General features: G+C 60.0%; 49 protein-coding genes and 1 pseudogene (1 of these 50 running past the window's edge). 24 read left to right on the top strand and 26 right to left on the bottom strand.

What is annotated here, in order from left to right; genetic code table 11:
• A protein-coding gene (locus ACFSNN_RS38910; RefSeq protein ID WP_134465297.1) for a hypothetical protein crosses the window boundary here: on the top strand, positions 1 to 323 show its final stretch. The gene continues 892 nt to the left of window position 1, outside the view; 323 of the gene's 1215 nt are visible here — the last part of the coding sequence; its start codon lies beyond the left edge, outside the window; it ends in the stop codon at positions 321 to 323.
• A gap of 71 nt (positions 324 to 394) precedes the next feature.
• On the opposite strand, the gene ACFSNN_RS38905 is transcribed toward ACFSNN_RS38910, so the two are convergent.
• Complete coding sequence (locus tag ACFSNN_RS38905; RefSeq protein WP_134465298.1) at positions 395 to 1357, bottom strand: hypothetical protein; 963 nt, start codon at positions 1355 to 1357, stop codon at positions 395 to 397.
• Positions 1358 to 2082: 725 nt separating this feature from the next.
• On the opposite strand from ACFSNN_RS38905, the gene ACFSNN_RS38900 reads away from it, so the two are divergent.
• The 4 genes and pseudogenes from ACFSNN_RS38900 to ACFSNN_RS38885 all read left to right on the top strand — a co-directional run bounded on the left by ACFSNN_RS38900 (position 2083) and on the right by ACFSNN_RS38885 (position 10273).
• On the top strand, positions 2083 to 3423 hold the full coding sequence (locus tag ACFSNN_RS38900; RefSeq protein ID WP_134465299.1) for a hypothetical protein: 1341 nt from the start codon (positions 2083 to 2085) through the stop codon (positions 3421 to 3423).
• A gap of 24 nt (positions 3424 to 3447) precedes the next feature.
• Complete coding sequence (locus ACFSNN_RS38895; protein WP_134465300.1) at positions 3448 to 7242, top strand: CHAT domain-containing protein; 3795 nt, start codon at positions 3448 to 3450, stop codon at positions 7240 to 7242.
• 725 nt (positions 7243 to 7967) lie between these two features.
• Positions 7968 to 8182: pseudogene (locus ACFSNN_RS38890) on the top strand (IS21 family transposase); the annotation flags it as partial.
• Positions 8183 to 9481: 1299 nt separating this feature from the next.
• Positions 9482 to 10273 carry an H-NS family nucleoid-associated regulatory protein gene (locus ACFSNN_RS38885; protein WP_134465301.1) on the top strand — a complete coding sequence of 264 codons (792 nt, stop codon included), beginning with the start codon at positions 9482 to 9484 and terminating at the stop codon, positions 10271 to 10273.
• 143 nt (positions 10274 to 10416) lie between these two features.
• Here ACFSNN_RS38885 and ACFSNN_RS38880 read toward each other — a convergent pair whose 3' ends face one another.
• Positions 10417 to 11289, bottom strand: coding sequence for a hypothetical protein (locus ACFSNN_RS38880; protein ID WP_134465302.1), 873 nt, complete (start codon positions 11287 to 11289; stop codon positions 10417 to 10419).
• Between the two features lie 219 nt (positions 11290 to 11508).
• Positions 11509 to 12036, bottom strand: coding sequence for a hypothetical protein (locus ACFSNN_RS38875; protein WP_244323020.1), 528 nt, complete (start codon positions 12034 to 12036; stop codon positions 11509 to 11511).
• Between the two features lie 591 nt (positions 12037 to 12627).
• Between ACFSNN_RS38875 and ACFSNN_RS38870 the strand changes: the two genes are divergently transcribed.
• A complete protein-coding gene (locus tag ACFSNN_RS38870; RefSeq protein ID WP_134465304.1) occupies positions 12628 to 13380 on the top strand; it encodes a HEPN domain-containing protein in 753 nt (250 codons plus the stop codon).
• Between the two features lie 414 nt (positions 13381 to 13794).
• On the opposite strand, the gene ACFSNN_RS38865 is transcribed toward ACFSNN_RS38870, so the two are convergent.
• The 10 genes from ACFSNN_RS38865 to ACFSNN_RS38820 all read right to left on the bottom strand — a co-directional run bounded on the left by ACFSNN_RS38865 (position 13795) and on the right by ACFSNN_RS38820 (position 23974).
• The gene (locus ACFSNN_RS38865) at positions 13795 to 17589 is read right to left on the bottom strand and encodes a hypothetical protein (RefSeq protein WP_134465305.1); all 3795 of its coding nucleotides are present in this window, start codon (positions 17587 to 17589) and stop codon (positions 13795 to 13797) included.
• Between the two features lie 223 nt (positions 17590 to 17812).
• On the bottom strand, positions 17813 to 18133 hold the full coding sequence (locus ACFSNN_RS38860; RefSeq protein ID WP_134465306.1) for a hypothetical protein: 321 nt from the start codon (positions 18131 to 18133) through the stop codon (positions 17813 to 17815).
• Between the two features lie 269 nt (positions 18134 to 18402).
• Positions 18403 to 18609 (bottom strand): BPSL0761 family protein, encoded by a 207-nt coding sequence (locus tag ACFSNN_RS38855; RefSeq protein WP_377689168.1) that lies wholly within the window; start codon positions 18607 to 18609, stop codon positions 18403 to 18405.
• Positions 18599 to 18958 carry a hypothetical protein gene (locus tag ACFSNN_RS38850; protein ID WP_134465307.1) on the bottom strand — a complete coding sequence of 120 codons (360 nt, stop codon included), beginning with the start codon at positions 18956 to 18958 and terminating at the stop codon, positions 18599 to 18601. The genes ACFSNN_RS38855 and ACFSNN_RS38850 overlap by 11 nt, the downstream gene beginning before the upstream one ends.
• Positions 18959 to 19113: 155 nt before the next feature.
• A complete protein-coding gene (locus ACFSNN_RS38845) occupies positions 19114 to 19635 on the bottom strand; it encodes an HAD domain-containing protein (RefSeq protein ID WP_134465308.1) in 522 nt (173 codons plus the stop codon).
• Positions 19636 to 19874: 239 nt separating this feature from the next.
• Entirely contained in the window at positions 19875 to 20501 is a 627-nt protein-coding gene (locus ACFSNN_RS38840; RefSeq protein ID WP_134465309.1) for a helix-turn-helix domain-containing protein, read from the bottom strand.
• 277 nt (positions 20502 to 20778) lie between these two features.
• The gene (locus ACFSNN_RS38835; RefSeq protein ID WP_134465310.1) at positions 20779 to 21294 is read right to left on the bottom strand and encodes an HAD domain-containing protein; all 516 of its coding nucleotides are present in this window, start codon (positions 21292 to 21294) and stop codon (positions 20779 to 20781) included.
• A 10-nt stretch (positions 21295 to 21304) separates the two neighbouring features.
• Positions 21305 to 21502 carry a hypothetical protein gene (locus ACFSNN_RS38830; protein ID WP_134465311.1) on the bottom strand — a complete coding sequence of 66 codons (198 nt, stop codon included), beginning with the start codon at positions 21500 to 21502 and terminating at the stop codon, positions 21305 to 21307.
• A 971-nt stretch (positions 21503 to 22473) separates the two neighbouring features.
• Positions 22474 to 22737: a helix-turn-helix domain-containing protein gene (locus tag ACFSNN_RS38825; RefSeq protein ID WP_134465312.1), complete on the bottom strand. Its 264-nt coding sequence runs from the start codon at positions 22735 to 22737 to the stop codon at positions 22474 to 22476.
• Positions 22738 to 23125: 388 nt separating this feature from the next.
• Entirely contained in the window at positions 23126 to 23974 is an 849-nt protein-coding gene (locus tag ACFSNN_RS38820) for a DNA adenine methylase (protein WP_134465313.1), read from the bottom strand.
• A gap of 202 nt (positions 23975 to 24176) precedes the next feature.
• Here ACFSNN_RS38820 and ACFSNN_RS38815 point away from each other — a divergent pair, with 202 nt between their 5' ends.
• Positions 24177 to 24602 carry a hypothetical protein gene (locus ACFSNN_RS38815; RefSeq protein WP_134465314.1) on the top strand — a complete coding sequence of 142 codons (426 nt, stop codon included), beginning with the start codon at positions 24177 to 24179 and terminating at the stop codon, positions 24600 to 24602.
• Positions 24603 to 25194: 592 nt separating this feature from the next.
• Here the strand turns inward: ACFSNN_RS38815 and ACFSNN_RS41415 are convergent.
• Positions 25195 to 25710, bottom strand: a complete 516-nt coding sequence (locus tag ACFSNN_RS41415; RefSeq protein WP_465263096.1) for an HAD domain-containing protein — start codon at positions 25708 to 25710, stop codon at positions 25195 to 25197.
• Positions 25711 to 26230: 520 nt separating this feature from the next.
• On the opposite strand from ACFSNN_RS41415, the gene ACFSNN_RS38810 reads away from it, so the two are divergent.
• Both ACFSNN_RS38810 and ACFSNN_RS38805 read left to right on the top strand, forming a co-directional pair.
• Positions 26231 to 27007: a metallophosphoesterase gene (locus tag ACFSNN_RS38810; protein WP_377689167.1), complete on the top strand. Its 777-nt coding sequence runs from the start codon at positions 26231 to 26233 to the stop codon at positions 27005 to 27007.
• Positions 27008 to 27973: 966 nt separating this feature from the next.
• Positions 27974 to 28894 carry a DMT family transporter gene (locus tag ACFSNN_RS38805; RefSeq protein ID WP_134465315.1) on the top strand — a complete coding sequence of 307 codons (921 nt, stop codon included), beginning with the start codon at positions 27974 to 27976 and terminating at the stop codon, positions 28892 to 28894.
• Positions 28895 to 28948: 54 nt separating this feature from the next.
• Here ACFSNN_RS38805 and ACFSNN_RS38800 read toward each other — a convergent pair whose 3' ends face one another.
• A complete protein-coding gene (locus tag ACFSNN_RS38800; protein WP_208949629.1) occupies positions 28949 to 30247 on the bottom strand; it encodes an MFS transporter in 1299 nt (432 codons plus the stop codon).
• A gap of 177 nt (positions 30248 to 30424) precedes the next feature.
• Between ACFSNN_RS38800 and ACFSNN_RS38795 the strand changes: the two genes are divergently transcribed.
• The 8 genes from ACFSNN_RS38795 to mdcH are packed head-to-tail and all read left to right on the top strand — an operon-like array spanning position 30425 to position 37443.
• Positions 30425 to 31198, top strand: coding sequence for a GntR family transcriptional regulator (locus ACFSNN_RS38795; protein ID WP_134465317.1), 774 nt, complete (start codon positions 30425 to 30427; stop codon positions 31196 to 31198).
• Positions 31199 to 31206: 8 nt separating this feature from the next.
• Positions 31207 to 32889 (top strand): malonate decarboxylase subunit alpha, encoded by a 1683-nt coding sequence (gene mdcA / locus ACFSNN_RS38790; RefSeq protein WP_377747547.1) that lies wholly within the window; start codon positions 31207 to 31209, stop codon positions 32887 to 32889.
• Between the two features lie 2 nt (positions 32890 to 32891).
• Complete coding sequence (locus tag ACFSNN_RS38785) at positions 32892 to 33815, top strand: triphosphoribosyl-dephospho-CoA synthase (RefSeq protein WP_134465318.1); 924 nt, start codon at positions 32892 to 32894, stop codon at positions 33813 to 33815.
• On the top strand, positions 33803 to 34117 hold the full coding sequence (locus ACFSNN_RS38780) for a malonate decarboxylase subunit delta (RefSeq protein WP_012426696.1): 315 nt from the start codon (positions 33803 to 33805) through the stop codon (positions 34115 to 34117). Before ACFSNN_RS38785 ends, ACFSNN_RS38780 begins: the two co-directional genes overlap by 13 nt.
• Positions 34114 to 34998 (top strand): biotin-independent malonate decarboxylase subunit beta, encoded by an 885-nt coding sequence (locus tag ACFSNN_RS38775; RefSeq protein ID WP_134465319.1) that lies wholly within the window; start codon positions 34114 to 34116, stop codon positions 34996 to 34998. Before ACFSNN_RS38780 ends, ACFSNN_RS38775 begins: the two co-directional genes overlap by 4 nt.
• On the top strand, positions 34995 to 35813 hold the full coding sequence (gene mdcE / locus ACFSNN_RS38770; RefSeq protein WP_134465320.1) for a biotin-independent malonate decarboxylase subunit gamma: 819 nt from the start codon (positions 34995 to 34997) through the stop codon (positions 35811 to 35813). Before ACFSNN_RS38775 ends, mdcE begins: the two co-directional genes overlap by 4 nt.
• A complete protein-coding gene (locus ACFSNN_RS38765) occupies positions 35813 to 36511 on the top strand; it encodes a malonate decarboxylase holo-ACP synthase (RefSeq protein ID WP_134465321.1) in 699 nt (232 codons plus the stop codon). Before mdcE ends, ACFSNN_RS38765 begins: the two co-directional genes overlap by 1 nt.
• Entirely contained in the window at positions 36511 to 37443 is a 933-nt protein-coding gene (gene mdcH, locus ACFSNN_RS38760; protein ID WP_134465322.1) for a malonate decarboxylase subunit epsilon, read from the top strand. Before ACFSNN_RS38765 ends, mdcH begins: the two co-directional genes overlap by 1 nt.
• 30 nt (positions 37444 to 37473) lie before the next feature.
• Here the strand turns inward: mdcH and ACFSNN_RS38755 are convergent, their stop codons facing one another.
• Positions 37474 to 38412: a LysR family transcriptional regulator gene (locus tag ACFSNN_RS38755; protein ID WP_134465323.1), complete on the bottom strand. Its 939-nt coding sequence runs from the start codon at positions 38410 to 38412 to the stop codon at positions 37474 to 37476.
• Positions 38413 to 38646: 234 nt separating this feature from the next.
• On the opposite strand from ACFSNN_RS38755, the gene ACFSNN_RS38750 reads away from it, so the two are divergent.
• Entirely contained in the window at positions 38647 to 39426 is a 780-nt protein-coding gene (locus tag ACFSNN_RS38750) for a putative hydro-lyase (protein ID WP_106311878.1), read from the top strand.
• 64 nt (positions 39427 to 39490) lie between these two features.
• Positions 39491 to 40792, top strand: a complete 1302-nt coding sequence (locus ACFSNN_RS38745) for an MFS transporter (RefSeq protein WP_208949602.1) — start codon at positions 39491 to 39493, stop codon at positions 40790 to 40792.
• Between the two features lie 21 nt (positions 40793 to 40813).
• On the opposite strand, the gene yjfF is transcribed toward ACFSNN_RS38745, so the two are convergent.
• From yjfF to ACFSNN_RS38720, 5 genes are all read right to left on the bottom strand, one after another.
• The gene (gene yjfF, locus ACFSNN_RS38740; RefSeq protein ID WP_012426688.1) at positions 40814 to 41911 is read right to left on the bottom strand and encodes a galactofuranose ABC transporter, permease protein YjfF; all 1098 of its coding nucleotides are present in this window, start codon (positions 41909 to 41911) and stop codon (positions 40814 to 40816) included.
• Entirely contained in the window at positions 41908 to 42939 is a 1032-nt protein-coding gene (locus tag ACFSNN_RS38735; RefSeq protein WP_134465324.1) for an ABC transporter permease, read from the bottom strand. Before ACFSNN_RS38735 ends, yjfF begins: the two co-directional genes overlap by 4 nt.
• Positions 42936 to 44585, bottom strand: coding sequence for a sugar ABC transporter ATP-binding protein (locus tag ACFSNN_RS38730; RefSeq protein ID WP_134465325.1), 1650 nt, complete (start codon positions 44583 to 44585; stop codon positions 42936 to 42938). Before ACFSNN_RS38730 ends, ACFSNN_RS38735 begins: the two co-directional genes overlap by 4 nt.
• A gap of 246 nt (positions 44586 to 44831) precedes the next feature.
• Positions 44832 to 45818, bottom strand: coding sequence for an ABC transporter substrate-binding protein (locus ACFSNN_RS38725; protein WP_134465326.1), 987 nt, complete (start codon positions 45816 to 45818; stop codon positions 44832 to 44834).
• A 302-nt stretch (positions 45819 to 46120) separates the two neighbouring features.
• A complete protein-coding gene (locus tag ACFSNN_RS38720; RefSeq protein ID WP_377688701.1) occupies positions 46121 to 46732 on the bottom strand; it encodes an alpha-ketoglutarate-dependent dioxygenase AlkB family protein in 612 nt (203 codons plus the stop codon).
• Positions 46733 to 46886: 154 nt separating this feature from the next.
• On the opposite strand from ACFSNN_RS38720, the gene ACFSNN_RS38715 reads away from it, so the two are divergent.
• Positions 46887 to 47471 (top strand): malonic semialdehyde reductase, encoded by a 585-nt coding sequence (locus ACFSNN_RS38715; RefSeq protein ID WP_134465327.1) that lies wholly within the window; start codon positions 46887 to 46889, stop codon positions 47469 to 47471.
• 31 nt (positions 47472 to 47502) lie between these two features.
• Here the strand turns inward: ACFSNN_RS38715 and ACFSNN_RS38710 are convergent, their stop codons facing one another.
• Positions 47503 to 47832, bottom strand: coding sequence for a hypothetical protein (locus tag ACFSNN_RS38710; protein ID WP_134465328.1), 330 nt, complete (start codon positions 47830 to 47832; stop codon positions 47503 to 47505).
• 390 nt (positions 47833 to 48222) lie between these two features.
• Between ACFSNN_RS38710 and ACFSNN_RS38705 the strand changes: the two genes are divergently transcribed.
• Complete coding sequence (locus ACFSNN_RS38705; protein ID WP_134465329.1) at positions 48223 to 49386, top strand: metallophosphoesterase; 1164 nt, start codon at positions 48223 to 48225, stop codon at positions 49384 to 49386.
• A gap of 34 nt (positions 49387 to 49420) precedes the next feature.
• Here ACFSNN_RS38705 and ACFSNN_RS38700 read toward each other — a convergent pair whose 3' ends face one another.
• Entirely contained in the window at positions 49421 to 49945 is a 525-nt protein-coding gene (locus ACFSNN_RS38700; RefSeq protein ID WP_134465330.1) for a hypothetical protein, read from the bottom strand.
• Positions 49946 to 50616: 671 nt separating this feature from the next.
• Here ACFSNN_RS38700 and ACFSNN_RS38695 point away from each other — a divergent pair.
• Entirely contained in the window at positions 50617 to 51324 is a 708-nt protein-coding gene (locus ACFSNN_RS38695) for an MgtC/SapB family protein (protein ID WP_134465331.1), read from the top strand.
• 161 nt (positions 51325 to 51485) lie between these two features.
• Complete coding sequence (locus ACFSNN_RS38690) at positions 51486 to 51740, top strand: GlsB/YeaQ/YmgE family stress response membrane protein (protein WP_007176844.1); 255 nt, start codon at positions 51486 to 51488, stop codon at positions 51738 to 51740.
• A gap of 73 nt (positions 51741 to 51813) precedes the next feature.
• On the opposite strand, the gene ACFSNN_RS38685 is transcribed toward ACFSNN_RS38690, so the two are convergent.
• From ACFSNN_RS38685 to ACFSNN_RS38675, 3 genes are all read right to left on the bottom strand, one after another.
• Positions 51814 to 53328: an acetyl-CoA hydrolase/transferase family protein gene (locus ACFSNN_RS38685; RefSeq protein ID WP_134465332.1), complete on the bottom strand. Its 1515-nt coding sequence runs from the start codon at positions 53326 to 53328 to the stop codon at positions 51814 to 51816.
• A gap of 190 nt (positions 53329 to 53518) precedes the next feature.
• Entirely contained in the window at positions 53519 to 53734 is a 216-nt protein-coding gene (locus tag ACFSNN_RS38680) for a hypothetical protein (protein ID WP_134465333.1), read from the bottom strand.
• Positions 53735 to 53904: 170 nt separating this feature from the next.
• Positions 53905 to 56073, bottom strand: coding sequence for an FUSC family protein (locus ACFSNN_RS38675; protein WP_134465334.1), 2169 nt, complete (start codon positions 56071 to 56073; stop codon positions 53905 to 53907).
• Between the two features lie 202 nt (positions 56074 to 56275).
• Here ACFSNN_RS38675 and ACFSNN_RS38670 point away from each other — a divergent pair, with 202 nt between their 5' ends.
• Positions 56276 to 57259 (top strand): LysR family transcriptional regulator, encoded by a 984-nt coding sequence (locus ACFSNN_RS38670; RefSeq protein WP_134465335.1) that lies wholly within the window; start codon positions 56276 to 56278, stop codon positions 57257 to 57259.
• Positions 57260 to 57545: the final 286 nt, after the last annotated feature.

The raw sequence follows: 57545 nt of genomic DNA, 5'->3' as shown, positions 1-57545 counted from the left end.
ACGGCGTCATGTTTGACGTGTCTCCCAACGATAACGAGAGCGATCCGCCTCGAGCATACTTATTCGCCGACGTCATTGGCGCAGCGATCGAGCGGGGACAGATAAAAACCTGGAGTGAGAAGAAAATCCACTACAAGTGGGTTACAAACGAAGCCGAGAAAGGCTCTGGGAAAGTCGAACATCATCTCAATACGCTGATTCTGGACGCGGTCGACAAAACGCTAGATGCTCGGCTACCTCTTTTGGCGCAACAGAAGAAGGCACTTATGCTGCTACGAAAATCTCTTGGCAGCGGTCGCCAACCGTTGCTGACCGCAGCCTGAGATGCACGAATACGCTTAGCGATGCATGGAAGTTGGGCAATAGCGAATGAAGTCGCAAGTGAACGCGCTCGTTAAAAATCGGCCGCGCACGCTCGAACAAGACTTCTAAACGCCTCCAACGACCCATAGTGCTCCTTGGCCCATTCATCCAGACGTTCAGCGATATTGTCCGGCGAGTACGGTCGCTGCAATTTATATTGTGCCGAGTGAGGAACAACAGCGACGATCATCCGCTGGCTGCCCGTGTCCAATGATTTGGTCTCTGTGTAGTTGGTCGGCAACTCGGTTTTCTCGAGCAGTTTCATGTTCATAGCAACGGAACCTTCGCCGATCCTATTACCGTCTCCGGTGTCAACAACGACCCCGGCCACCGTCACATCAGTCTCCGGGTTGATTGCTAGCACGAGGTCCCCTGTGGCGGCGCCCCAGCTCGTCAATGGATTATTGTCACCTCTGAGCACAATGCCGGGGATGAGACGCTCGTCAATTTGGTTCTTCACCAGACACTCGCCCGACTGATTTGCGGAAAGACCGTTTTTAAGCGCCGAAAGCGACCCGAAATAGCCCGCGTTCTCGTGCTCGAAAATACATGGTCTACCTGATGGGTCAGCTGCGATTACATTCTTCCACGTAATCCGGTATCCGGTCGGAGTCACCCAACCGCCCTTCCGCCACTGGTCGAATACCTCAATTTGCTTAGCTACAGATGGCTTCTTCCCCAGCACAGTTCGAATCGATACGCCATTGTCGATTCGATTTAGTGCCAGTCTTTCACCACGAAAATCATCGGGGTGATATGAGGTTGGTGCACCATCGGTATTGACCGCCAAAGCTGCTTTGTAAAGCCCCACGGCGGCCGTCGAATCAGATGCTCGATCACGCACCAGCTTCACGGTATCAGCATGCATACTTCCGCTTTTAACAATCAGACATGCGGGCTGGTTCTCTGTTGCATATAGCGTAACGCCCGGCAGGACGATCATGCCAATCGCAGACAATCCACAAGCAAAGCCTCGCGACATGCTGGTTTTCATGGTGACTCCTGGCAAAGTGAGCGGACGTCCGATCGACGTACCGTGCGGTGGAGCCTCGCTCATAATCGGTGGCACTTCAGAGCAGAGTATGAACCTGGTACTATTCGAGACTGAGGTGTAGGTGACTGGATACAACTACAGCTGGAAACCACGATGTCCGTGCAGCCCGTAATCGACAACAAGCACTAGATGGATATACGTTCATCCTTCTGCGATCAAGTGCTTCAACGACGGCTATGTTCGAGAGGTAACAGTAACCTCGACGATTCATCACCGGTGAGGTGAAGTCTTGGGAAAAAATCGCGTCATCATGTACTTCGTCACGCGCAGTCGGAGCCCGATTCGACCTGTCCGCGCCCTTCTACAGCGACAGGGGCCATAAAATCAGGAATCAAGCAAGCGCCCGAGTGGCCGAAGAATGTAGCCTCGCCGGACGTCATATTCGGCAGAGCACAAAAAGCTCCGCCGAATGCTCCATCGCCTCACTGCTGCAGCACGTCCTGTTCAACACCTTCCGATTCCTGCTCGCCTACGGTCTTGTCGTCGACATCGGAATTCGCCGGTGCCTTCGATTCCACTAAAAGGCCCTGCCGCGCATGAGATTAAGTGACGAAAACGCAACAACCGCCCACGTTCGTTCGACTTCGTTGCCAAGGTCAGCAAAAATATTCTAATTTCAGGCATTTTAACGCAAATTTTTGCAAACATTCATTGGGCATAAAAACATGCAGCAATTCCTTGCCACCCCTGACTCAGACGGCCATCTCGACTTTTTTTCAAACCTCATTAGTTTAAATATCTACAACAGCGAAAATGCTCACGAAATTCAAGAGGCAATTGCCTTGAAAGCTGGTGGGGCCGCTCCAGCTGAAAGAGCGCGAGAGATTCGCGCATTGCTGAAACACGAGATCACCCATTTCCTGGACATGACCACCACCGCATGGGGCGGTCAATATATTTTCCGTAAGCTGCGTGCTGCCAAATCACTGAATTGCAGTGATGAGGAAGGTATCGCGACGCAACGCGTCTTTATGCTTGAGACCACTGAGGTAGACGTCCACAAGGCACTGCTCTCAACATCCAACGTTGCACCGACGGAATGCCTGACGATGCGTCACGAGTTGCTGGACGATGAACGGTTTGGCATGGTCTTGATGATTAACTATTACCAAGGTGAAAAGCGATGCCATTCCGTGCCCTTGAGTATGCTGTCACTGCTCGAGGCTAACGCCACCGCGAGCGAATACCTTTCCCGGCTCGCTGATCTCGAAGTGAACGACGATGCGGTATTCCGGAAGATTGAGGGCCGCATGATAGAGGATCGCTTTATTCGACTTCTGAACGACCCGGACCGCCTTGAGTATTCTGCTCTTCTCCACCTTACGCGAATTCACCTGAGTGAGTTGCCCTTTCGCGACCTGCTCGCATTTGTTTCAGCGTTGTGCCGCTTCGCGCTTGATGCGACCGACCTCGGAATGGCAGCAATGGCAAACGTGATAGAAGCTTCTGCGCGGAATGAGGACCGTGGACGTGCCTTATCGATGGAACTGCGCCGCGCCTCGGCCCGCCCTCTTCTTTACTTCAAGACGGTACTGTTCGTATACGGATGGATGAATGAGATGGACGAACCAGGCCGTGATGCTTATCTCGGTCTGATTCAGACGGATCCGCACAAAGCCATTCAGATGCTTTGGGTCAAGCGCTTCGGCATCGACGAATCCGCGCTCAATCTCGAACGATCTTTCATGCCCGCTAGCAAAATAGAGTGGCTCAAGGAAATTGGCATACTCAGCGATGCACGCATCTACGAAGAGAGCTTTGAAGCGAATTCCGGTCTTCTCGATCACACGCCATGCGGATTGCTGGATTTTGACCAGCTAAAACTTCTTGACGTGTTCCTCAAGGATGGGACCAAGATCACGTTGCCTAACCGGATTGACATCAACGTACAGGACTACTTCGACGAAAACCTGCAACTTTTTTCCGATATGCAGGCAATGTACAGAGCGCAGATACCTCAAAGGTTCTATGTCGGTCCTAACGTAATTCACATCAATGTTGGTTAAAACCTCGCTTCAGGGTAGCTAAAAATGGAAGATCAAAAAACGTCGGCTAGGCGACTGCCTGGCTTCAATCCGTTCGACCTCTATACGGACGGAGCATCGCCACAACCGGGAGAAGCGGATCTGATCGTGGGCGGATCCACGGACGAGGTTATAGGCCGGATGGCTGCATTCCTATGGATGGCGGTTCGCGATAGCGAGGGCAAATTCCCGTTTCAGGGGATCACCGTCATCTCGCCTCCGCAACTGGTCTGGGACCGTTCGGACACAGATATTCTGAACCTTATATTGAAAGCAGTCGATGACCTTCGAAGGAGCCCGGCGGACGACGAGGAGGTTTCGCGCTTGCGCGACCTGCTTTCGGTGGTCCGATGCGAGCGCCTTGAGTTAGCGGAAGTTCTGAATGCACTTGAAGCCACGGGCGAACACCGGCTCGTGCTGATTCCAATGGCAAGCGCGTATCGCGACCAGAATTTGCAGTCGCAGCAGTTGCCTCTGGGCAAAACGGGCGTTCTTATCGCCGAAGACAGTTGGGTCCCGTACGTCGCCACACTTGCGTCACGTTGCATCGACCTTGCGCGATCAGCCGGACACACGCTGGTCTTCGAAGTACCCGATAGTCCTCCTGCACGGGACCGAAATCAGAAGTTGCTGGTTGATATCGATGGACTCTATCCGTGCTTCGTTGCTTCGGAGGGTGAGACCGATCCCGGTGCAATTCTGCTGGATGGAGTTGACAAGTGGGTTGCGATGGTCGTATCAGGCCGTCTGCAGGACGCGATGGACGAAGTGAACGCTGCCGACATCAGCCCTGCGTACAAGTCGCAGTTGCGTGTTCAACTGGTCGATCGATGCGAGGACATCGAGCTTAAGGCACAGGTCATAAAACAGGAGCTGGCCAACGGTACTAACGTGCCGCCAGAGTTCGCAGCGCGCTTCGGGCGGATAGCACTCCGTGCGGGCGACGAACAGACGGCCGAAAGACTGCTCGAACAAGGCATTCCGCACGTTGCCGACCGCAACCTTCTCGAAGCCGTCCTGATATCCTGCACGGAACTGGGAAACCCCGAATTGGTGCGGCGCGCCTTCGAGCGGCTGGCTACACTGTTTCCCGACTCCGAACTCTTGCGCACCAATCGTGAATTGCGTTTGATGCAATATTGTCAAATCGTGCAACGTGGCGAGCCACAACCACCGTCACGTGCCGGATTCAACGATCTGGAAAACTATCTTGCGGACAATTTGAGCGCGCAAGGCCCAATCGTCTACGAGAACCTACTGGACACGGTTGCGCAACGCTGGGCAGGTGAAAGTGAGCTCGCAGTAATCTGCTGTGCAATCCATGCACAGGCCAGAAACGAGTCCGTCGCTGCCCTTACGCTTGGACTTTCCGCAGCTGTATCAAAACACTACGATCGTCAGGCGACGAGCATTCTCCTTTCCGTGATGCGTCGCATGATGTTGCTGGACGAGATTTCCCAAAAGCATCTCGAGTTGTATAAGCAGCCCCTAAGACAGGTAATCGCCTACCTTGCATCGCATCCATCAGATGCACATATGCGCGTGGCACTCGCGAAAGTCTTATCTGTTGAATCCTGCGGCGCCATTGGATTGCCGATGATTGCTTCTTTGACACTGGATATGGTCAAAGAAGGATTCCAGCTCGCACCCGAGACCGAGATGACAGCGGCCGAAGTTGAAGACGACGACGCCATGGCATTCTTCCAACGAGCCCTGAGTTATCTCGAAAAGTTGCCGGCGGTTGAAATAGGCGTGACACGCCTACCCAAAGATTTGGTAGGAGATAACCCGCAAGGTCTCGTTAACTTCCTGACACGAATGATTCATTATGGAGGCAATCGTCGCGGAGAGGATGTGGATTTAAACCTGCTTGAAAAGTATACCTGGCTCATCTGCCTGCTCACGACTTACGCTAAAGGAGTCGGCGAAGATCTGGATGCCCTGAGACTGTTGGCCGGCAAGTACTGGCTTGATGGTCAATCGCAAAGGGCACGTGACATCGCGGAACAGATTCTGGAGGTTGCGGGAGACGATCAGAACCGCCGCAGACTTGCGTGGTCCTCCTTTGCTGATATATACCAGAGAGCTCGCAGCCCGATTGACGCGCTGGTGGGTATTGCCTGTTCGTTCGCGTGCGAAACGGAGGTGAGCGCGGCCGATATCTGGCATGAAGTCTACACGCTCCATCGGGTTGTACGCGACCTAGGCCTCCACACTATCGCGGCAGATCTTATTCCCACCTGCCATAAATTGCTGGAACAACTTGATCTTGGCGCCGAGGCGCGACTTCGCTTGCAGACAATCGAACTCGGGCTGCACCTGTCGGACCCGCCTGAGAACGATGTTCAAGCGCTATCGGCATTGGTTGCAGACGCGACGAATCACTGCAAGGAAGTAATCGATGCCAAAGGCGAGTTAATGCCCGCAGCCTCGTTGCTCGCCCAGTCAGCAGGCCTTCTCGAAAGAGCCGGCGGCCAACTCAACCCGACTACGACCGACGTGCTAAATGCCGCATTCAGGGGAGTAGGGCCGCGCTCCGCTGCTTTTCTTCGGGCTGTGTCGGCCGCCGTTCCTTCGATTGGCGATGTCGTCAGTCTCCACAATCGGCTCGAGGATGCGAGAAATTCACAGGACGTGACGGGAGACATGGTCGCCGTGGTAATGACGGCGCGCAGACTCTTGAATGAGGCTCCCGGTGCGTTGGTACCAGAAGAGGCTGCAGTCGCAATCGAACTGCTGGCGGACAGGGCCGTCGACTCTCCCGCCAGCGCGCGGAAACTGGATACTGCATGGCCAGCGAACTATGCCAGAGCGCTCTCAAAGGAAGGCCTCGCAGTCTTGATGCTTGGATTGAACAACAAGGGCGAACTCGCTTCCATTTTGGCCAACGACGGCAACCTAGACGCAAGGATTTCAACTGAAGGGGATCGCACCTTTTTGCGCCGTCTGGGAAAGTGGAGCGCAGACTACCCGTATCGATACGGTTTCATTGACCGCGAAGATGGAAATAACGAGTTTTATCTCTCAATGGGCGATCTCGATATGCCGATACCATCATCTCCAAACATTCTGGTAATTGCTGAACCCGTGCTTCAGCAGATTCCAGTCAATCTGGTCCTCGATGCGGGAGAATTTGCAGGCAGAACGCGATCAATCGGATACGCCCCATCCCTGACTTGGTTCGAGGCTGCGCGCCGGAGCCCTGCGCAGCACGATGACCGCCGGCTCGCCTGGATATCTACCTCCGAAGACCCGGAAAAGGTTGGCACTCTCGAAATGATACTTGAGCGACTCCGGTCGACCTTCGAAGCACATCACTTCACTATTGATACCAGCCGCCAAATTCCGAAGAATTTTAAGGGCGCCCAGATGGTTGTTATTACAGCGCATGGCGGGCTCACGACAGAAAAGCGGTTCATCCACAGGATTTCAGACGAGGAAATGCTCGCAGAATCACCCGAGGCGCTTGCACGGGCGCTAGCTGGCGTGGAGATGGTAATTCTTTTCGTATGTAGCGGCGGTCGTAGCGATAGGCATCCGCTCGGAAATACGACCGTTGGACTGCCTAAGATGCTCCTGGATCGCGGGTGCAGAACCGTCATCGCTTCGCCCTGGCCGCTCGCCGCAGTCGTAACGGGCCCCTGGCTCGAAGAGTTTATGGTTGCATGGGATGCTGGTGAAACTGCCGCAGCTGCCACTATCCGTGCAAATCAGGCAGTGTACAGACGACTCGGGGATCCGCCGCAATACTCCCTTGCGATGGCTGTTCACGGAGACGTGCTGCTGAGTATGCGTAGCTAAACCTAGAAACCGGGCAAAGGTATTGGCCCGTCGTTGGCCTGGAGACTTCCGTCTTCAGGTTGGGAGGATGCAGCGAGCGCAAAAGAAACTGGCTAGCTCCTGTAACGAGACCGTGTGTGACGTTGCGGCGCAACAGCCATATCGTCACACTACCCTGCCAAAAGAAAGCATGAAATCGAACCTGTGCGAGATCAGATGCAACACGACCAATCCGGTTCCCCAACCACTCAATCTGCTTCGCGTGAAGTGAACGTGCGATAGCGCCAGTCGTCCCAACGACGATATGAAAACTTTAGACGTGTCCCAAACATTATCTGCTTCAGGGCAGCCTGAACGGACGATCTCTCACCAAGCCGAAGCGCTGGCAGTTTGTGGTAGAGAAGAGACTATCCAAGGAGCGCGTCGTCCCAATTTACCTCGTCTTTCTGGATTGAGAATATATATTGGGGTATCCGCAACGACTCGCTTGCGGCATCCAGATGCTCGTCGATGGTGTGCGCGCCAGAGCCGCATGAAGACAAAGATATCGCAAAATGTCTCTGATGAAGCGAGTTTTCGAGGACTGGTTGGATATCTCGAACGAACTTGTGCCATTCAACAAAATCCGGCCCAGATGAGAGTCCGTCCTCGTTGCCATGCCATTGGCGCGCGCAGTTGTAATAGATGCAGCAACGCAGTTAGGAATTGATACACCTCGTTGTAGGGTTGCTCCTTTTGGGCGGCCGGTGATCAGCTACGAGGAGTACATGGAAATCGAGTTTCTGCGTCGCCAGGGAAACAGCCTCCGGGACATCGCGGTCGAAACCGGCATGTCAGTCAACACGGTTCGCAAGCATCTGGCATCGGGTCCGCCGCAACGTAAGCCCCGTCAGCCAGTCGTCGGCAATCTTGCGCCGTTCAAAGATATCTGCAAGAGCGCGTCGAAGCAGCGAAGCCGGACTGAATTCCGGCGACGGTGCTGAAGCGGGAGATTGAGGAACGCGGTTATATCGTCTGCGCGGGCCGCAGCGGCTCGATTGGTAGCGCCCCGTCCTGTTCCCGGCCCTTGACATAGCGGACGTTTTGCGTCGACAGGCCCGAGGATAAAACGCGGCGGCTGCACTGGTTTCCACTTCAACAAGGAAACAAGATGTCAGCGCCGAAGCAGCATACACAGGACAGACTCAAAGTCATCGAACTCTTCGCCGGAGTGGGAGGCTTCCCGCCGCGTAATGCACATGCAACGTGGGACCTCCGGATCAGCGATCTCGACGGTACGCACCCGATATGCGAGACATGACACAGTCGAAATCAAAACCCGAATGAAACCTGGAAACGAATCACCTTTGTTCGCCCTTATAGACATATTCGGCGCATAAGCATTCGCGCTCGTCCTCCCGTAGTCTTCACACAGCGGGTTGCAATAAGCGATCATCTGGTCGATCGCGTCCGCTGGATCATCTGAATGCATCACCGCGATATCGTAAGGCGCAGCCGGCCCGTACCCGCCTCGCGCAAATGCCAGCACATCATGCGCCGAATCAAACTCCCAGTTCGCTAGTGCCTCATATGCCGGTCGGAGAACGACTCGCGGGTACCTTACCCAACATCACGATTAAAGACATCTCTTTGTCATTCTTGACGTCGATCTACAATTGACGAACATCACCGGCACTCAACACTCGACCTCCCGATGTTTCACGAGGGTATCCCGTAGAGGCTCACCGTTCAACGTTTCAAATACTCCAGGTTCCTTCCCCGCCTTTGGACCTGTGCTTATCCCCCTCAAACCGGGGCGGCCCGCCATGGCGTAGCTTAGCCAAACCGATTGCAAGCAGCGGCTGATGGTCAAGCGAGCCGGCTTAAGATGGTGCAGCGCATGGCTAAATGGTATTGAGTTTTGGGGACAGCCTGTTCCTTACATCTGTTAGAGGACACAGGTATTGCGACCCGCTTTTATCCGGCTTTCGAATAGGTCGCGGCGGTCGGAATGGCGACGTTGCGTTCAGGAATGTCCTGCCTTTGCGTGCACGCGTCTAGGCCACTCGCATGTGCAGTTTGTTAAATGATCATGGAATGTCGAAGAGGTAACATCTGACAGGACAAGATGCCTCCAAGAGTCCGAATGAAGTATCTGTAATGAATAGAATGATGAGTCTTCTATTTGTGCGCATGAGATTGCATAAAGAACAGTCACGCTCCTCTATGTCTGTGGCATAGTGCGACAATCACACAACAATCACCACCTAAAGAGATAAACATGGCAACCCTCGAATCTATTCGAGCACAAATCACGAAGCTGGAAGCTCAAGCAGCAGCGGTAGCTGCAAAGCAAAGTTCGGGCATTCTCGATAAGATCCGCGACTTGATGGAAAAGCACGGTCTTGTGATTGCTGATATCGAGGCACATTCCGGCAAGAAACGCGGCCGCAAACCAGGCGTCCAAGCTACGGACGCGCAAAGGGTCGTAGCGGCTAAATATCGCGACCCGAAGACCGGCGCAACCTGGTCAGGACACGGTCGCGCGCCTGCCTGGATTGCAAGTGCAAAGGACCGAACCAGGTTTGAAGTCGCCGCCGGTTCCGGTGCACCAACCCCGAAGGCGAAAGCGACTGCCAAGGCCGGAAACTATGTGCGGGGCCCACAACCCGCTTTGTACCGTGATCCGAAGAGTGGCGCCACTTGGAGCGGGCGTGGACGCGCACCGGCGTGGATTGCCAACGCGAAGGACCGTGCTAAGTTTCTGATCGCGGGGGCCGCCGATTCGAACATCGCTTCGGTGGCAACTGAAAAGGCGCCGGCAAAGAAGGCGGGAGTCAAGAAGGCAGCGCGGAAGACGACGACAAAGTCCGCCTCAGTGGAGAAGAAGGTCGCCCGCTCTGCCCCGTTAGCCAAGAAAGTAGCGTCCAAGGCGCCGCCCGCAAAGAAGGCCCCGTCGAAGAGTGTCCGCAGCAAAGGCGTAGTGGCACGGAAAGCTGAAACGGCGACTACGCCTTCGGTGGCGGCCAGCAATGAAGCCAACGACTCGGTCAGTGCGCCGAGCGGTGAGTGAGAGCTATCGCCTGAAGCAGATAGGAGTAAAAGTCGGCCACTGAGGCAGCAAGGCCTCTACGCGTCAGTGGCCGACATGTTTTTCTGCGTGAATCAAGACGACCACTGAATGGCCCGGGGAATTTTGTGTAACCTGATCGTCAGTCAGCGTTGCAGCACTCCGACGATCTCGCCAACAAACTGCAACTGAACGCCCTTGCGAGCCTGCTCAGACCGTGGCACGCCCGCGAGCATAAGATGCTCAACTGTGAATTTGTAGAGCCCCTGACTCGCGAGACGCTCCATCGCGTCAGATACCGCGACGACCGAACAGGCGATCTGTCGACACCCTTCCGCTGTTGTCGCGCTCCATGCCAACTTTGGCGAATATCGGAGCATCGTGTGATAGCCGACCAGTCGCTCGACTTCCCTTCTCATCGTTGTAGCGTTGTGCTCATATCGCAATTGCCGACTCGGCTCGTACCATAACCACTCGTCAACCGTCTCACCAGTCAACGGATTGACGATTGGCATGAAGGTCTCATCTGGACGAACATTTAAGATGTGTCTGCCAGTTTCAACGTCGGTGAATATCCGCGTTCCCTTCCCTGCAGCCTCATAGTTTGCAGCACGAGTTACAGCATCGCCAACGATAAAAGCGCCCAGCGAATGCTTCACCTTATTCGGCTCGTGGATGTCTCCAAACGCGAGGCCGCCTCGGCATAACAGACCTAGTAACGCAGCCTCCTGCATCAGGTAGCGCCCACCATCAGTGACCGATCCAATATCATCGGACCAAAGAAACGCGCAGTCGGAAAGCTGTGCAATTTTGAGATTCGCAACAGCATTCTTCGTCCGTGCCAGCGTTCGACGGAATGCCAGCAGAAGCTGAGCTGCGAGCAATTGATGTCGATCAGCCTTTGTTGCATCGATCTTCCAAGGCTCGCATTGCTCCCGCCCAAGGTCTAGCCTTCCTCTCGTCAGCGCGCTGAAGCCCAGCATGTCGACAAACAGAACTGCCCCCTTGTAGCTTTTCATATAACGGCCCCCTCAAACCGCATCTACCACTCCCCGAAGATTGTCCCACTCATCGGCTGCCGCCAAATTCCATCGATTTGTTAACGTCGGCAGTCTCATCAATAGCATCTGCTTATGATGCAGCGCACGGTCGATGCGTCGGAAAATCGGAGGTGAACAATTTTCCGCAGCCATCGTGGTTCTCACGAGACTCATGACCCATCGTTGCAGGCATGGCCTCTATTTTGCGGCCCAATCGAACTCGCGAATGAGGAACCCTGTGGCATGCACGGCAAGAGCGGCATCTTCATCCGTCACATCGCGAAGGTCGTATTTGTGGACCTCGTTGTGCTTGCCTCTTGGATGCAGCCGGTTCACGATATCCATGGCGGAGCAGATTGTTCGTGACTTGTCGATACCGAGTTCGTTCTGAATGGCTCCCATGACCTTGCCCAGGTCCTTCTCCAGAATCTGAGCGTCACCGGTCCGATGATAGAGCCAATGTGATCCCATCGCGGCACACGCGTTGCGACATTGGTCGACAACGGACGTCGGAAGCTCGCGATAGGCAACGTCGAGCACACGCATAATGGCCACGCGGACGGCCTGCAGACTTGCCGGTGGCACTCGCGTTTCATCGAGCTCCGGGAGGATGCCCATGGCTGACTCCGCGCGGAGGGTGGCCATCACGTCGGCGTTCAGGGTACGCTCGACCTGCAAAATGCGCCAAAGTGAAAATGCCCCAGCGACGCCAATCGCAAGCTGCAAGCCTTCCCCTCGATTGGGAAGACCCAAGAGCTCTTGACACTCCATGAATAGATTAAGGTGCTTTACGATGCGCCCATCATTTCGACCTTGCGCGATATCAGACACGAGATTCGAATGAGCATTGACGGTCCACGGCTCCGAATTGCTAGCCCCTTGCTTCTGAAAAATGCGCCCTCTCCGCACGCGAGAGACGGCGTCAAACGAATCTTCTCGAAAAATCCACCCGAACGGATGGGTTTCAATGTTGACTGGCAGATTAGTCAGGTCCGCCGGCGATTTCACCAAGGTACATTGTGAGAGAACCGGCGTTGGAAGCGACAAGAAGCACGCGCTATCTCTACCCTCATAAATCAACCCAGCGTCTCTTTCAATTCCTAGTCGCGACATGGCAAATCCCGGCATGATAGTACTGAGACTATACAAGGTCGTGCGACGCGAGGGGAGCGCGGCCCGTGATAATGCATCGTCGCGGACACCCGATGAGTCGTGCGGCGCTATGAGGTAGACTCTGTTCAGCGGTCGGATGCCTGACCAGACATTCGCCGAGAGAAGCAGGCAGCGTAAATCTATCCTCAGAAAAATAGCCAGACAATGACCTACGTGGACGCCGCTTTAAACGACTTTGCCGTTCGCTCATTCCGAGAAATTGCCGATGGTGACTATATCGCTGCACGTCTGTCATTTCGAGCGAGTCTTATGCCTCAGTTCCTCTGGCAGAGCCTGCAGGCAATTGAGAAGTATCTGAAGTGCGTTTTGGTACTTAATCGAATCAAGGCCCCTCGAAGCCATCATCTCACCGAGCTTCTCGAAGCGCTCGAACGCGCAAACAAGTTTGAAATGCGGATGAGCGACCAAACACATAAATTTCTGCAATATCTGGATACTTACGGTCGCTTTCGATACTACGAGACTCCCTATTACGTTGTTGGAGACGAACTGTTTCGACTGGACAAGGCGGTCTGGGAGATTCGCCGTTACGCGCGCGTTATCGACTACGACGTGAGCCTTGCAGACGGCCGCAAAGTCCACCTGCTCTCACATGAACTGGAAAGGAATGAGCGCGCGGAGTCGCAACCGCCGCAGCAGTTCTCAATTGTGGGCGGACAACTAGAAAAGATCTTGGCCAAACGAGACCATCCAAGCCGGTCGGCCCTTGTCTGGCACAACTTGTATTTCGGCGCTGGCCGTCGGACGTCTGTCCGTCATCGCAGAATGATGTCAGCCGGCAACTCGCCCCTATCGCTTCATCCTGAGATTCTCGATGAAGTGCTCAAATACGTCTTCCTTCCCAAAGACGTGGTCGCAGCCTATCGCGAGCAGTCTCGAGACACGAAGCGCCCATGAAACGACGCGGGGGGGCCACTTAATGTTCAAACCCGTTGTGCCGCGCCAGGATTCTCCCCGGACCAGCCAATGGTACCTCGGCACGACGCCTGACACCGCTTGAACGCGCTGTCGGAAGCGCACTTCCCGACTCATCTTCCAGTCTTTACCGTCAGGACGGAAATCCCAGGTGTCCGTTCGGTCAGCGCACTCCCCTACAAGCGTGTACGCCGTACGGCAGATAGGGACGCGGCGCCGCGCACGCAAGCAGCGCGAGGCGGATGACAAGCGTCGTGTGCGGCATCCGCACTGTGCCTGACTCGGCGAGCCGCTGAGCCCTGTCCGGGGCAGGCAAGAGGTCGTCGCTGGTGAGTGCCTTCATCCATTGAGACATCCGCACCCGGACGGCCGAGGCTTACGGCCTGTGCCAGACGGCTATGGTTCAAAGCGCTCGTCGCGCTCGCGGTCGCGCTCCGCTTCCCACCGCCTTTCGCGCTCAGCCTCCTCCAATAAACGAGCCTTTCCTGCCGCAGCATATAAGCGTAACTCGGGCGGCAAGGAAAGTTCAGCGGCATCTAGCAATTGAGCATTCGCCTCAATGAGCACAGCGCGTGAACCGCGCCAGCTCCGAGGGGTAAACCTGTCGATGAACTTCTCAAGAACCGCCTTTCTGTCGTGGGGGGTTTCCAGTAGCGCGATAGCCTGCTCGGACCAGGACAACGGCCCACCAGACTCTGCGCGACTCGAGAACCGCACGAGCGAAGCCGCAACTTTGTACCGGACACCCGGAGCAGCGTCACACCACTCAACCAGCACCCGGGGTGGCACCACGTCAAGAGGATTACCTCGGTGACCGACAAGGTATTCGAACGTGTCGATCCACCTCTCTTCCTCAAGACCGTCGAAAAGAGCGTCAAGCACCGCAATCGGGTGAAACTCCAGCAGCACCCGCAGAAGGTCAACATGACCCGACCAGTTTGTTACATGGTCAATACCGGCCTGCCTCAACTTTGTGGCAAGGCCTGCAGCAACACGTTCCGCATCAGCGCTCGCGAGACAGCTTTTCGCAATTTCCGCCAGTTCATAGTCGAGTCGCTCCCGGTTCGTCGACACAAACGTCGCCGCCCCCATGAGTTCGTAAGCGGCCTCTGCGATTCCATGGTCCAATGGACGCTTCGCAGAGCGATCAGCGAAAATCCGCATATGCAGGATTTCCATGGCGATGCCCCAGCCACCGGGAGCAGAGGCAATTGCAAGCAACAACTCCTTCAGTGCGGCTCCCCGCAACTCCGCTGTGATGCCGCCGAATTTCAGATAGCTGAACTGCGAGACGGGGCTCATTCCAGCCCCGACGGCACCGATCAGCCTCGCAGCGCCCCTTTCATCTAGCGGCCTCGACGCCTGCAACTGGACGAAGACAGGCTGAAGTGCAGGATGCTCATAGGCCGAATCCAGAATCCGTTGGGCAGTATTCTGATTTGTCTTCCAGACCTCGGCGACATAACCGCGCAACACGTGCGCGTCCCACTTCTGCGACGAAGCTCGTTCAAGAGTTGCTGCGATGCGCGACCACGTTGCGACCGGATCTGCAGACCCGGCGGCCAGTCCCGTGCCGAAACTCCACGCCTGGCTCCCGCCTGAAAGGAAGTCGGGAACAAGCTCGGCGAACGCATTGTCATCAGACGCGACCATCACCCCGAGTTCGCGTGCAAGTGCCGCAAGTCGTTCAGACTCGTCGGCAAACGCCCGCCCGACACACATGTCTTCCAAGTCAAGGCCACCCGAGACTTCCCCAAACACCACTGCGCGTACACGTTCGACAAGTCCACGCGGACGCAACTCGATTTCCAGGGCTCGGAGTCGGGCCGTAGTGGCCGGATCGAACTGCTCGCCATCCAGACTGAGTGTTTGCATGCAAGCAGCCCAGCCCTCTTGCCAGAACCCGTCATCTGCAAATTTTCGACTCAACTGCTCCAGTTCATCGAACATCCCGGCCTGCGCCCATAGGCCCCGGAAGTTACCCGCGACGAGTGCACGAAGTTCGTCGCGGAGAACATTCTCCTCCAACGCCAGCCTCGCGACAAAAGCTAGCGCGGCACGATACCACCGCTGAACTTCCTCGACAGTGTTTGCGGAGTGGCCGAAGTCTCGAGACCTCCCGCCGAAATCATAGTGTTCCGAAGAGGTGAAGTAGTCTGCGACCAGCACCTTCCCAAATGCGCTCATGCCAAGCGTCACGGACTTGGGCTCGCCGGATTTTAATAGCCGCTCGATCACGCCCAGACGCTGGGCAATGGAAGCGTGAGTTCCCGATAGCTGAATTGTGAACAACGAGGCAAATGATTGCCCCACCTCCTCCGCCTTGTGTGAATCGCGGCCTTCGGTCGCGGCACGCCCAAGCATCGCAACACTTCGCTCAAACAGCGGTGCGTCGTATGCGAGGGAGCGCAACAACCTCGCGTTTTCGACCCAAACCTCAGCAGCGGTCTCTTGACCGGCGCAAACAGCGCGCTCGAGCGCCCTGAGCGTTGCCTCAGGGTCAACGGGCGCGACATTCTTGAACATCGTAGTTTGCAGCGGGCTGAAGGCAGTAACATCGCCAAGCATGCCGCCATCGCTTAGCCACTTGCGAGCAATCTCAATGGCCTTGGGATGGCTAGTGAGGTACGACAGGCGTCGCGAGAATGAGCGCGCCAGATGTTCGTCGCCACCCGTGACGAGCATCTTCTCAATCAGCGAGTACGGGATATCCTCAAGCGCACGCGCTGCAAGGCGATTTGCGAGCGCGTGTGGAAGCACAGCTCGCCACACACCTCGCTGCTGGACGAGCTCACGCCGGAGCAGCTCGCCGACATGCCGATACAACGTCAAGGCGGTTTGGCCGACGAGAGACGCGATGCGAGCCAACGCCGCGCTTTCCCCCTCAAGGTTCTCGCCATCAAACGAATACACGAGTGAGCAGGCCTGCCCCGCAAGCAGCAAGGCATCGTCCAGCTTATGTCGCTGCCAGAAGAGCCGTTCGAAAAGTTCATCGTTCGACAGCCCGGTGATGCTGCCGGACCGCCCCACCGTCCCGGCGAGGGCAACTGCAATTCGTGCATTACCACCAGAGGCGTCCGTGATGGTTCGCGCGTCTACCGAGGACAAGTGCGGGAAGCGACGCTCGACCAGCTTGCCAATGAGTTCGGGTGATGAGGTATCCAGGCTTACAACCTGTGTACCCTCGGGCTGGTCATCACGAACGTCGTACTCGACCGTGAGCACGCTGACTGTGCTGTCCGGGCCACGGCAGAGCTCTGTGAGCGAACGATGCAGTGTTGGCGGACAGTTATCGACTATCAGAACGGCGCGCGCCCGATTTGCTATCAGGTTGGTTGCCATCGCAGTCGGCTGCGGGTCCGGGTCGTCCGAGAGATTCGTGTAAACGGCGTGTGAAGGGGCGAGCGCCCGTTCGCCGACACGGGCATCAAACAACGCCTGAACGAACCGGGTCTTTCCGACGCCTGACAGGCCGACCAGCCGCACAACGCTTCCAGGGTTTCGGAGTTCGTCGCGTAGCGAGTCCATCGCGTCAGGGACGGAGGTAGCCTCGGAATTCTGCTGCCAGCCGAGGTGCACGCGAAGTTTCGCATCGAACAGGTATTCCGTCTCGATTCCTTCGCCTGCGCCGCTCCACTCACCATAGGGACGCCAACCCTTAAGCGCGCGCCCCACCTTCTGGCGGACCCAGGCGATCAGTCCTGGATGGCACTGAACCCAGCTTGCGACACGCCGGCGGTCGTAAAAATCGGTATGCAGTTCTGCCGCACCGGGTACATCTGAGAGCGCTTCGCGCATTGCTTCGCGACGGTCACGCAAGGCGCCGTCTGCTGTTGAGCCTTGCGAACTGACGATGACATATGCCCCAGCTGAGTCAGCAAGTTCTTGAATCGCAGGCCGGATTGTCGTGTTCGGCCGCATCTCCTTGAGAATCGCGGCGCGTGGCATATCTGGTTTCTTGACCTGGAAGCCTGTTGAGGCACGAGGAACATATCCTTCGGGCGAGGGCGGCGACGTCAATTCGACCCGAACGTCCAGCCCGCCATCAGGGGCGGTTTGGCTGCCACCCCACGTTACCGCCGCCGTCGAGAGGCCCTGCGCAGCCAGCTCGGCCTCACAAAGCAGAGCAACAAGCTCACGCAAATCGGTGTCGTTCAGTCGCTGAATGTCGTCTGGGGTAACTTCGAACATCGCAGTTTGGTCTTGGTGGAATTGGCGAATATTCTAGCGCGCCGGGCATCGCTATATGAGCGTTCGAAGTGTCGCCAGAAAGACCAACGGCCACCTTTAGGTGGCCGTCTCATGCGGGCAACGCAGGCTTCACCTTCGATCCTGCCGGCGCAGTATTGGTCCGCTAGCCGCGCCTCGCCGCCCGCAATTCCCTAGCGCCCTCGCGCGCGCCAGACATTTCGTTTCAATTGTGGCGGCAGATACGTCTCGTCAACGCACGCGCCGATACAGAAATCGCAACGCGGATCGCCAACAGAACAGTTACATCATAGTAGACGTCGGCAGAGGAGACCATCTCCCGGGCTGGATACTTTCGTCTCAGAATACGCATGAACTTCCGGCGCAGCCATGCCCGTCGCGCAGCGCGAGAGAACAATCTCTCCGCTTGTTGAGGAGCTTGCGCAATAACGTCGAATTCGACCCCATCGATGTAGCCAGACAATGAAAATCCTGTTGGACGTTGAGTCAACCAAGCTACGTAGCCGTATGCAAATACTTCGGTCATTGTCACTTTCTCCCGTGACTACACGATCTAGGATCACTTATCCTGCAGCCCGAAGCAAGGAATCGTTCGCTTCTGTTCACGATCCGTATTCCCGCGTTCTTCTCTGAACGCCTTCCAGACCACGACAAGAACGTAGAATCGCCACTCGCGATACGGAAGTACCGCGTCCTTACGCACAGAGGCATGTACAAACAGTTTTATAGCGCCCGCAGCAAGTCCTCAAGGGATGGATACAGTCAATCTTGAGAAAAATCGCCCCTCGACACCAATCAATATCTCCCCGCTTCCCGTTGGGGCCACTCGAGCCATATCGTCTCGCCAGCAATCAATCTAATCATCCCGTCGTCGGGATAATGCCTGAGGATGCGAACTGCCAGTTCTCGCAGTTCACCCGCGTCAAGTTCCGCAGACAATCTGGACAACCTCAAAAGTAGCCTGCGCGCCTCAATGAGTGCCCTCGCCCTTTCATCTGGCATCGTCGCGGCTATTCTCCTGGCCGTCGCCAGCTTCGGAAGGATGACTCCATATCGACCCAACACGGAAGTTTCCGAGTTCCGGCCCGATCAGGACCACTCGAACGTGGTCTCGACTGGCCACTTCTCGCGCCGGATCGGATTCCGCAAATGTTGCGGGCAGGAACGCCTCATAGGTTGTTCCAACGCAAGTGCCATGTTCATGCACCCACAAGTCTTGAGGCACCAAGACCTCACCAACTTCGTCGCCGTCCGACGGATCCGCGTAAGCCGGAAAGGCCAACACGTAAGCATTCGGATCTGCTTTTTCCAGACAGGCCATCAGTTCGCGGACTCTCACGTCTTCGCCCAAAGCTCTCGCGGTTAAAAAATCAACATATCGAGCAATAGGCAGTCGGGCGGTCTGGTCATCATTCGGTCGCTGTTGCGATATGCGAAGCCGCGTTGGAGCACATTGTCGATGACAAGAACAGGACGTTGGCAGTCGGCGTGCCAGTCGATGGATGGCTACAGGAACTGCTCTGCAAGGCGAAGCTTTAAGAGATTTTGAGTCTCTACATCGCCCAACCCGAGTCTTTCGTCACAACGGACCACGTGAGAAAGATACTCATCGAAACCATCGATTTCATCGTCAACCGCGAGCCATCTGGTCAAACGATGAGTCCTGACGTAGCGGAGAATCTGAATCCCGCGCCCCATCGTAGGCCACGCCCGAGCGTCGTAGTATTTCGAATGGTACGTCGCGCCGGCGACCCGTTCCCTGAGCAACGGTGGCAAAGCGTTCCTTGCTCTTTGGTAACCTAAAGCACGCACCCATGACGTCGAAAGAACGATTTCCAGAATCGCATACGGTTCGAGGCATTCAATCAGGATATTCGAAAACTCAAATAGTTGAATCGATGGGGTGGTACTTATGATGCCCCGACGCGTTCGAACCGCTCCAAGCCTGTGCATCACACCGTCAAAATCGAGAAATAAGACATGCCTTTTAGATGCAGGATCATCTCTGACGTCTTTCTTCTCGTCCATATGAGTCTCGCTACCGCCATCTGCTCAATGGTGCACAGCATCGATATGAAGAAGTTGAATCTCTCGGAGTTGCTGTTTCATCACCGAAGCTAGTCATGCCTCACCTAGAGTAGAAATTCTACCAATCGACAGATGGAATGCTCGCATAGGCCGACGCCCAAAGCTGGCCATCGTCCTTTCTGGCACCGGACTTTGGGGGATAGGCGCAAAAGTCCAGGCTTCGTCCGGCTAACAGAACTTTATTCATTTTCGCCCTCGTGCCGTTGACGCTTTGGGAGGTCCTCAATTTCAGCATCGTAAAGACCCGCGCGCTCCGATGCTTCCATCATTTGCTGTAGGCCCGCTCTTTGTCGAACACGCATTTTCTCCCGGTACACACGGAGGGCAGACGTCGGTATGCGTCGAATCCGACCACCACCAGTCTTATCGATGCGACTCGGGAGCTTGCCGTCGTCGATGAGGCTCCTAACGAATGTACGCGACACGCCAAGGAATTGCGCGGCAGCCTCGAGCGAGAGATCTTCGGTCACCGCCGATCCCCTTACGCCGCAATCAGGGATCAGTTCAGCAGTAACGTTGCGCCAGGCACCACCGCCGCCAATAATCGTCGCGACGCAGCCGAACACGTACTCTGCATCACTGTTGTATCCATTCAAACCGACGAGTTCATAAATTCGACCGCTCGCTGTACGTCCTCGACGGGCGGCCCCGTCTAGCTCCACTATCTCGGTACTTACGCGACCATCCTGAGACTCCCGACTGAATCCGACAAAAAACCTTTTTCCGTTCTCGAATTCGCGTATCGACCAGTGTTCCAGATAGACAACCCCTGGGCCCTCACCTGGCGGATGTATATATAAACTCATCGGGCCTCCACTTGTACAGCATGGTTGCTATTTGGGCGACTTAACCCGGCGTCGCGCTTCGTATAGCTCGTCTCTCAGTGCTCGTTTGAACGCTCGGCCGAGCTCTGCGCTCGACATAGTCATCACCGCCACAAACGCGCGCGGAGTTATCACATCGATAATGGGTTCAAGACCCGCGTCGATTGCGTCGTTAAGTCCTTTGCGCAAACGCAGCTTGCGCTTCGCGCCAAGGTGTTGCCTATGAGGCCTGCGAGGCGCCTTTTTCTTCACCCTCGCCTCACTCGTCGCCACCGCAGCCAGGCAAGTCTCCAAAGTACTGAATGAGCCGGCGACGAAACTGTTCTACTACGGCGGGATCGCCGAGCCCCACTTCTGTCTGACAGTGAACGAGCTGATCCCGAAACGCTTCGAAGCCATCCGAGCGGTCGTCGACTGCCAACCATCGCAACGGAGCATTCCTCTTCACATAATCGAGCACCTGATCGCCTCGAGGAAGCATGGGCCATAGCCGTGAATCAAAAGTACATCCATCAAACGTTGCGCCTACGATGCGTTCGCGCAACTGCGCTGAAGGGATCGCGTTACGCGTAAACTCTAGCCCCATTACGAGTGCCCAATCACTGGATACAACAATCTCGACATCGGGATACGGGTGCAGCAATTGCTCAAGAACCAGAGCATATTCGAACAACTCAATATGTCCGGGAGCACTGCTCACTACGCCCCTGCCAGACCGACGCGCGACTCCCCGATGGAGCACGCCGTCAATATCGAGAAAGAGAACATTCCGCATCCTTGCTCCTTTACAGCAATCGAAGATCACCCTCACTCTCAAGGGTTTCCCGGTCGTTCGTCCGGCCATCGAAAAGTCTTCTGCTGACGCTCTCACGCGTCTTCCGGCCGGAAAATCCTTCATCCGGACGACGAACGCTGCTGCGCTGAACCATCAAGGTCTTCAGTGCCATTTCGGGGCGCAAATCCGAAGCCATCTGTAGCTTCATTGGACTTCCAAGGCATATGCCAGAATACGTTGGTTACAGCCTTCTGAAGGACTGAGTCCGACCCGGTATCGGCTCAGAAATCGCTGACACGCCGGGGGGCTCCGACGACACCCCTCCGCGCCGCCAACCCATCTTGGGCCGTCAGGTTTCTCTCCAGTCTCTTGTGCGCTCACCGACGGTATCAGTATGTCTCACTTCGTCCATCAACTCAATATATATATTGAATTGATGGACGAAGGACTGCGACGTAGAGCTTTGCGGCTTGTAGGGTTCAACGCACGTCCGCACGCTCCGAAATTGCGAAGCGCGAACCGTACTGGAATCAGGCTGGTTGAGCAGGTCGCCACTCATCGACGAGACTATCTCCCCGAGCCGACTTAGCTCAGCATGCTGGCCGTTCAGCTTGCACTTAACAGCGAAATCAGGACAGGCGGAAGGTTCCGGAAGTAAATCTGCTTCGCAGATGTCGTGGATGCGGTGGCGGCGTTCGACGCCGTTTCCCGACAAACCATAAGAACGCCTTGGTGGATTCAAACAATGCAGGGGCGAGATCACCGAATTTTTCGCCAGCCGTCACTTCGCCGCGCCATCTGATGGCGCCTGCGGGTTCGCTTGGGAACCGCATTGAGCCAAACAACGGCACCGACGGCGGTCGACCCCTTTGCGAACTATTATGTGGATCAGATGACCAGGTACCTCTGCATCACGCGCAGCGCAACGACATAGAAGTGGCCGACTCCAGGCTGGAAGCGCCGGCCCACGGTGAATTCGAGTACTGTGCCGCGTCGAAGCTGCGACCTGCACGTGAAGTGGCGAGAGAATACAGGCGCGAGCGGATGTCAGCAACCAGCCAGAAACGCAAAGCCGGGATAGCTGGGCAACCTGTAACGTGACGAGCGAGACACAAGCTTCGGGCAAAGGTCGATTGGTGGGGTCATCATGAACCCGAGACGCCAACCCGAAAAAATCCTTCAGGCTGCGGGCTTCCGCTTCTTGCGTTTCGGAGACATCGCCGCCATGAGAGTTTCCGCCTCGAGGAGAATCGAGGAGAGCGGCCGTTCAAACTGGGCTGCAATGACCAGCAGCGTGTCCAGCGAGACGTTGACGCGTCCAAGCTCCAGAAGCGAAAGGTACTGGCTAGTAATCTCGCAGCGGGAGGCCAGCTCATTTTGCGTGAGGTTGAGTTCCCGGCGCAAGGATCGGATAACCTTGCCGATGGGCGGACGGTCGATCATTACCAACCTTCTGGCGAAATTCCAGAGTGTCAGTGAACAGGCGAAATCTCTCAACAATATATATGTTGAATTTTCGCTTGGCGTCAATTGATAACAAGCCTGTAGCCCGTTAAGGTCCGCCCAGCAAGGCTCGTGTCGTTTCCACGCCGACCGGTTTAGGCAGAAAAAATCCTGCGCGCGATGTTATCAATTCGGCAAAGAATGCAGGCACGACTAGCGCCGGTTCCGTCGGAGTTGCCAAAGGGAATCGTGATGTCGTGGTAGCGTCAACTGCCGTCCAATCCCACGAGTAGCGCTCTTTGAAGAGCGAGGCACATCGCGCACGCATAACGATCATCTGCGGCGCCAAGTCTGGACCCACGCGAACGCAATCGGTCAACGCCGCCGGCTACTGGCTTCCGAAAACTGCCAGGAGTTCTTTGACATTGCCACGAGAACCGGCCGCTGCGCTTACTGAACGACGCGCGGGAAAGGTCAATATGTTTGCCCCCTCGTAGAGTTCATATGCGGCCACGCAATCGTGGTTCGAAATTGCAACCGGAATACCTCGCTGCGCGAGCTCCCTCGCTAGGTCTGCGAGTTCACGCTGGCGGTCCATTCCGAACCCTGCTGCCCCGTATCCCCGGAAGCTCGGGCTGTCATCGCGGTCCAGATACGGCGGATCGCAATAGACAACGTCGCCTGGCTGGGCCGACCGCACGAGATCAGCGAAGTCGCCGTGTACGAACGTCGCCCGCTGCGCCTTGCGGGCGAAAGAAAGGATTTCTTCTTCAGGAAGCCCAGGAACCCGTACCGGGTTCCCATAGGGTACGTTGAACTGGCCCGAGCGGTTGTATCGACACAGACCATTGAATCCAAATTTATTCAGGTAAAGAAACTGCGCCGCACGCGTGAGGACGTCGCCCTCACTGTTGAAGGCGCGGCGCACGTCCACGTAACGCTCCCGGCTACGATATTGCTCATCAAAGAATTCCAAGGCTACCGCGATAAATTCTTGGGGTTGCTCCGCCACGACGCGATATAGCTCGACCAGGTGCTTGTTGCTATCTCCGAGAAAGTATTGCTCGAAGCCTTCTGTGTTTAAGAATACGGCGCCTCCGCCAACGAAGGGCTCGATGAGTCGCTGTCCCGCTGGAAGCTCGGGAATGATGTTTGAAAGCAGGCGGGACTTACCGCCCACCCATTTAAGGAACGGCCGTGTGGCCTTAGCCGCCTGGGGCACTGGATGATTTCGCATCCAGTGTCAAGCAAATGAGGTTTAGCCCGCCTCTTCCCTTAGGATTCCCGCGTCGGTAGTGGCCACCCTCCTCTCACGCCGCCCCGACTGGGCCGCACCGTTATTTGCATCGACGTGGGAGTGCATTTCCGTCTGCTGCACGGATAAACCTTGCATCTATATGTTTCAACGGCAAAACATAACCACCCCGGAGAAACTGAAAATGAACGACATTGGATTCGCTGACCACGAGGAAACACTTGAATTTGCGATGATTGCTGCAGTCAACCTCATTGCGGACATGGACGAATCCCTGCCAGACGGCTCAGCCACCGTCGTACCTGAACACATCCTGCAGGCGCTCGATAAATCAGCGCCCTTGCTAATGTCGGAAGTCACTCAGTATGGTTTGTGGGGGGAGCTACTGTCACATATCGGCGACTATGGTCTTCTGCGACAGCTCGTTGCCGACTGGGTCGACCTCGAGGGCTTCCTCGATTGCGGCCGGCGAGTGTTCTTCGAGGACCTTCTCTATGCACTTGAGGCTGAAAACTGGAAAACATCTCGCCCGACGTTTCACGCTCTGTTCCTGTCAATCGTGCCAGTGATACGACCCAGGCTGGAGGCCATGTACGCAATCCCGTGGTGAGATGACGGCCCGCCGTCGCGAGAGAAAACATCTGTTGGAGTGTCCGATTCGGGCCGCTCGTCGACGTGCAACTTATCCCCAGTTTTTGTGAGCAAGTCTGTGGATATCTCTCCCAGGAGCACCTTAAGCCATTGATCCAACGAGAAAGACCGCGTGTGCACCATGCAAGGGGGCACCCGGTCCGCGACGGCATCTTGTCGCTGCTGACAGCAGCGATAGACAACGTCAGCCCCGTGTCGAGCGGAGCGCTCGCGTTTCGCCGCCTGCGTCGGAATTTTGCGCACGATGCTGACCACGTCATCGCTCTCGTCTACTGGACCAAAGCCTGGGCGAGGAATAATGGCGGCAGCAACTGCGGTATGTGCGACACCCATTTGATGATCGTATCTAGGCGCGCCTCCGCCTCGTTACGAGCCTTTCCACACCGGACCTGGAGATATAAAAGTGTCGCGGTCACTGACTTTGCATACAGACCCTCCCGCTGCTCATTTACGGAAGTCAACTCGTCTGACGCACGGTGCCACATACTAAAGCGGGAGTCGATGTCGGCGACAGCCGCCGACGATATTTCAGGGCGTGGCAACGCAACCGTTCAAAGAAAGCGCGTTGTAATTTCGACATCATTGCGAGATATCTGTTTGGCGTGTTTTGCCAACCACGCTTTCACCAAACTCTGTGCGTTGGCTGACGAGAGCGCCTCTCCTTTGCGCATGCAAGCGAAGTTGTGCTCGAAGTCGTTCGGCACTTCGAATGCTCCGTCGTGGAGTGCAATCCAGTTTCCGATTCGGTTCCGTTGCGCGTGTTCAATGACCGATCGCGGATCAGATGTCCCACCCCGCACATCCCGATGACAAGGAGACACGGCATAGGCGCACGTAACAACCCGCCTTAGGACGACCTTTGGAAGAAGCCGATTAATTTCTTCGATACTCAACCAATGTAACCAGACACTCGTCAACACAAGTTGGACAGACGGATACGGCTCCAGCATCTGGGCAAGGACGAACGCGAAGTCCAGAAGCGACACAAGCTGCCCTTTCCTGACCAACCCGGGCAAGTTCAGGTAGATAGTTGGTGCTTCAGAATCGAACGGCAACGCAAACAACATCGCTCCCCCAAAATCGCTAGGTTCGAACCCCCTCGTTCCACGTACGACACATTCCCGATGTGCGCCTGATGTGGGGTACCTCGCCCCACGGAAAAAGGGGACCGATATGCCCTACCGTGCGGCACCCTTGACGGAGTATGCGATATCGCGGAGCATAATTCAACATATATATTGAATTTCGCTCCGCCGCTCCCCTTTGTTTGCAACACAGCAAGCGCAGGATTGGACGGCGACGTCCGACGGGTGGTCAAAGAACCTCACCATCTGACTCCAACCAGAAACCCGTCGCCGGAAGCACGCCAATGGAAGTCGTGCACTAGTTCAGCGTGGCCTTTTGGCATCGGCGCGTGCTGGAGATCCCTCCCACGCCAGCAGGTAATGACAGGGCTACCGAAAGGATCCTGCACTGCTTTTTGATACGCCGACGGGATCAGATCCACGGGAGTTCATCGGATACAATTCAATATATATATTGAATTTGTTCGACTATCTCGCCTGCGCGACCGGAGGACTGCTAGAGATGAAATTACAGATAGCGTCGGATTTACACATAGAGCGATTGCGAATCAAGGCCCGTTTTGGGGGCCTAACGCCTGCCGCGAAAGCGGACGCGCTCGTGCTTGCCGGGGATATCCATCGCGGCGAAACGGCAGTAACGATGTTCGCCGACTGGCCGGTTCCTGTGATCTATGTGTTGGGCAACCACGAGTACTACGGGTCTCGTATCGGTGACCTGGAGATCCGAGTGAAGCAGCTTGCCCAAGGAACAATGGTGCAGGTGCTCGTTTGCGATGAATTGCAACTTAACGGGATTCGGTTTCTCGGGTGCACCCTTTGGTCGGACTTCAGGTTGAACCGAGCCCACAGGAAGTCAATGGCGCAGGCCGCATCCTCGCCGGATTTCGCACGAATCTTGAACAGATCCGGAAGGCCACTTAGTCCCGAAGACGTTGTTTCGGAGCATCGTATGGCGACGAGCTGGCTACATGCGCAACTGACCCGTCCTTTCAGGGGGCCGACAGTCGTGGTCACCCATCATGCTCCGCATTGCCGCTCTCTGAACGAGCGTTTCCGACGGACGCTTGCGGCTGCAAGCTTTGCGAGCGATCTGACGCATATCATCCCTGGCGCGGACCTTTGGATTCATGGGCACGTTCACTCATCGTCCGACTATCGGGAACATGGCCGGAAGATAATCTGCAACCCTCGGGGCCGTCCTTTACCAGGAGTCGATGGCTGTTCTGTGGCTGGCACAAACCGGCAGTTCAGCCCAGATCTTATCTATGAGGTTCGCTAACTACTCTTCGGAGGATGGCGGGTCTCAATTTTTCAGAACATGTCACGGAGGCCAAGGAGCGAAGCGGGAGACTTTGCGGCGACACCCTGCTGAAGTAACGTCGAGCCTTAGGGCTGAGAATCTGCGCTCGGCGAGCTTTGTCGACACGGTTTGTTCCGCCCCAGCTTAATGGACGATCGCTGGGTTGGTCGCCCGACAGAAAATCGGTCGCTGGCACCGGATATACATGAATTGATTCAGGCGTGTTGAGCGCCGGAGCTGTTCCGATTTCCGCTCATCGCCACGGTGGGTCCGGAAGAATGCCGGTCCGTCGTCAGCGGACACCCCCCGGTGGCGAGACTTCGACGAGTGTCTGCGAATCGTCGACTCGAGGGGAATCGCCGCGTAATCGGCCTTGAGCCATCGCAAAAGTGGGCTCGGCCAACTTTTCCTGTTTTGGCCGATTTGCTTTCACGCGCCCCCTATGAAATCAAGTAGTTAGAGGGGGAAAAAACGAAGCCACTTTTTCATGTTTTTCTTAAAGCGTTGCCAACTTTTGCTTTTGCCAAAGCCCCGTCCTGCGCGCTTTACAACTCACTGTCGAGGTATCGCCCCGCGCAACCATTGCGACGGTCTCCTCGTGTCTCTGCCAAATCGCTCTACTTTCCTCTCGAATCGCGTACAGAGTATTCGGAGCGACAAGTCATCAAGATTCCGTCTAGAGGCCGCCCAATCAGCATCTTCAACCTGAAGAACGCGTTCACGACAATCCGTACCCTATGTGTCGGCCGCCGCAATTTATCAATTTTTCTTATGAGATTTTTAAATTTTATTCGCTTGTACTTATCGATTCTCCACGCGAAACTTCGGTGACCCACGTGGCAACGCGACCGCTTGATCGAGGAGTTCAGTGCGGAAGCCGCCAGCTTTTCGCGTTTTTGATGCCATCTTTTCGAATATTTTTCACGATTCGCGGAGCCGTTGCGCATGTCCCTCACCCAACGTCAACAAGGCGCCATCACGCTGGCCAGCGGCGGGCTTCTGATGGGCACGCTCGGCATCTTCGTCGAGGAAGCGCGGCTCGGCGCGCTCACACTCGTATTCTTTCGCTGCCTGTTCGGCTTTCTCTCGCTCGCCGCGTATTGCGCGTGGCAAGGCTTCTTCACGCGCGCGCATTTCACGCGGCGCACCGTCGCGCTGGCGCTGATTTCGGGCGTGCTGATGGTCACGCAGTGGGTCGGTTTCTTCGACGCGATTCATCGCACCAGCATCGCGGTGGCAACCGTGGTGTTTCACGTGCAGCCGTTCTGGGTCGTGCTGATCGGCGCGGCGTTGTTCAACGAGCGGCTCGGCATGGACCGGCTCGGCTGGATTGCGACTGCTTTTGTGGGACTCGTGCTCGCGTCGGGCGTCGCGGCCACGGAGAATCTACAGGGTCATACGAGCTATCTGATCGGGATCGGCGAAGCGCTGGTGGGGTCGGTGCTGTACGCGAGCGTCACGCTGATCGCCAAAGGACTCGGCAACTTGCGGCCGCATCTGCTGACGCTCGCGCAGTGCGCGGTCGGTGTGGTGTGCCTGCCGTTTATCGCGCCGCTCACCGCCGTGCATATCGGACCGATGCAGTGGTTCTGGCTGGTCGGCATGGGCGTGCTGCATACGGGGCTTTCGTATGTGCTGATTTACGGCGCGTTGCCCAAGCTGAGCACGCCGATCATCGCCGTGCTGCTGTTCGTGTATCCGCTGACGGCAATCGTGGTCGATGCGCTCGTGTACGGACGGACATTGTCAATGTTGCAGCTGGCGGGCATGGTACTGATCGTGGTGGCGAGTCTGGGGGTGAATCTCGGCTGGCCGTTGCTTTCGGTGCTGCGGCCAGGCGGACGGGTGCGGCGGCAGGTGGATTGACAGGTCGCCGCACGCCCAACGCGCGCGCGACCCTCTTCGCTCAAGCTGCCAACCTCACTGCGGCAACACCTCGCCCCGCGTCTCCGGCGCAAACGGAATGATGAACAGCCCGACGACAAACGCGAGCGCCGTCAACGCCACCGGCACCCCGAGCGTATGCATATGCAGCACCGCCGCGCCGAGTAGAAAGTTGACGCCCGCGCCGACGAACCGCCCGAACGACGTGCAGAACGCGAAGGCCGTCGCCCGCACGCGAGTTTCGAACTGCTCCGGCAGCCACAAGCTGAACAGCGCGAAATTGCCGCCGAAGAAGCCCAGCACGAAGAGCCACGCAACGAACGGCGCGAGCCCATTCGGCAAATAAAACGCCCAGCCGAAACTGCCGACGATCGCCACCGCCATGCCGAGGAAGTAGATCGCCAGCGTCTTCTTGCGGCCGATGCGCTCAGCGAGCGGCGGCAGCGCGAGACAGCCGAGGATCGTCGCGATCGACAACAACCCCGTAGCCAGCGAAGCAGTTCTGATCGCGTCGTTCTTCGCCATGCCGGCCTTGGTCGCCAGCTGAATCACGGCGGACGGCTCGTACACCGCGCCCGCCCACAGCCCGATGATGGCGATCGTCAGCAGAATGCACGCGACCCAGGTGCGGCGCCGATAAGCCGGCCCCATGATCTCGCGCAGCGGCTTGGTGCGCACGGTGCTAGCCTCTGCCTTCTCCCACTTCTCCGACTCCTTCACGCGCAAGAGAACCAGAATCGCGACCACCACCGGCACCGCGCCGGTCAGGAACATGGCGCGCCAGCCGTAATGCACGCCGACTGTGTAATTCAACGCCGCGGCGAGGAAGAACCCGGCGTAGTAACCCGTTTGCAGATAACCGGCGCCCATCTTGCGGCGATCCTCCGGCCACGCTTCGGCCACATAAGTCCCGGCCAGCGCCCACTCGCCGCCGATGCCGACGCCCGCAATAAAGCGATAGATACCGAGTTCCCACACGTTGTGCGAGGTCGCCGCCAGTCCCGTGAAAATGGCGAACGTGAAGATCGTGCCGGCCAATACCTTGGTGCGGCCGTAGCGGTCGGCAAGCGGCCCCCAGATGAACGACAACCCCCACCCGACCAGGAAGAGCGCGAACAGGATCGAGCCGGCCAGCCCGACGTTCGCCGGCGTCGCCGCATAGCCCGAGCGCGGCAGCAATTCAGTCAGAGCGGGCGTCAATACGAGCGCGTAGATGAACGAATCCATCCCGTCGAGCGTCCAGCCTGCCCACGCTCCCCAAAAACCTGCGATCTGCGAACGATTGAGCGGCGTGCGGCGCCGCGTGACCGACGTGCGGTCGGTGAGTGAATTCATCATGCTCCTCCGGTCCAACAGTTGGCATACGTGACAGGAACGACGAGATAGCGCGTTTGCGATGAACGGCAGCGCCTTTGCACGACCGCTCAGCGGCTTTCGTGCAATGAACGGTGAAGATCTTTCCGGGTTTGCCCGCGTTTAATTGCAGAATTTTTATATATAATATTTGATATCATGAGCGACGCAATAGATGGTTTTCCCCTGGACGCCCCGGCGCGCACCCCGCTTTTACCCGCGGCGGCGCCGCGTGAGAGCACGTCCCGCGTGATCGCGGAGGCGCTGCGTGCGGCGATTGTCGACGGCACGCTGGCGCCCGGCGCGCCGCTGCGGCAGGACGCGATCGCGCGGCATTTTTCGGTCAGCGCAATTCCCGTGCGCGAAGCGCTACGTCAGTTGGAGAGCGAAGGCTGGGCCAAAGCCGCCGTGCATAAGGGCGCAACCGTCGCGCCTTTGTCGGCGGAAGAAGCGCGCGAAATTTACGAAATCCGTTCCGCGCTGGAGAGTCTCGCCATCGGGCTCGCGATTCCCAGGCACACGGCCGCCACGTTGCGCGAGTCCGCCAGCCTGTGCCGCGCCGCCGAACTCGAGGCGAACCCATCGCTTTACGTCGCGCGCAATGTGGCGTTTCACATGAGCCTGTACGCGCCCGCTGCCCGTCCGCAGCTCGAGGAGATGATCGGCACGCTGCATCGCCGCGGTGAACGGTATCTGCGTCTGAAGTTCGGCTTGCCGTCGTACAAGGGCGCGTCCGACAATGAACACGCCGCGCTGCTCGACGCAGTGGAACGCCGCGACATTCCCGCCGCACAAGAACTGGTCGTCGCGCATCTGCTGGGCACGGGCGACCTGCTTTATCGATTCCTCACCGAACGCGCGCAGGCCGAAGCCGTGCTTGCGGATCAACCCAAGCCGCGCGGCAGACGCCCGCGCGCCACCACCGGGAGCTGACTAAGCCGATGAACCGACCCGCCGAAGCCGCTGCGTCCGCAGTATCGACACCCACCGCCGCCCGTTCGTGGACCACCCGCCGCGACGAAAAGAACCGTCGCCTCGCCGCCATTGCACCCTGGCTCAAAGACGGCGTGCTGCCGCCGGAGCGCATCGTCGACGCGCTCGAAACGCTGATTCAGCCGGGCGATCGCGTCGCCCTCGAAGGCGACAACCAGAAGCAGGCGGATTTCCTCTCCCGCTCGTTCGCCAAGGTCGATCCGCAAAAGATTCACGACGTGCATCTGCTGATTTCGAGCATCGGCCGCCCCGAGCATCTGACGCTGTTCGAGCGCGGCATCGCGCATAAGGTCGACTTCTCGTTTGCCGGCCCGCAAAGCCTGCGGGTCGCGCAACTGCTCGAAGACGGCCAGCTGGAAATCGGCGCGATCTATACGTACGTCGAGTTGTACGCGCGCATGTTCGTGGATCTGACGCCGCACGTCGCGCTGCTGTGCGCCGAAAAGGCCGACCGTCACGGCAATCTGTACACCGGCGCGAATACCGAAGACACGCCCACCATCGCCGAGGCCGCGGCCTTCCGGCATGGCATCGTGATCGTGCAGGTCAATGAGATCGTCGACGAACTGCCGCGCGTCGACATTCCGGGTTCATGGGTCGACGTGGTCGTGCAGGCGGACCGGCCGTTCGCCGTCGAGCCGCTGTTCACGCGCGATCCGCGCCACATCGGCGACTTGCAGGTGCTGACCGCGATGATGGTGATTCGCGGCATCTACGAGCCCTACGGCGTGAGCTCGCTGAACCACGGCATTGGCTTCGATACGGCCGCGATCGAATTGCTGTTACCCACCTACGGCGAATCGCTCGGCCTGAAGGGCAAGATCTGCCGCAACTGGACGCTCAATCCGCATCCCACCATGATTCCCGCGATCGAATCGGGCTGGGTCGACAGCATCCATTGTTTCGGCAGCGAAGTCGGCATGGAGGCGTATATCGAGGCGCGTCCGGACGTGTTCTTCACCGGCAACGACGGCAGCCTGCGTTCGAACCGCGTGCTGTGCCAACTAGCCGGGCAATACGGCGTCGATCTGTTCATCGGCTCGACCTTGCAGATCGATGCCGACGCGAATTCGTCGACGGTCACGCGCGGGCGTCTCGCCGGCTTCGGCGGTGCGCCGAACATGGGCCACGATCCGCGCGGCCGGCGTCATTCGAGCGAAGCGTGGCTCAAGCTGCTGCGCGACGAGGGTCCTGTATCGCGTGGCCACAAGCTGGTCGTGCAGATGGCCGAGACTTACAAGAAAGGCGGCGAGCCGACCTTCGTCGATGAGCTCGACGCCGTCGCGGTCGGCGCGAAAAGCGGCATGCCGATCGCGCCCGTGATGATCTACGGCGACGACGTCAGCCATGTGGTCACCGAGGAAGGCATCGCGCATCTGCACAAGGCCGAAGGCATCGACGAGCGGCGCGCGGCGATCGCCGCCGTGGCCGGCGTGACGCCGATCGGACTGCGCGCGAAGCCGGAGAAGACGGCGGAGTTGCGCCGGCGCGGCATCGTCGCGTATCCCGAGGATCTCGGCATCCGGCGTGGCGAGGCCAAGCGCTCGCTGCTGGCGGCACGCAGCATCGACGATCTGGTGACGTGGTCGGGCGGCCTGTACGAGCCGCCGGCGCGCTTCAGGAGCTGGTGAGCATGGCGCCCTCTGCTTTGCTCGCGCGAGAAGAAGCGCAGGCGCGCGGCGCTAACGCTGTACCCGCGCTTTCCGACGCGCAACTCGCCCGTTACGCCATCACCGCGCTGATCGACGAAGCCCAGCTCACGCCCAAACCCGCGCTGGTCGACCGGCGCGGCAGCGGCGCGCATCGCGACCTCGACCTCGACATCATGCTGCGCTCGGCGCACGCGCTCGAGCCGACCTTCGCGGCGCTCGCCCGCGCGGCCCGCCGCCGCGGTGAACCGTCCGCGTTGCTGCGCACCGAACTCGCGCAGATCGGGCGCGCCGGCGAAATCGACATGCTCAACGCCACGGGCGGCAGCAACGCGCATCGCGGTGCGATCTGGATCGTCGGCCTGCTGGTCGCGGGGGCTGCGCTGCCCGCGGGCGCCGTGCGTCCGAAAGCAGCGCGGATCAGCACGCGCGCCGCGCAGATCGCCTGCTTCCCGGATCGCTTCGCCGCGCCTTCCGACAGTCACGGCGAACGCGCGCGCCAGCGCTACCAGGTTGGTGGCGCGCGCCGCGAAGCGCAAGACGGCTTCCCGCATGTGATCGACGTGGGCCTGCCCGCGTTGCGCGCGGCGCGTGCGCGAGGCATCGACGAAAACGCCGCGCGCGTCGACGCCCTGCTTTCGATCATGGCCACGCTCGACGACACCTGCCTGCTGCATCGCGCGGGCTTGCACGGTTTGCATGCCGGGCAACACGGCGCGCAACGCGTGCTGGACGCGGGCGGCAGTTCGACGGCCGCGGGCCGTGCCGCGCTCGCCGCGCTCGAACACGAATTGCTGACGCTCAACGCATCGCCCGGCGGCGCAGCCGATCTGCTCGCCGCCACTCTCTTTCTCGACATGCTGGCGCATCACGACACCGACAGGAGCCCCGACTCATGGAACATCTGACTTTCGACTATCCGGCCAAACGCGCCGTCAAGACCCGCGCGCATGTCGGCGTGGTGGGCTCGGGCGATCTGGAAGTGCTGCTTTCGCCCGCCGATCCGGCTAGCGCGCTGACGGCGCACGTGGTCGTGCGCACCAGCGTCGACGGTTACAGCCACATCTGGAAAAGCGTGTTCGACCGCTTTTTCACGCGCTACGATGGCGCCGCACAAATCGAAATCAACGACTTCGGCGCGACGCCCGGCGTGGTGGCGTTGCGCCTCGCCGAAGCCGTCGAAGCCGCCGAACAGGGAGACGACGCATGAATACGGTGGCGACCGCTCAACCCGCGCCGATGTTGCGCGAGAGTTTCATCGAAATGCCGGCGCGCGAGCGCGCCCGCTCGCTGCTGGATGCCGGCACTTTCCGCGAACTGCTCGGCCCGTTCGACAAGATCGAATCGCCGTGGCTGCCGTTGCAAGGCGTCGTCTGCCAGGCGGATGACGGCTGCGTGATCGCGCGCGGCACCATCGACGGCGAGCCCGCCGTGGTGGCCGCGATCGAATCCGCCTTCCAGGGTGGCAGCATCGGCGAAGTGTCGGGCAGCAAGATCGCCGCGGCGCTCGAACTGGCCCTGCGCGACTGCGAACGCGGCAAGATCGTGCGGCCCGTCGTGCTGTTCGAAACCGGCGGCGTGCGGCTTCAGGAAGCCAACCTCGGCCTCGCGGTAATCGCGGAGATTCAGGCGGCGATCGTCGCATTGCGGCGGCATGTGCCGGTGGTCGGTGTGATCGCGGGCATGGTCGGCTGTTTTGGCGGCATGTCGCTGGCGGCCGCGCTGTGTTCGTACCTCGTCGTCACGAAGCAAGGGCGGCTCGGCATGAACGGACCCGAAGTGATCGAGCAGGAAGCCGGCATCGACGAACTCGACGCCAGCGACCGCCGCCGCGTGTGGCAACTGATCGGCGGCGAACAGCGCACGGCGACGGCCCTCGCCGATACATTGGTCGACGACGATGCGGACGCGGTGCGCGCCGCCGTGCGTTCCGCGTTCGAGCAAGGCGTGCCTGCCGCGCATCGCACCGAACAGGTCGACGTGTTCCTCGACCGGCTCGCGCGGATCGATCCCGCCGGCGTCACGCCCGAAAACATGCGTGACGTGTTCAACCGTCAAACGCAAAACGAATCGCGCAAGGAGCAAGCATGAGCGACGCACAACTCAGCCGCGGCGCGCGCTGGTTCCAGGCGCTGGCCGGTGACTCAATCACTCAGGCGCCCGTATTGAGCGGCGACGCGCCGCTCGGCGGCGAGACCGCGCACTACTTCTCGGTCGTGCCCGATCCCGCCAACCGCTTTCCACGCGCGACCGATAACGTGGTCGGCCTCGAACAGGGCTGGCGGCTCGCGCGCGCCGTGCGCGACGCGATGGCGCGCGACGAAGCGAGCGGCACGCGCCGCCCGATCGTCGCGATCGTCGACGTGAAAAGCCAGGCGTACGGCTATCGCGAGGAGATGCTCGGCATTCACCTGGCGTGCGCCGCGGCCGTCGATGCCTACGCCGCCGCGCGCGACGCGGGTCATCCGGTGATCGCGCTGATCGTCGGACCAGCGATGTCGGGTGCGTTCCTCGCGCACGGCTATCAAGGCAATCGCATCGTTGCGCTCGACGCGCCCGGCACCATGGTTCATGCGATGGGCAAAGAAGCCGCCGCACGCGTCACGCGCCGCACGGTTGAAGCGCTCGACGCGCTCGGCGAAACCATCGTGCCGATGTCGTACTCGATGGCGTCGTTCGCCAAACTCGGCCTGCTCGATCAGTTGGTCGAAGGCGTCGATGCCGATGCCCCGGACGCCGCGCAGATCGAGCGCGTGCGCCAGGTGTTGAGCGAGCAGATCCGCAGCGTGCGCGACGATGGCCGCCGCAATCTCGCGCATCGGCTTGAATCCGAGGCGGCGCAGAAAAATCGCGCGGCGTCGATCGAAGTGCGCCGGCGTCTCGCCGAACAATGGGACGCCGTGTGATGCAAGCCTGTGCCGCGCCGCCGTTTGCAATTGACCACGCGTCGTCGTGCGATGCGCGATGGCGGCCGCACGACTTGCTGCGTCTGCAACGCTTGCAAGCATTCGACAATGAACCGTCGTGGGTGCGCGAGGCTTTCGGGCGCGCACCGTATGCGGTCGTCCGACGCGCGCTGGCGGCGGATGGGTTCGTGGCGATCGGTATGCGCGGTATCGGGCGGTCGGAGCGGTACGGCACGTGGGCATCGTCGGCGGATGTGGTGAGCGCCGTGTCGCCGGAAGCTCTTTCACGTAGACCGCTCGCCGGCCGTGATGCATTGCCCGCTTTCGCCGCACTCGCCGCATTGCAAAACGACGCGACCGGCCCGTTGAATGCTTTCGTCTGGGGACCGACCGGCAGCGCTGGTTTCGAGCTGGCGACGCAAGTACCGACGGTGACGGCATCGAGCGATCTCGATCTGCTTATCCGAACGCAGGAAAAACCTCTCACGCGAAACCTCGCGATTGAATTGCTCGACTATCTGCAAGCGCTCGCGCAACGCGTCGGCGTTCGCGTGGACGCGCAACTCGATACGCCCGCCGGCGGCGTGGCGCTGGCCGAATGGGCAGCGGGCAAACCGCGTGTGCTGGCGCGCCACGCGCGCGGCCCGCAACTGATCGCCGATCCGTGGGGCCCCGCGTCTCACGGCGACGACGCCTGATGCTCGCGCTGCTTTTCCCCGGCCAGGGCGCGCAGACCGATGGGTTCCTGCATCGTCTGCCGGAGCATCATGCGGTGCGCGACACGCTCGATGAAGCGTCGCAGGTGCTCGGCGTCGATGTGCTCACTCTGGACACGCCGGACGCCTTGCGCTCGACCGTCGCCGTGCAAATCGGCTTGACGGTTGCAGGCGTGGCGCTTACGCGCGCGCTGACCGCTGAACGGTTCATGCCGGGGATCAGCGCGGGTCTATCGGTCGGCGCGTACCCCGCGGCCGTGAGTTGCGGTGCGATTCATTTTGAAGACGCATTGAAGATGGTGCGCCGCCGCGCAGAATTGATGGAGACCGCGTACCCGTCCGGCTACGGCCTCGCAGCGATATCGGGCTTGACCGAGTATCAAGTGGAAACGCTCGCTGCACGACATGCCGATGAAACACAGCAGCATGTCTATATCGGCAACGTGAACGCGCCGCGCCAGATTGTCATAGCGGGCGCGAATGACGCACTGGACGCTTTTATCAAACGCGCGCTGGCCGCGGGCGCGCGCAAGGCCACGCGTCTCGCGGTGAGCGTGCCGTCGCATTGCGAATTGCTTGCGCAAGCCTCGGACGAACTGGTCGCCTACTCAAAGGACGTGCCCTTTCACGCACCGCAAAGCATCTACGTCGGCAATCGCGGCGGCCGTCCGTTGTATACGGCGGACGCGATCCGCAATGACCTCGCGACCAATATCCGCTACACGGTACGCTGGTTCGACGCACTCACGGTGATGCAGGAAATGGGCGCGCACGTGCTGATCGAAGCGCCGCCGGGCCAGGTCCTGACCGACATTGCGCGCGAATACTTGCCGGAGACCGCTGCGCTCGCCGCCAGCACCTTCTCGTTCGATCGACTCGTGGCCACCGCGCGACGGCGTCTCGACGCGAACTGAATGAGCCGCTTTCGTGTTCATCAGCATGCCTCAGCGTTTCTCGATCAACTGCCGCCCCATCGCCTTCGCATACTGATCGCACGCGTTACGCGCGACCCGTGATGCCGCGAGCACGCCGACATCGGCATCGTCGCGGTAGTACATCGCGACGTCGATCGGCGGCGGAAGCGGGCGCACCTGCAATTGCCCCAATTCCCCATTGCTCAGATAAGGCTCGACGAATAGCGCGGGCACCGCCGCGATTCCATAGCCGTCGCGCAGCAGTTTCACGATCACCGCTACCGACGGCATGCAGGTCACCTGAGTCTGCGCGAGCGGCACACCGGCGCGCTTCGCGAGCGCCTGCACGATCGCGTCGACGGCGACTTGCGGCGCGGTGCCACGGCCGAATGTCAGCACGGGTTTGCTCAACACCGTCTGCACATGTTTCGCACGGCTGGCCGGAATCAGATCGCTGCGCGCGATCCAGCGCACGGGATAGCTCGCCAGCAAGGTCGACACGATCGACGCCTCATGCTCCGCCGTTTCTTCCACCTGAATCACCAGGTCCAGTTCGCCCGCGCGCAGACGCGGGCCGAGTATCGCGCTCGAATCGACCGTGAGGTCCACGACGATGCGCTTGTACTCGAGGTTCAGCATCCGGATGTAGTCCGGCAGCCAGCTATGCACCACCGTCTCGATCACGCCGAGGCGCAAACGCGTCGCCACTTGCGTCTCGTCCTGCGCGGCCAGTTGCAGCGAGCGCGTGGCCTGCACCACCGAGCGCGCATGCGCGAGCAGCCGCTCGCCATTCGCCGTGAGCTGAAATTCCGCGGCATCGCGTTCGATCAACTCGACGCCCAACTCCGCTTCGAGTGTCTTGATGCGCAGTGAAATCGCCGCGGGCGTCGCGTGCATGGCGGCGGCGGTCGCGCGAAAACTGCCCAGGCGGGCGAGCGTCAGAAACGTTTCGACAAAGCGGGTATTCATGGCGGAGCTCTCACAAATGCGGCGGGTTGCACGCGATCATCGCCGTAAACGGGCCACGGCGGGCCACGGCGGGCCACGGCGGGCCACGGCGGGCCACGGCGGGCCACGGCGCTGTTAAGTTTAATTTAACGAAACCCAATAAAAACTCGCTGGATGGATATTTTTGACGTTACTAATCTGGCTTGCATCGCTGAAGCGTTTCAGTCACGCGATCTACCTGGAGCCGAGCAGTCCATGTCCTACACGCCATCCGAGTTTCGTCAGCAGATACGCAGCCGGCGTCTGTCCGGTCCCACTGCGGGCTATTGCGGCGACTATGCGCAAGCCAATCTCGCCATCCTGCCCAAGCAGCACGCCGACGATTTCCTGCGCTTCTGCACGTTGAATCCGAAAGCATGTCCGCTGCTGGGCATCGGCGAACCGGGCGACTGGCGCGTGCCCGCGCTCGGCGCCGATCTCGACATCCGCAACGACGTGCCCGCGTTTTACGTGTACCGGCATGGCGAGCGCGCCGAGGAAGTGCGCAGTCTCGACGAATTGTGGCGCGACGACCTGGTGGTGTTCGCGATCGGCTGCTCGTTTTCTTTCGAAGAAATGTTGCGGCGTGAAGGCATCGCGCTGCGCCATATCGAACAGCAGGTCAACGTGCCGATGTATCGCACCCGCGAGCGCAACGTGGCGGCCGGCGTGTTCGGCGGCAATCGCGTCGTGTCGATGCGGCCGATGAAAGCCGCCGACGCCATCCGCGCGATCCAGATCACCAGCCGCTTTCCCGCCGTGCACGGCGCGCCGGTTCATATCGGCGATCCGTCGCTGATCGGCATTCGCGATCTGGCGCGTCCCGATTTCGGCGACGCCGTCGAAGTACGCAGTGACGAGCTGCCCGTGTTCTGGGCTTGCGGCGTGACACCGCAAGCCGCCATCGAAAGCGCGCGTCTGCCGTTCGCGATTGCGCACAAGCCGGGGCACATGCTCGTCACCGATATTCCCAACACCACGCTGGCGGTGCTGTAGCCGCCGCGTTTGTGCCCTCACCCGCCGTGCGACGAGACGCGGCCAACGACGACCGGAGTGCAGCATGGAAACCGAAGCGCAGTTGACCGCCGACGCCGAGCCTTATGGCGAGTCCGGCGCAGGACAAGGCCCGTTCGCGTGGTATCGGCAGATTTCCGCCGGCGAGAAACGCGCCTTCTGGAGTTGCAAGATCGGCTACGTACTCGACGCCATGGACACGCAGTTCCTGAGCTTCGTGATTCCGACGCTGATCGCGACGTGGGGCATCACGCGCGGCGACGCCGGGCTGATCGGCACCGTCACGCTGCTGAGTTCAGCGCTCGGTGGCTGGGCTGCCGGCGTGCTGTCGGATCGTATCGGCCGCGTGAAGACCTTGCAGATCACGATTCTCTGGTTCGCGGTCTTCACGCTGGCTTGCGCGCTGGCGCAGAATTTCTCGCAACTGCTGTGGGCGCGCGGGCTGATGGGTCTCGGCTTCGGCGGCGAGTGGACCGCGGGCGCGGTGCTGATCGGCGAAGTGATCCGCGCGCGCGATCGCGGCAAGGCGGTGGGGCTCGTGCAGGCGGGTTGGGCGATCGGCTGGGGCATCTCGACGCTGCTCTTCATGGCCGTGTTCTCGCTGGTCCCGGCCGATTACGCATGGCGCGTGCTGTTCGCGATCGGCATTGCGCCGGCGCCGTTCGTGATCTGGATCCGCCGCTTCGTCGACGAGCCCGAAGTGCATCGGCAGCAGAAAGCGGCGCAGGCCGCCACGCACACGCGCGCTTCGCTGCTCGATATCTTCCGCGGCGAGATCGTCTGGACGACGTTGCGCGCGTCCGTGCTGGCTACCGGCGTGCAAGGCGGCTACTACGCGGTGACCACCTGGCTGCCGACGTATCTGAAAACCGAGCGGCATCTGAGCGTGATCGGCACCGGCAGCTATCTTGGCGTGGTGATCGTCGGTTCGTATTGCGGCTATCTGACGGGCGCTTATGTCAGCGACCGAATCGGCCGCAAGCGCGCCTTCATCGCGTTCGCCCTGGCGTCGTGCGCGATTGCGCTGATCTACACGCAACTGCCGCTCGACAACCTCTCGATGCTCGTGCTCGGTTTCCCGCTCGGCTTCTGCGCGTCCGGTATTTTCTCCGGCATGGGCGCGTTCCTTACCGAGCTGTTTCCCACGCGGATTCGCGGCTCCGGCCAAGGCTTCTGCTACAACTTCGGGCGAGCGGTCGGCGCGACGTTTCCGTTCCTGATCGGCTACGTGTCGCAAACGATGACGCTCGGCCACGCGATCGGCGTGTTCGCCGCGGCGGCGTACGGCATCGTGATCCTCGCCGCGTTGACGCTGCCTGAAACCAGAGGGCGGCAGCTCAGCGCGTGAGCCGCCGCAACGCGCGCTTGTTCAAGCCTGTTCGGGCGCGCGTCCGATCACATGCGAATCCGAGGCGGCCGGTCCGTCCGCGTGGCCGCGTTCGCGTCCCGCGGTCACGACCGCGCCAGTGCCGCCAGGACGGCCCACCGATTTCGCGTGACGCTCGATCAGCCGTTGCAACAGACAGAACGCGCACAGCAAGGCGCCGATCACGATGCGGGTCCACCACGAACTGAGCGTACCGTCGAACGTGATCAGCGTCTGGATCGTGCCGAGAATGCCGACGCCGAACAGCGAGCCGATCACATAGCCAACGCCGCCCGTCAGCAGCGTGCCGCCGATCACGGTCGCGGCGATCGCATCGAGCTCCATGCCCTGCCCTTGCAAGCCGTATCCGGACAGCACATAGAACGTGAAGACCGCGCCGCCGAGCGCCGAACAGAAGCCGCTCAGCGCATACACGCCGATGCGGGTGTGCGCCACCGGCAGGCCCATCAGCAAAGCCGAGCGCGCGTTGCCGCCGATCGCATAGACGTTGCGGCCGAAGCGCGTGAAATGCGCCACGTAGATCGCCGCCAGCAGCGTGACGAACGCAATCAGCACATTCGCCGTCACCGAGCCGACGCCGATGTCCAGACGAAACGCCGAAATTTTCTGGAAGGTCGGATCGGTGATGGTGATCGACTGCGTCGTGATCAGAAAGCACAAGCCGCGCGCGAAGAACATGCCGGCCAGCGTGACGATAAAGGCCTGCAAGCGAAAGAAGTGGATCAACGCGCCCTGCACTGCGCCGAACACGGTGCCCATCAGCAGCACGGTCGGCAGGATCACCCAGACCGGCCAATGCAGATGTTCGGACAGCACCGCCTCGACGATGGTCGTCAGCGCGACGACCGACCCCACCGACAGGTCGATGCCGCCGGACACGATCACGAACGTCATGCCGATCGCCACGATCAGCAGGAACGCGTTGTCGACCAGCAGATCGAGCAGCACTTGCCACGAGAAGAAACCGGTGTACATCACCGAGCCGAATCCGAACAGCGCGCAGAACAGCAGGATCGTGACGGCAATCGGCAGCGTGCGCGGATCGACGATATGAGCCCAGGCTTCGAGGATGCGTCTCATCGCGCCACCCTCCGATGCGTGACAAGCGACATACCGAGCGCGCGCGCCGACGGCGACTGGATCACGCTCACCGCGAGCACGACGGCCGCCTTGACGACGAGCGTCGCTTCCGGCGGCACGCCGATCGAATACGTGGTGTACGTGAGCGTCTGGATGATGAGCGCGCCCAGCACCGTGCCCGCGAGGCTGAAGCGGCCGCCGAGCAGCGACGTGCCGCCGAGCGTGACCGCGAGGATCGCATCGAGTTCGAGCAGCAAGCCGGCATTGTTGCCGTCCGCGCTGCGTACGTTCGAGCTGATCAGAATGCCCGCCATCGCCGCGGTTAGTCCTGAGAAGCCATACACCGCGAAGACGAGCGCCTTGGAGCGCAAGCCGACCAGACGCGTGGCGACCGGGTTGACGCCGATCGCGCGAATGAACAGCCCGAGCGCGGTGCCTTCGACCAGCGCGGCAGTCGCCAGCACCGACACCGTGGCGATCCACACCGAACACGGCACGCCGAGCAGGTAGCCGCCGCCTACGAACAGATAGCCCGGCGCGCCGATCGGAATGATCTGCCCCGCCGTCAGCAATTGCGCGATGCCGCGTCCGGCGACCATCAGGATCAAGGTGGCGATGATCGGCTGCATGCCGACGAAGGACACCAGCAAGCCATTCCACATGCCGCTCAGCACGCCGACGATCAACGCCGCGATCAGCGCCTGCGCGATCAGTGCGCCTGATGGTTCCGGTTGAGTCGCCAGGATCGTCGCCGCCGCCGCGCCCGCGATTGCCACCACCGCGCCGACCGAAATGTCGATGCCGCGTGTCGCGATCACCAGCGTCATGCCGGTGGCGACGAGCACCAGCGGCGCGGCGCGATTCAGCACATCGATCGGCGCGCCGAACAGGTGGCCGTCGAGCATGCGCAGCGACAGGAAATGCGGATTGACCCACAGGTTCAGCCCGCACAACAGCACCAACGTGACGCACGGCCAGATCAACGGACGCTCGGCGCCGTCGCGCACGAACCAGTTCGATAGCTTCATTCGCCGCTCCCCGCGATGAGTCGATAGATATTGTCTTCGTTCGACGCCTTGCCGGCCACTTCGGCGATCTTGCGACGGTCGCGCAACACCGCCACCCGATGACTCACGCGCAGCACCTCGCTAATCTCCGACGAAATGAACAGGATGCTCAACCCGCTCGCGCATAACGCCAGCAGCCGATCCATGATGTCGAACTTGGCCGCGACGTCGATGCCGCGGGTCGGTTCGTCGAGGATCAGCAGTTTGGGATCGGTGGCAAGCCAGCGCGCCAGCAGCGCTTTCTGCTGATTGCCGCCGGACAGCAGGCCGATCGGCTGTTCCGCATCGGCGGCCTTGATGCCGAGCCGCTCGATCCATAGATCGGCCAGCTCGCGCGCGCGCTGCCGGCTGATCTTGCGCCACCATCCGCGGCGCGCCTGCAAAGCCAGCAGGATGTTGTCGCGGATCGACAGTTCGGCGACGATGCCCTCTTTCTTGCGGTCTTCCGCGCAATAGCCGATGCCGTGGCGCACCGCGTCGCGCGGCGAACGCAGCCGCACCGGGCGCCCTTCCACCAGAATCGTGCCGCTGTCGGCGCGGTCCGCGCCGAACAACAGCCGCGCGGTTTCCGTGCGGCCCGAACCGAGCAAACCGGCAAGACCGAGAATCTGGCCTGGCTGCACGTCGAGATCGATTGGCTGCATCGTGCCGCGCCGTCCGACGCCACGCAGCTCGACGAACGGCTGGACAGCCTGCGCCGCTTGCGGTCCTGCGTGGGCTTCGTGGGCTTCGTGCCCTTCATGCGCGGCTTCGCGCAAACGCGCGCTCATGCGCTCGTGGCCGACCATCTTCGACACCAGTTGATCGGCCGGGAGATCGCGCGCGAGATATTCGCCTTCGCGCTCGCCATTGCGCATTACCGTTATACGATCGGAGATGGCGTAAGTCTGCTCGATAAAGTGCGTGACGAAAAGAATTGCAATACCTGATTGCTTAAGATGCCGAAGTATTTTGAAAAGCTGGCTCACTTCGCCGTCGTCGAGACTCGAGGTCGGTTCGTCGAGGATCAGGACGCGTGCGTCCACCGAGAGCGCCCGCGCGATGGCCACCATCTGCTGCACGGCGATCGGATAGGCGTCGAGCGAACGGGTGACGTCGAGTGTCACGTCGAGGCGCGCCAGCGCAGCCTGGGCGCGCCGCTTGATGTCGGGCCAGTCGATCGCGCCGAAGCGCCTCGGCTGCCGGCCCGCGAAAATGTTCTCTGCCACCGAGAGGTTCGGGCACAGGTTCACTTCCTGGTACAAGGTGCGCACGCCGGCCGCTTCGGCTTCCTGCGGCGAGGCGAACGCCACCAGTTCGCCACCCAGGCGGATCGTGCCCTCGTCCGGTGCCAGCACGCCGGTAAGCACATTGATTAAAGTGGATTTGCCCGCGCCGTTCTGCCCCATCAGCGTGTGAATCTCGCCGGGAAACAGGCGGAAATCGACGCGCTGCAGCGCCTTCACGCCGGGGAATGTCTTGCTCACGCCGGCGGTGGCGAGAATGGGCTCGAGTGCGTTCGTGGTGCCGCCGGCTTGGGTTGCGGCGGCGCCGGTAATGCCGGCGGTGGTTTGGACGTTGCCGGCGCCGCCAACTGGCGGATTCGGTTCGGAAGCGGGATGCGTCATAGGCCTCGCTCGATCGGCGTTGCGTGGTTCGGCGGCCTCCAGCGGCCTCAAGAGGTCTCAAGCGGTCTCAAGCCGGCAGCGCGGAAAAGAGGCCGCCCGCTGCCCAAGCAGTCGGACGGCCAGGCACCACTGGAGAAACCTTTGCGATCTGTCGGTACTGCGCTTCCCGGTTGCGCTTTCGTGCGCGCGTTTATATTCGCGTGTTCATTTCAGCGCACGAAAGTCAGGAAGCCTCATCAATTGGCGTCAGTACTTGCGCGTCGGCAGTGTCTGCGTGGCGACGCTCATCGGGAAGACCGTCTCTTCCGTCAGGATGCGCTTGGGCAGCGACTTGCCGGCCACCACATCTTTCACCGCCGACATCAATTGCGGCCCCAGCAGCGGACTGCACTCCACATCGACGTTCATCTTGCCCGCAGCCATGGCCTGGAAGCCGCCCTTGGTCGCATCGAACGAAACGACGGTGATGTCCTTGCCCGGATGCATGCCGGCCTCTTCCATCGCCTGGATGGCGCCAAGCGCCATATCGTCGTTATGCGCATAAACTACATTTATTTTATTTCCATATGTCTTTATAAACGCTTCCATGACCTGCTTGCCGCCGGCGAGCGTGAAGTCGCCGCTTTGCGAAGCAATGATCTTGAACTTGGGATCGCTCTTGATCACTTCGATGAGACCCGAGTGCCGGTCGTTGGCAGGCGCCGATCCGACCGTTCCCTGAAGTTCAGCGATGTTGATCGGGCCTTGATCGTTTTTGAAGTGATCCTCGAGCCAATGACCACCGCGCCGGCCTTCTTCCAGGAAGTCCGAGCCGATCATCGTCACGTAGAGCGAGGTGTCTTTCGTATCGATGTTGCGGTCGGTGAGAATCACCGGAATCTTCGCGGCTTTAGCCTCGCGCAGTACAGGTTCCCAGCCCGACTCGACGACCGGTGAAAACGCGATCACGTCGACTTTCTGCGCGATATATGAGCGGATCGCCTTGATCTGGTTTTCCTGCTTCTGCTGAGCGTCGGAGAATTTGAGCTTGATCTTCGCGTCGGCCGCCGCGGACTTGATCGACTCCGTGTTGGCGGTTCGCCATGCGCTTTCCGCGCCGACTTGCGCAAAACCCAGCGTAATCTGTTTGTCCTGCGCGTAAGCGCCCGGCGTGGCCAGCGTCAGCGCACCGAAACCCGCGCAGAGTGCGAGCGCGCCCAACGCACGACATGCGGCGCGTCGTGTATTCGCCATGACTGTCTCCTGATCGTTGTTGTGTAGGCGACCCATCGAGTCCGCCCAGCCGTTACGGCCCTCACGGTGCGTGGATCGTGATGTAGCGTAGTGTGTAGGGCGTTAACCGTCCAATCATATGATTCGCGTCGGCGATATCAATTTTGGTATAGCGGGCGGTGGCGGTTGTTGGCTGGAACGCGGGATGAGGTTTTGGTGTGGCTGGGGCGCGTTGCCTGGCGCGATGAGGTGGTTGGCGCTTTTTTATGCGCTTACGTGTTCTGTGGCTTGGTTGGCGCTGCGGCCGACCGACGCACGTCGCATCAGCCAACGCGCGCGCGGGGGGTCACCCATCGAAACGTCAGATTGATGCGCTCGCCCGCCACGCGCGGCTCCTTTGGCACCCGATGCCGCCAATCCGCCTGCGTGTTGCCCTTCATCACCAGCAAGCTGCCGCCCTTCAGCGAAAAAGACTGCACGACGCCGGTCTTGTTGTGCCGCAGATCGAACGTGCGTGCGACGCCCAGGCTCACCGAGGCGATCACCGGTTGCGTGCCGAGTTCGGGCTCGCGGTCTGCATGCCAGCCCATGCTGTCCGTGCCGCTGCGGTAGCGGTTGATCAGCACGCTATTGAAGCGCGCGTCGCAAGTCGACTCCGCGGCGGACTTCAGTTCGGCGACGCTCGGCGTCCACGCTTGTGGAACGTTGCGAATACCCGAGTAGACATAAACGGCGTCAGGCTCGCCTTGCCAGGCGGTCAGGCGCGGCAGCGGCACACGCCCGGCAGGCGTGCCCATCATGTCCTGACGCCATTCGACTTCGTCGATGAGTTGCGTCAACGCTCGTGCCGCCCTTTCAGGCGACAGCCAATCGGGATACCAGTCGACATCGGGCACCGGCAGAGCATCGGTAAATTCCGCAAAAAGATCCGTCATGAGAATGCCTGAGTACAATCGCGCGCACGACGCGCGACCGGATTAGAACCTTGGCTATTATGGCGGCAACGACGACGACGCTCCCGCGCGTGGCTTGCGGTTTGATCCGGCCGTCCTTTTCATTTCACACACGTCACCTTCAAGGAACAATCAAATGATTCTTTCGGACCAGGCGCTTGATCAGCTTTTTCGCGAAGCGCGCACGCATAACGGCTGGCAGCAAAAACCGGTCGACGACGCCGTGCTCAAGCAACTCATCGAGCTCGTACTGCTCGGCCCGACCTCGGCCAATTCGAGTCCGGGCCGCTTCGTCTTCGTCAGGACGCCGGAGGGCAAGGAGAAGCTGCGCCCGGCTTTGTCGCCAGGCAATCTCGAGAAGACGATGGCAGCGCCGGTCACGGCGATCGTCGGCATGGACATGGCGTTTTACGAGCACTTGCCGAAGCTGTTTCCGCATGCCGATGCGCGCAGCTGGTTTGCCGGCAACGACAAGGCGATCGCCGACACGGCATTTCGCAATTCGACGCTGCAAGGCGGCTATCTGATTCTTGCCGCGCGCGCGCTCGGCCTGGACACGGGCGCTATGTCGGGTTTCGATGCCGCCAAGGTCGACGAAGCGTTCTTTGCCGGCACGACCGTGAAGTCAAACTTCCTGATCAACCTGGGCTACGGCGACCCGTCGAAACTGTTTCCGCGCAGCCCGCGCTTCGCTTTCGACGAGGCCGCGCGGCTTGTCTGACGCACGGCGCCTGACATGGCGTTGCGTGCGGTCAACTCAGGATTGCCACGTAGAAGACCACGGCGCCGATCAACGCGCCGATGAAGCAGAAGCCCTCTTCGGCGTCGTCGCCGTTGGACCGCACCCACGCCCCGACGACGCCGAACAATCCCGCGATACCGAGAGCGACGCTAAGCATCACGACATAGAACAGCGCGCTTTTGCCCAACTCAGAAAAATCGATATTGCGCACGCCGAAGTACAAGCCGATCGCCATCAAGGAAATGACCACGAGCGGCAGCATGACATGGCTACCCTCGTACCCGACGTGATGCGCATGGTGCGTGTGGCGGAGCGGGTTACCTGATCTGAGCAGCTTCATATGCGCCTCCTGCATCGCCTTCTGCCGGCGACAGAATGAACCGCTAGTGGACTACGGGACCGTTGCTGCGGCCCTTGCCCTGACTGTGATACAAGCCGGTTCTATTTGAGAATAGTCCACGCTCGAACACAATTCAAAGCCCATTTAATTCAACCATATCGGCAGCCTGGACGGCTCACCTGCAGCCACCTGGGATGCTGCAATGCAGTACCGCACGAGTGCCGTTTTTAGCCTTGGACGGTTCGCTGTAGCGACGTCAATTTGGCGCGGTCGGCAGGCGGGTGCACATCTCGGTAGAATGGATCGGCTCGTTCGCCGCGGCAATCCGCGGCCGGCGAGCCGCCGCCGCTCCCCCGTCTGTGCCGGCCACTTCCCGCCCTGATCCTCTCTATGCGCCGCTCATCGTTTCTTGTTCGCTTCATCCTGATTGGCATTCTCCTGCATATCTACGTGGGCTTGCGTCTGATTCCAGACATGCCGATCGATATGACCGGCCGCTGGCTGTGTGCATTGTGGCTCGTGCTGTCGATCTTTCTGATTCCGCTCGGCATGCTGGCGCGCACGATCAAACAGCAACCGCTCGGCGACCGGCTCGCATGGGTCGGCCTGCTGGCGATGGGCTTCTTCTCGTCGCTGCTGGTCCTGACTTTCGCGCGCGACCTCATGCTCGCTTCGCTTCTCACCGTCGATGCAATCTGGCCGAACACCATTGCCATCCCGCACTGGCGAATCGGCTCCGCTGCGGCTGTGCCGCTGCTCGCGCTGCTCTCTACGCTCGTTGGCCTGTTCAACGCTCGCCGCCGCGCGAAGGTGGTGACGATCGAAGTGCCGATCGACGATTTGCCCGCCGCGCTCGACGGCTTCACGATCGTGCAGATCAGCGATATTCACGTCGGCCCGACCATCAAACGACGCTATGTCGATGCAATCGTCGACGCGGTGAATCGCCTCAAGCCGGATCTGATCGCTGTCACCGGCGATGTCGTGGACGGCAGCGTGCCGCAGCTGACCAACCATACGCAGCCGCTGTCACGGTTGAGCGCGCGCCATGGCGCTTTTCTCGTTACCGGCAATCACGAGTACTACGCCGGCGCCAACGCCTGGATCGACGAATTCCGGCGCCTGGGCTTGAACGTCCTGCTGAACGAGCACGTGATCGTGGATCACGACGGCGCGCGCGCCGTGATCGCCGGCGTGACCGATTATTCAGCGGGTCATCACGACCCGGCGCACCGCAGCGATCCAGTCGCGGCGCTGGCTGGCGCACCCGGCGACGTACTGATCAAGGTGCTGCTCGCCCACCAGCCACGCTCAGCCGAAGCCGCAGCGGCAGCCGGCTTCACGCTGCAGTTGTCCGGTCACACGCATGGCGGCCAGTTCTTCCCGTGGAATTTCTTCGTGCGCCTTCAGCAACCGTTCACCGCCGGCCTCGCCCGGCTGAACGGACTCTGGGTGTACACGAGCCGCGGCACAGGCTACTGGGGGCCGCCGAAGCGCCTGGGTGCACCTTCCGAAATCACGCGCTTGCGCCTCGTACCCGGCGAGCCAGATTAGATTAAGGCCCATTAAGACCCGATGAAGCCGCCCGTTACTGCATGGGCGCCACGGCGACGCTGACTTGCGGCGCGAACGCCACCACCACATGCATGCCCGGCGTCAGCCCAGTGATCTTGGCGGGATCGCGGCTCTGGATATGAAAGACGGAACCATTCGGGCCTTTGAGCGCCATGATGCCGGACGCATGGTCGACGGACTCGACCAGGGCGGTTACGCTCTGCACCGTGTTCGACTGGGCAATCTGAGCCGCTGCCGGTTGACCGTTCGCCCCCTGCGTGACACTGATCACCGCATTGCGCATCATGCGGATGTGAACCTTGCCGCCTTGCTTGATCTGCGCGAGATTGTGCGTGTCGGTCATGGTGAACGACGCCTCACCGCCTTGTGCGTCGAGCACAGTCACCGAATGGTTGGCCTGATCGACCGACTTGACGACACCGTCTGCCTGCAACGTGCTGCTGCCTTCAAACGGCGCCGGCAAATTTGCGGCTGACGACACGAACGGAGCGGCAGCGATCAATGCGCCAGCGACGATGCCAAGAGCTTTAACTTTCATACATTCCTTAATTCGGATTAACGGCGGAAACGACGACGTCGTGCGAATCGCGGCGCAATACCGCTGAACGCTGCATGAGCGCAACCGCAAGAAGTAAAACTCGCATTTGAGCGACAAGGCCACACGACGCGTTTCGGATGATGCAGACAGTGTGTTTTCCGCGATGAACGCCGTCAATATTCGGAGTCCGTATTTATGTGGGAATAGCGCCGCCATGCGCGCGGAAACTTCCTCAAAGTTGGTGCGCAATTCATTCGTCGCCTTGCCAGATCGCGACTTGACTTAACTTTGCAGAGGCGCCTAAAATCCGCCCAGTTCATTTACCCGGAATCACGATCTTGGACAGTAGCAGTAGTACCCGTCGAGCTTCGATTCGCCCGATCGCCTGATCGGCAAGATTTCCGCGCCAGTCCTGGTCTGTCGCCGTCTTGCCTTCGGGCGGGCGGTGCACGTCGTTGATACCCACTTTTTACCAGCGAAATCAGCAGTGAAGCTGCAGTGAAGCGCCGCACGGCTCCATGCCGTGCCGGCCCTGCTCGCCTGTCGGCCTCGTGAGCCTTTCGTTCGCGCTGCGCCACGCCTGAACGCGCCCGCGCTCCGTCGCGACAGACCTGCCTCTGTCACGCGTACGGTTCACACTGTGCGATTTCGCGTCTCAACCTTGCTTACCGATGACCATTGAATTCGTCTGGCGGCTGCTCGCCGCCTTCGCTTGCGGCGTCGCGATCGGCCTCGAACGGCAGATACGTCAGCGCAATGCAGGTCTGCGCACCATCACGCTGGTCGCGAGCGGTGCGTGCCTGTTCGTCACGCTCGGCGTACTGACCGGCAACGGCACGGCAGGCATCACCCAGATCGCCGCGTACGTAGTCTCCGGCGTCGGCTTTCTCGGCGGCGGCGTGATCATGCGCGACAAGGGTGCCATTCAGGGGATCAACACCGCGGCGACCTTGTGGTGCTCGGCCGCCGTGGGCGTGTTGTGCGGCGCGGGCCATTACGGGCCGGCGCTCGCCGGCACCCTGGTCGTGCTATTGACCAACACCGTGCTGCGCGAAGTCAGCCGTACGATCAACGCGACGCCGGTATCGAACGCCGACCTGGTCCGCGAATACGTATTGACAATCGTCTGCCGGGAAGCCGACGAGATTCACATTCGTACCGCCGTCTCCAACTCCATGTATTCGACGCCGCTGTCGTTTCAAAGCCTGACTAGCGAGGACGTCGAAAACGACCCAGGACGCATTCGTGTTACGGCAACCTTGAAGATGCACCCCAAGGATCAGTCGAAGCTCGAACAGATGGCAAGCCGCATCAGCATGGAAAAGAGCGTCTCCAGCGTCAGTTGGACGGCCAGAGAAGCGGAGCCTACGCCGGAGTAAGCGTGACGTGTAGGTTCCCTATCTGCGCGCGCATCGTCTACACTTGATCTGCAATAGATTTAGACAACGTTAATTCCGCGTCCTGAATATGGACTGTCCCATAACCATCGACTAAGCTCTGTCACCGTGAATTTTTCACACTCAACTAGGGAGTCTCGATTATGGAACACGGCATCATTGCATGGCTCATCATCGGCGCGATCGCTGGCTGGCTGGCAGGCGTGCTCGTCAAGGGCGGCGGCTTCGGCCTGATCGTCGACATCATCGTCGGGATTGTCGGCGCGTTCATCGGCGGTTGGCTCGCCGGCGTGCTGCACATTTCGCTGGGCGGCGGCTGGATCGGCTCGATCATCACGGCGGTGATCGGCGCGGTCATTCTATTGTTTCTTATCCGCCTCATTCGACGAGGCACCTGAGCGTAGCACCTGATGTCTTACGGCGTCAGGGGCAAACGCCACCTGACGCCGGCTTGAACTGACCGCCCCGCGTTTAAAGACCTGTCTCCACCGCCGGCAACATCGAGCCGGTGTCGCGCAGCCGTGTATGCCAGGCGAAAGCCTGATCCAACTGATGCGGCGTTTGCCCGCCGCCCTTCAATGCTTGCCCGTAGTAGTCGCGCAACAGATCGCGATACAGCGGATGCACGCAATTGTCGATGATCAACTTTGCGCGTTCACGCGGCGCAAGACCGCGCAAGTCGGCGAGTCCCTGCTCCGTCACGACCACGTCCACGTCGTGTTCGTTGTGATCGCAATGCGGCACCATCGGTACGATGCTGGAAATGCGATCGCCCTTCGCGATCGACTTGGTCGCGAAGATCGCGCACGAGGCGTTGCGCGCGAAATCGCCCGAACCGCCGATGCCGTTCATCATGTGCGTGCCGCCCACGTGCGTCGAATTCACGTTACCGTAGATGTCGAATTCGAGCGCCGTATTTAACGCGATCAGACCGAGCCGGCGAATCACTTCAGGATGATTGCTGACTTCTTGCGGACGCAGCACGAGTCGATCGCGATAGCGTTCGAGTTCGCCGAACACCTGCGCCTGGCGCGCTGCCGACAACGTGATCGACGCGCCGGAAGCGAACGTTACCTTGCCGGCATCCATCAGGTCGAAGGTCGAATCCTGCAGCACTTCTGAATAAATTTCAAAAGCATCGAACGGCGAATCGACGAAACCGGCCAGCACGGCATTCGCAATCGTGCCGATACCGGCCTGCAACGGCGGCAAGCGCTTGGGCATGCGCCCGCGTGATACCTCGTGCCCGAAAAACTCGATCAGATGACCCGCGATCGATTCGGTCTCGGCATCCGCGGGCAGCACCGTGGACGAACTGTCCGCCATATCGGTGATGACGATCGCCGCGATTTTCTCGCGCGGAATTTCGATAGCCTGCGTGCCGACCCGGTCTTGCGGACGGACGATCGGCAGCGGTTCGCGATTCGGCCTGCGGCCCGGAATCCAGATGTCGTGCAGACCCTCGAGCGCGAGCGGCTGCGCAAGATTGATTTCGACGATGACCTTCTCGGCGAGAATCGCAAAGCTTGCCGAGTTGCCCACCGACGTGGTCGGCACGATGCCGCCGCTCTCGGTGATCGCGGTGGCTTCGATAATGGCGGCGTCGAGCTTGCCGAGCTGGTTCGCGCGCAGCATCTCGACCGTTTCGGACAGGTGCTGATCGACGAACATGACTTCGCCGCGATTGATCGCGTCGCGCAGCGTCTTGTCCACCTGAAACGGCAAGCGGCGAGCCAGCACATGCGCCTCGGTGAGCGCGCGGTCCACGTCGTGACCGAGCGACGCACCGGTCATCAACGTGATGCGCAGCGGCTTGCCTTCCTGACGGGCGCGCTCGGCAAGCGCAACGGGGACTGCTTTGGCGTCGCCCGCGCGCGTGAAGCCGCTGGCGCCGACACACATGCCGTCCTGAATCAGAAGCGCCGCCTCGGCGGCTGATGTGATTTTTGCGCGCAGCTCGGCGCAGCGAATCCGGTCTTGGTACATGAAACTGAGTCTCTCCATAGTCACCAGTCCAGGCTACCGGTGCGCACGTCTGCGATGCTTCGCTCAGTAGCCGGATTGTCGCGCCCGCCGCCGCGTCACGATGGGACGACGTCGCGGCCGGGCGATTCGTCGCGTGTCGAACGTTCGCGACGGGTCTTGCACGTACTTCAGATATGACGCGTGGTGCTGCTTAGCTGCCGAAGTAGATGTTGCAGAAACTCACAGGTCCGACGCACTCTTCAGCTTTGATTGCCGGTGTGACGGCGCGGCTTTGCGGTTCCGCACTCTTTGCGCGCGACGTATTCGCCTGGGCGACCTGTTGATCCGGGGCGGCCGGCTCAGTTTGTGCGTGAGCGACGACGGCGGACAAAGAGCAGGCAATCAGGGCAATCTTCAACACATTCATTTTCTTCTCCAGGACTTGCGGTGCTACCCCGCAGGAAACCCTTTTGGGGACCGCGTGGCAGTGATAAAACTATATGGCTGCCTGCTCCGTGGATAAATGGGGCGGTCCGGAAGTGATCCTTCCATTTCGCAGAAGGATCGATGCACAGAGTCCATCGTCGCGTGCATGGGTCAATGCGGATTGAACGGCGCGTCCTTGTCGAGCAACGCCGTGCGGATAAAGTGCAGGCAACTCAGGATGCGCTGCAGATCGTGACGCTTGTCGCGATCGGCGTGAACCATTTGCAGCACGTCCTGCGCAAGCCACGTGGCCGCGCGCACGGAAACCAGCGCTTGATCGAGACCGCGCGCGTCGGGCCGCTCGAAGAGCCGGGCCAGGTCTTCGAGCGCATGCTCGACGGCGCCGGTCCAGCGCGGATCGAGCGCGTGCGCGTAGCCGGCGCGCGCCGTTTCGTTGCGCAGATCAATCACGGCATGGCCCACTTCGAGGGTCGCGAGTGTCCAGCGCAGCGCATCGCGACGGCGTCGGGAACGTCGCGTCAACAGCATGCGCAACTGTGAAGTCAGGTCGTGCGTGCTCGACTGAAAGCGCTGATTGAGACCCGGCAGTTCGTCCTTGCATGCGAACACGACTTGCGCGCGCAAATCGCCCATGATTTTCCCGATGAGCCAAGGCATGTCGGCCGGGAAAACCACCACAAAAACGAGCGCCGCCAACAGCATCGACGCGGTCAGCGCCATGCCGTTGTTGATCAGCAGATCCGGCGCGTAAGCAACGACGTTATCGGGTCCGGCGAGCAGGCAGAAGAACACAGAGAAACCGATCCCATATCCCGCCGCGAGCTTGCGCGTTGCGATGAATGCGCCGAGCGCGAGTACCGGCGCCAGCGTCGTGCACAGCAGCGGAAAGCCGTCGATGTTCGGATACACGTAGCACGTGAACAGGTAGCCGGTCATGGTCGCCAGCACGGCGCCGACGGCCATCTGCACAGCCATCTTCGACGGGTTCGGCGCGGTCGACGTCAGCGCGCACGCCAGCGCCACGCCGATGACCGCGAGGCCGCCGCTCGGCCAGTCGGTCATGATCCAGAACCAGCCCGCGATCCCCATGACCACAGCCGAGCGGATAAACGTCAGCGCAACGACAAAGGTGTTGGTTTTACTGACGTAGCGGCTTTTCGTCCGCGGCTGGCTGTCGTCACGCTTGCGCTGCGTCAAGGATGCGTAGGTCAGCGAGTAGCGGATCCATTCGTCGACGAACCGGTACAGCAGTTCCGCCGCCGTGTCGAAGTCAGCCAGCGATTCGGCGGGCGCGGCTTCCAGCGGCCGTCGCGTTTCACGCACACGCCGTGGCAAGCTCGCCTGGAAATGTTGCAAGCGGGCGGCCGTGCGCGATGCGTCCACCGGGACCTCGAACTGCAACGCCATGAGCGCGGCCAGCTCGTCGAAATACGGTTTGATTGCCGCGACGGTCGGCGCCGAGCCGGTCACGCGCAGTCGCTTGAGCAGTTGATGCAGCGCATGCAGACGCGCACAGGCATCCATGAACTCGCCGTTTAGACGACCGAGATGCTGATTGCGTGAACGCATGGCCGGGTCTTCGAAGGCGGCGAAAGTGCGCGTCGCCTCGAAACCGACGATCTCGTCGACAAGATCCGCGAAGCGCCGCTCAAACTGGCCCCGCTTGATGCCGCGAGTCAACACATCGGCAGCAAACGCAGTAAAATTTCCGTACCGAATCTGTAGCGCGCGCCGCAGTGCGAGGCTGGACCGCTGCGGCACGATCAGCGCGCTCACCGCGCTCGAAGATACGATGCCGACCGCCACTTCCGCCGCGCGCGTGAGCGCCGCGAGAAACAGGTCGTGAGGCGCCGTCACATTCGGGATGCCGATCAGCGCAGCGGTATAACCCGCGAGCACAAAGCCGTACCATCTGAAATGCCGATACCGGACCGCTGCCGCAATGCAGGCGCTCACCCAGCCGATCATGCCGAGCATGTACAACTCGGGCTGCTGGACGAACAGCGCGCCGAGCACCAGCGCGGCCACCGTGCCCACCGCGGTCCCGAGAATCCGATAGAAACTTTTCGCCAGCACCATGCCGCTGAACGGCTGCATCAGTACGAAGACCGTGGTCATCGCAATGCGCGGCTGCGGCAGATCCAGCAGCATCGCGATGCCCAGCGCCAGCAAGCCCGCCGTGACGGTTTTCAGCAGATGCAGCCAGATCAGGCCCTCGCTGGCCGTCCAATCCCGGACGGCCGGGCTCAGCGTTCGCAAGACGACGTCCCACCGTCGGCGGGAATCTGCCGTCGGTTCGATCGCATGTTCGCGTTTCATCTGAAAGCTGGGCGCCCCGGTTGGTCCCTTGAGGAAGCACCGGCGGAGAACACTGCTGACACCGGCACGCAAGCCGCCGATTGTAGGAGCATGCCATGCGCGCATTAAGAGCACGGCTGCGCAACCTCCCTTCCAGAACGAACAACAATGCGCACCCGGGACAGGCGGACAATACGGCTTCAGCCGTGAAATAGAAGGATCGATGGATACGTTACAAAATATGCGAGTGTTCGTGCGCGTGGTCGAAGCCGGTAGTTTTACCGCCGCCGCGCAGTCGCTCAACTCAACGACCGGCGCGATGTCCCGCGCGGTCTCGGAACTCGAAGCTCATTTGCGGACGCGGTTGCTCAACCGTTCGACGCGACGGCTTGCGCTTACCACTGCGGGCGAGCGTTATCTGAAACGTTGTCAGCAGATACTGGCAGATGTCGACACGGCGGAAGAAGAAGCCAGTTGTGCGCACGAACGCCCGAGCGGCGCGTTGCGGATGCACAGCTTTGCCAGTATCGGCCAGCACTACGTTTTGCCGGCCATTTCGCGCTATCGCGCGCTGTATCCGGAGGTAACGGTCGAGCTGACATTGTCGCAGCGCATGCCGGATCTCTTCGAAGGTAGCGCGGATGTCGCGGTGATCGGCGCTTCCACCTTGCCTGATTCGGAGCTCGTGTCGCTTCCACTGGGGACGACTTTTAGCATTGTGTGCGCATCGCCGGCGTATGTGCGCGCACACGGCGCGCCGCAGCAGCCGGCCGATCTGGCGCACCATGAATGTCTGATCCTGCACACGCCGGCGTTTCCGCCGCACGACTGGGTGCTCGACGGGCCGAATGGCAGCGAAATGATGGAGGTGAATGGGCCGGTGCACGTGAACATCGCCGAATCGCTGATTGTCGCGATTCGCGAAGGAATGGGCATTGGCATGCTGCCGCTGTACGCGGCCATTTCCGGATTGCGTGACGGCACGCTGGTGCGCGTGTTGCCGGAATATACCGCGCAGAAGATGAATGTTTACGCGCTGTATCCGTCGCGTAAGTTCATCGATGCGAAGACGCGGACTTGGGTCGAGTTCCTGCGCACGCATCTGCCGAAAGTCATTGCACGCGATGAGGCGTTGCTTGCGGAAGTCAGCGAAGCGCAGACTGGCGACAGCGACGTGCCGGTGGGCGCGAGCGGTAGTGGGGTGTAGCGGTGCGGTGAGTTGCGGGTGGAGTTGTTGGGTGCCGCCGGCTGCGCTTGGGTGTGGCTGCGGCTGTTGTGTTGTGCCGGTGTCCGCACAATACAAATGTGCCGTCTGACGGAGTGTCGTGCAGCGATTGCTGCGTGCGGATAGCAAACCGGAGTTTTTCCGCGAGTTAATTTAACGCGCGGGATTGTTGCGTGTATGTTCCGGCGGCGTAAACGCAGAAACCCCACCTTTTTTGGGGTGGGGTTTCTGATGCTGCAGGGGAGCCTGACGATTACCTACTTTCACA

Source organism: Paraburkholderia dipogonis (assembly GCF_042680985.1).
In the GTDB taxonomy this organism is placed as follows: domain Bacteria; phylum Pseudomonadota; class Gammaproteobacteria; order Burkholderiales; family Burkholderiaceae; genus Paraburkholderia; species Paraburkholderia phytofirmans.
The sequence above is the reverse complement of the archived record's forward strand: the minus strand, read 5'-3'. Positions and strand labels throughout refer to the sequence as shown.

What these genes read in the sequence shown, in the direction of transcription:
- ACFSNN_RS38905 (WP_134465298.1), bottom strand. Translation starts at nt 1,357, where the DNA reads ATGAAAACCAGCATGTCGCGAGGCTTTGCTTGTGGATTGTCTGCGATT.
- ACFSNN_RS38900 (WP_134465299.1), top strand. Translation starts at nt 2,083, where the DNA reads ATGCAGCAATTCCTTGCCACCCCTGACTCAGACGGCCATCTCGACTTT.
- ACFSNN_RS38895 (WP_134465300.1), top strand. Translation starts at nt 3,448, where the DNA reads ATGGAAGATCAAAAAACGTCGGCTAGGCGACTGCCTGGCTTCAATCCG.
- ACFSNN_RS38885 (WP_134465301.1), top strand. Translation starts at nt 9,482, where the DNA reads ATGGCAACCCTCGAATCTATTCGAGCACAAATCACGAAGCTGGAAGCT.
- ACFSNN_RS38880 (WP_134465302.1), bottom strand. Translation starts at nt 11,289, where the DNA reads ATGAAAAGCTACAAGGGGGCAGTTCTGTTTGTCGACATGCTGGGCTTC.
- ACFSNN_RS38870 (WP_134465304.1), top strand. Translation starts at nt 12,628, where the DNA reads ATGACCTACGTGGACGCCGCTTTAAACGACTTTGCCGTTCGCTCATTC.
- ACFSNN_RS38865 (WP_134465305.1), bottom strand. Translation starts at nt 17,589, where the DNA reads ATGTTCGAAGTTACCCCAGACGACATTCAGCGACTGAACGACACCGAT.
- ACFSNN_RS38860 (WP_134465306.1), bottom strand. Translation starts at nt 18,133, where the DNA reads ATGACCGAAGTATTTGCATACGGCTACGTAGCTTGGTTGACTCAACGT.
- ACFSNN_RS38855 (WP_377689168.1), bottom strand. Translation starts at nt 18,609, where the DNA reads ATGCCAGATGAAAGGGCGAGGGCACTCATTGAGGCGCGCAGGCTACTT.
- ACFSNN_RS38845 (WP_134465308.1), bottom strand. Translation starts at nt 19,635, where the DNA reads ATGGACGAGAAGAAAGACGTCAGAGATGATCCTGCATCTAAAAGGCAT.
- ACFSNN_RS38840 (WP_134465309.1), bottom strand. Translation starts at nt 20,501, where the DNA reads ATGAGTTTATATATACATCCGCCAGGTGAGGGCCCAGGGGTTGTCTAT.
- ACFSNN_RS38835 (WP_134465310.1), bottom strand. Translation starts at nt 21,294, where the DNA reads ATGCGGAATGTTCTCTTTCTCGATATTGACGGCGTGCTCCATCGGGGA.
- ACFSNN_RS38830 (WP_134465311.1), bottom strand. Translation starts at nt 21,502, where the DNA reads ATGAAGCTACAGATGGCTTCGGATTTGCGCCCCGAAATGGCACTGAAG.
- ACFSNN_RS38825 (WP_134465312.1), bottom strand. Translation starts at nt 22,737, where the DNA reads ATGATCGACCGTCCGCCCATCGGCAAGGTTATCCGATCCTTGCGCCGG.
- ACFSNN_RS38820 (WP_134465313.1), bottom strand. Translation starts at nt 23,974, where the DNA reads ATGCGAAATCATCCAGTGCCCCAGGCGGCTAAGGCCACACGGCCGTTC.
- ACFSNN_RS38815 (WP_134465314.1), top strand. Translation starts at nt 24,177, where the DNA reads ATGAACGACATTGGATTCGCTGACCACGAGGAAACACTTGAATTTGCG.
- ACFSNN_RS41415 (WP_465263096.1), bottom strand. Translation starts at nt 25,710, where the DNA reads ATGTTGTTTGCGTTGCCGTTCGATTCTGAAGCACCAACTATCTACCTG.
- ACFSNN_RS38810 (WP_377689167.1), top strand. Translation starts at nt 26,231, where the DNA reads ATGAAATTACAGATAGCGTCGGATTTACACATAGAGCGATTGCGAATC.
- ACFSNN_RS38805 (WP_134465315.1), top strand. Translation starts at nt 27,974, where the DNA reads ATGTCCCTCACCCAACGTCAACAAGGCGCCATCACGCTGGCCAGCGGC.
- ACFSNN_RS38800 (WP_208949629.1), bottom strand. Translation starts at nt 30,247, where the DNA reads ATGAATTCACTCACCGACCGCACGTCGGTCACGCGGCGCCGCACGCCG.
- ACFSNN_RS38795 (WP_134465317.1), top strand. Translation starts at nt 30,425, where the DNA reads ATGAGCGACGCAATAGATGGTTTTCCCCTGGACGCCCCGGCGCGCACC.
- mdcA (WP_377747547.1), top strand. Translation starts at nt 31,207, where the DNA reads ATGAACCGACCCGCCGAAGCCGCTGCGTCCGCAGTATCGACACCCACC.
- ACFSNN_RS38785 (WP_134465318.1), top strand. Translation starts at nt 32,892, where the DNA reads ATGGCGCCCTCTGCTTTGCTCGCGCGAGAAGAAGCGCAGGCGCGCGGC.
- ACFSNN_RS38780 (WP_012426696.1), top strand. Translation starts at nt 33,803, where the DNA reads ATGGAACATCTGACTTTCGACTATCCGGCCAAACGCGCCGTCAAGACC.
- ACFSNN_RS38775 (WP_134465319.1), top strand. Translation starts at nt 34,114, where the DNA reads ATGAATACGGTGGCGACCGCTCAACCCGCGCCGATGTTGCGCGAGAGT.
- mdcE (WP_134465320.1), top strand. Translation starts at nt 34,995, where the DNA reads ATGAGCGACGCACAACTCAGCCGCGGCGCGCGCTGGTTCCAGGCGCTG.
- ACFSNN_RS38765 (WP_134465321.1), top strand. Translation starts at nt 35,813, where the DNA reads ATGCAAGCCTGTGCCGCGCCGCCGTTTGCAATTGACCACGCGTCGTCG.
- mdcH (WP_134465322.1), top strand. Translation starts at nt 36,511, where the DNA reads ATGCTCGCGCTGCTTTTCCCCGGCCAGGGCGCGCAGACCGATGGGTTC.
- ACFSNN_RS38755 (WP_134465323.1), bottom strand. Translation starts at nt 38,412, where the DNA reads ATGAATACCCGCTTTGTCGAAACGTTTCTGACGCTCGCCCGCCTGGGC.
- ACFSNN_RS38750 (WP_106311878.1), top strand. Translation starts at nt 38,647, where the DNA reads ATGTCCTACACGCCATCCGAGTTTCGTCAGCAGATACGCAGCCGGCGT.
- ACFSNN_RS38745 (WP_208949602.1), top strand. Translation starts at nt 39,491, where the DNA reads ATGGAAACCGAAGCGCAGTTGACCGCCGACGCCGAGCCTTATGGCGAG.
- yjfF (WP_012426688.1), bottom strand. Translation starts at nt 41,911, where the DNA reads ATGAGACGCATCCTCGAAGCCTGGGCTCATATCGTCGATCCGCGCACG.
- ACFSNN_RS38735 (WP_134465324.1), bottom strand. Translation starts at nt 42,939, where the DNA reads ATGAAGCTATCGAACTGGTTCGTGCGCGACGGCGCCGAGCGTCCGTTG.
- ACFSNN_RS38730 (WP_134465325.1), bottom strand. Translation starts at nt 44,585, where the DNA reads ATGACGCATCCCGCTTCCGAACCGAATCCGCCAGTTGGCGGCGCCGGC.
- ACFSNN_RS38725 (WP_134465326.1), bottom strand. Translation starts at nt 45,818, where the DNA reads ATGGCGAATACACGACGCGCCGCATGTCGTGCGTTGGGCGCGCTCGCA.
- ACFSNN_RS38720 (WP_377688701.1), bottom strand. Translation starts at nt 46,732, where the DNA reads ATGACGGATCTTTTTGCGGAATTTACCGATGCTCTGCCGGTGCCCGAT.
- ACFSNN_RS38715 (WP_134465327.1), top strand. Translation starts at nt 46,887, where the DNA reads ATGATTCTTTCGGACCAGGCGCTTGATCAGCTTTTTCGCGAAGCGCGC.
- ACFSNN_RS38710 (WP_134465328.1), bottom strand. Translation starts at nt 47,832, where the DNA reads ATGAAGCTGCTCAGATCAGGTAACCCGCTCCGCCACACGCACCATGCG.
- ACFSNN_RS38705 (WP_134465329.1), top strand. Translation starts at nt 48,223, where the DNA reads ATGCGCCGCTCATCGTTTCTTGTTCGCTTCATCCTGATTGGCATTCTC.
- ACFSNN_RS38700 (WP_134465330.1), bottom strand. Translation starts at nt 49,945, where the DNA reads ATGAAAGTTAAAGCTCTTGGCATCGTCGCTGGCGCATTGATCGCTGCC.
- ACFSNN_RS38695 (WP_134465331.1), top strand. Translation starts at nt 50,617, where the DNA reads ATGACCATTGAATTCGTCTGGCGGCTGCTCGCCGCCTTCGCTTGCGGC.
- ACFSNN_RS38690 (WP_007176844.1), top strand. Translation starts at nt 51,486, where the DNA reads ATGGAACACGGCATCATTGCATGGCTCATCATCGGCGCGATCGCTGGC.
- ACFSNN_RS38685 (WP_134465332.1), bottom strand. Translation starts at nt 53,328, where the DNA reads ATGTACCAAGACCGGATTCGCTGCGCCGAGCTGCGCGCAAAAATCACA.
- ACFSNN_RS38680 (WP_134465333.1), bottom strand. Translation starts at nt 53,734, where the DNA reads ATGAATGTGTTGAAGATTGCCCTGATTGCCTGCTCTTTGTCCGCCGTC.
- ACFSNN_RS38675 (WP_134465334.1), bottom strand. Translation starts at nt 56,073, where the DNA reads ATGAAACGCGAACATGCGATCGAACCGACGGCAGATTCCCGCCGACGG.
- ACFSNN_RS38670 (WP_134465335.1), top strand. Translation starts at nt 56,276, where the DNA reads ATGGATACGTTACAAAATATGCGAGTGTTCGTGCGCGTGGTCGAAGCC.